Annotated in this window: 54 protein-coding genes, 2 tRNA genes and 4 pseudogenes (2 of these 60 only partly in view); 31 read left to right on the top strand and 29 right to left on the bottom strand. The window is 50.8% G+C overall.

Annotated features, from left to right (window positions below; all coding sequences use genetic code 11):
- Positions 1-23: pseudogene (locus ACP7IZ_RS08665) on the top strand (integrase core domain-containing protein); its annotated part reaches 346 nt to the left of the window's first position; the annotation flags it as partial.
- A 29-nt stretch (positions 24-52) separates the two neighbouring features.
- Here ACP7IZ_RS08665 and ACP7IZ_RS08660 read toward each other — a convergent pair.
- Together ACP7IZ_RS08660 and ACP7IZ_RS08655 are read right to left on the bottom strand one after the other, a co-directional pair.
- Entirely contained in the window at positions 53-376 is a 324-nt protein-coding gene (locus ACP7IZ_RS08660; protein WP_063354558.1) for a ribbon-helix-helix domain-containing protein, read from the bottom strand.
- Between the two features lie 26 nt (positions 377-402).
- Positions 403-984 (bottom strand): DJ-1/PfpI family protein, encoded by a 582-nt coding sequence (locus ACP7IZ_RS08655; RefSeq protein WP_063354557.1) that lies wholly within the window; start codon positions 982-984, stop codon positions 403-405.
- A gap of 203 nt (positions 985-1,187) precedes the next feature.
- Between ACP7IZ_RS08655 and ACP7IZ_RS08650 the strand changes: the two are divergent.
- Positions 1,188-1,316 (top strand): annotated as a pseudogene (locus tag ACP7IZ_RS08650) (IS5/IS1182 family transposase); the annotation flags it as partial.
- 28 nt (positions 1,317-1,344) lie between these two features.
- Here ACP7IZ_RS08650 and ACP7IZ_RS08645 read toward each other — a convergent pair.
- Together ACP7IZ_RS08645 and ACP7IZ_RS08640 are read right to left on the bottom strand one after the other, a co-directional pair.
- Positions 1,345-1,689 (bottom strand): annotated as a pseudogene (locus tag ACP7IZ_RS08645) (IS481 family transposase); the annotation flags it as partial.
- A 57-nt stretch (positions 1,690-1,746) separates the two neighbouring features.
- Positions 1,747-2,394: a TetR/AcrR family transcriptional regulator gene (locus ACP7IZ_RS08640; protein WP_086641582.1), complete on the bottom strand. Its 648-nt coding sequence runs from the start codon at positions 2,392-2,394 to the stop codon at positions 1,747-1,749.
- Between the two features lie 65 nt (positions 2,395-2,459).
- Between ACP7IZ_RS08640 and ACP7IZ_RS08635 the strand changes: the two genes are divergently transcribed.
- Positions 2,460-3,179 carry an SDR family oxidoreductase gene (locus ACP7IZ_RS08635; protein ID WP_048844474.1) on the top strand — a complete coding sequence of 240 codons (720 nt, stop codon included), beginning with the start codon at positions 2,460-2,462 and terminating at the stop codon, positions 3,177-3,179.
- Between the two features lie 387 nt (positions 3,180-3,566).
- Here ACP7IZ_RS08635 and ACP7IZ_RS08630 read toward each other — a convergent pair whose 3' ends face one another.
- Positions 3,567-4,589: an alpha/beta hydrolase gene (locus tag ACP7IZ_RS08630; RefSeq protein ID WP_063354556.1), complete on the bottom strand. Its 1,023-nt coding sequence runs from the start codon at positions 4,587-4,589 to the stop codon at positions 3,567-3,569.
- Between the two features lie 162 nt (positions 4,590-4,751).
- On the opposite strand from ACP7IZ_RS08630, the gene ACP7IZ_RS08625 reads away from it, so the two are divergent.
- Positions 4,752-5,222, top strand: coding sequence for a MarR family winged helix-turn-helix transcriptional regulator (locus tag ACP7IZ_RS08625; protein ID WP_029495916.1), 471 nt, complete (start codon positions 4,752-4,754; stop codon positions 5,220-5,222).
- Between the two features lie 638 nt (positions 5,223-5,860).
- On the opposite strand, the gene ACP7IZ_RS08620 is transcribed toward ACP7IZ_RS08625, so the two are convergent.
- Both ACP7IZ_RS08620 and ACP7IZ_RS08615 read right to left on the bottom strand, forming a co-directional pair.
- Entirely contained in the window at positions 5,861-6,346 is a 486-nt protein-coding gene (locus tag ACP7IZ_RS08620; RefSeq protein ID WP_061487256.1) for a cupin domain-containing protein, read from the bottom strand.
- Between the two features lie 175 nt (positions 6,347-6,521).
- Positions 6,522-7,514, bottom strand: a complete 993-nt coding sequence (locus ACP7IZ_RS08615) for a DMT family transporter (RefSeq protein ID WP_082823204.1) — start codon at positions 7,512-7,514, stop codon at positions 6,522-6,524.
- 135 nt (positions 7,515-7,649) lie between these two features.
- Here ACP7IZ_RS08615 and ACP7IZ_RS08610 point away from each other — a divergent pair, with 135 nt between their 5' ends.
- Positions 7,650-8,132: an Lrp/AsnC family transcriptional regulator gene (locus ACP7IZ_RS08610; RefSeq protein WP_086654220.1), complete on the top strand. Its 483-nt coding sequence runs from the start codon at positions 7,650-7,652 to the stop codon at positions 8,130-8,132.
- Positions 8,133-8,301: 169 nt separating this feature from the next.
- Here ACP7IZ_RS08610 and ACP7IZ_RS08605 read toward each other — a convergent pair.
- Positions 8,302-9,315 (bottom strand): annotated as a pseudogene (locus tag ACP7IZ_RS08605) (1-aminocyclopropane-1-carboxylate deaminase).
- A 192-nt stretch (positions 9,316-9,507) separates the two neighbouring features.
- Here ACP7IZ_RS08605 and ACP7IZ_RS08600 point away from each other — a divergent pair.
- From ACP7IZ_RS08600 to ACP7IZ_RS08580, 5 genes are all read left to right on the top strand, one after another.
- Entirely contained in the window at positions 9,508-9,972 is a 465-nt protein-coding gene (locus ACP7IZ_RS08600) for an Lrp/AsnC family transcriptional regulator (protein ID WP_061487257.1), read from the top strand.
- Positions 9,973-11,253: 1,281 nt separating this feature from the next.
- The gene (locus tag ACP7IZ_RS08595) at positions 11,254-11,829 is read left to right on the top strand and encodes a hypothetical protein (protein WP_061487160.1); all 576 of its coding nucleotides are present in this window, start codon (positions 11,254-11,256) and stop codon (positions 11,827-11,829) included.
- Positions 11,830-12,856: 1,027 nt separating this feature from the next.
- Entirely contained in the window at positions 12,857-13,207 is a 351-nt protein-coding gene (locus tag ACP7IZ_RS08590; RefSeq protein WP_231888574.1) for a hypothetical protein, read from the top strand.
- Between the two features lie 29 nt (positions 13,208-13,236).
- Positions 13,237-13,503, top strand: a complete 267-nt coding sequence (locus tag ACP7IZ_RS08585) for a hypothetical protein (RefSeq protein WP_244896452.1) — start codon at positions 13,237-13,239, stop codon at positions 13,501-13,503.
- A gap of 144 nt (positions 13,504-13,647) precedes the next feature.
- Entirely contained in the window at positions 13,648-14,205 is a 558-nt protein-coding gene (locus ACP7IZ_RS08580) for a phosphate-starvation-inducible PsiE family protein (RefSeq protein WP_426848742.1), read from the top strand.
- A gap of 465 nt (positions 14,206-14,670) precedes the next feature.
- Here the strand turns inward: ACP7IZ_RS08580 and ACP7IZ_RS08575 are convergent, their stop codons facing one another.
- Positions 14,671-15,153 carry an Hsp20 family protein gene (locus ACP7IZ_RS08575; RefSeq protein ID WP_063354962.1) on the bottom strand — a complete coding sequence of 161 codons (483 nt, stop codon included), beginning with the start codon at positions 15,151-15,153 and terminating at the stop codon, positions 14,671-14,673.
- Between the two features lie 684 nt (positions 15,154-15,837).
- Complete coding sequence (locus ACP7IZ_RS08570; protein WP_063354547.1) at positions 15,838-16,497, bottom strand: TetR/AcrR family transcriptional regulator; 660 nt, start codon at positions 16,495-16,497, stop codon at positions 15,838-15,840.
- A 108-nt stretch (positions 16,498-16,605) separates the two neighbouring features.
- Here ACP7IZ_RS08570 and ACP7IZ_RS08565 point away from each other — a divergent pair, with 108 nt between their 5' ends.
- A complete protein-coding gene (locus tag ACP7IZ_RS08565) occupies positions 16,606-17,172 on the top strand; it encodes a hydrolase (protein WP_426848741.1) in 567 nt (188 codons plus the stop codon).
- A gap of 48 nt (positions 17,173-17,220) precedes the next feature.
- The gene (locus ACP7IZ_RS08560; RefSeq protein ID WP_048837087.1) at positions 17,221-18,645 is read left to right on the top strand and encodes a DHA2 family efflux MFS transporter permease subunit; all 1,425 of its coding nucleotides are present in this window, start codon (positions 17,221-17,223) and stop codon (positions 18,643-18,645) included.
- A 135-nt stretch (positions 18,646-18,780) separates the two neighbouring features.
- Here ACP7IZ_RS08560 and ACP7IZ_RS08555 read toward each other — a convergent pair whose 3' ends face one another.
- On the bottom strand, positions 18,781-19,671 hold the full coding sequence (locus ACP7IZ_RS08555; protein ID WP_006560305.1) for a 3'-5' exonuclease: 891 nt from the start codon (positions 19,669-19,671) through the stop codon (positions 18,781-18,783).
- A gap of 82 nt (positions 19,672-19,753) precedes the next feature.
- Between ACP7IZ_RS08555 and ACP7IZ_RS08550 the strand changes: the two genes are divergently transcribed.
- On the top strand, positions 19,754-20,086 hold the full coding sequence (locus tag ACP7IZ_RS08550; protein WP_426848740.1) for a hypothetical protein: 333 nt from the start codon (positions 19,754-19,756) through the stop codon (positions 20,084-20,086).
- Between the two features lie 478 nt (positions 20,087-20,564).
- Here ACP7IZ_RS08550 and ACP7IZ_RS08545 read toward each other — a convergent pair whose 3' ends face one another.
- The 3 genes from ACP7IZ_RS08545 to ACP7IZ_RS08535 all read right to left on the bottom strand — a co-directional run bounded on the left by ACP7IZ_RS08545 (position 20,565) and on the right by ACP7IZ_RS08535 (position 22,476).
- A complete protein-coding gene (locus ACP7IZ_RS08545; protein WP_052944628.1) occupies positions 20,565-20,939 on the bottom strand; it encodes a helix-turn-helix transcriptional regulator in 375 nt (124 codons plus the stop codon).
- Positions 20,940-21,120: 181 nt separating this feature from the next.
- On the bottom strand, positions 21,121-22,305 hold the full coding sequence (locus ACP7IZ_RS08540; RefSeq protein WP_082786083.1) for a tyrosine-type recombinase/integrase: 1,185 nt from the start codon (positions 22,303-22,305) through the stop codon (positions 21,121-21,123).
- A 95-nt stretch (positions 22,306-22,400) separates the two neighbouring features.
- A tRNA-Glu gene (locus ACP7IZ_RS08535) sits at positions 22,401-22,476 on the bottom strand.
- Positions 22,477-22,883: 407 nt separating this feature from the next.
- On the opposite strand from ACP7IZ_RS08535, the gene cysG reads away from it, so the two are divergent.
- From cysG to ACP7IZ_RS08510, 5 genes are all read left to right on the top strand, one after another.
- Positions 22,884-24,287: a siroheme synthase CysG gene (gene cysG / locus ACP7IZ_RS08530; protein WP_426848739.1), complete on the top strand. Its 1,404-nt coding sequence runs from the start codon at positions 22,884-22,886 to the stop codon at positions 24,285-24,287.
- A gap of 90 nt (positions 24,288-24,377) precedes the next feature.
- Complete coding sequence (locus tag ACP7IZ_RS08525; protein WP_426848738.1) at positions 24,378-25,805, top strand: FAD-binding oxidoreductase; 1,428 nt, start codon at positions 24,378-24,380, stop codon at positions 25,803-25,805.
- A gap of 98 nt (positions 25,806-25,903) precedes the next feature.
- Positions 25,904-26,716 (top strand): MetQ/NlpA family ABC transporter substrate-binding protein, encoded by an 813-nt coding sequence (locus ACP7IZ_RS08520; protein ID WP_426848737.1) that lies wholly within the window; start codon positions 25,904-25,906, stop codon positions 26,714-26,716.
- Entirely contained in the window at positions 26,713-27,696 is a 984-nt protein-coding gene (locus tag ACP7IZ_RS08515) for a methionine ABC transporter ATP-binding protein (RefSeq protein WP_426848736.1), read from the top strand. The genes ACP7IZ_RS08520 and ACP7IZ_RS08515 overlap by 4 nt, the downstream gene beginning before the upstream one ends.
- Complete coding sequence (locus ACP7IZ_RS08510) at positions 27,677-28,351, top strand: methionine ABC transporter permease (RefSeq protein ID WP_426848735.1); 675 nt, start codon at positions 27,677-27,679, stop codon at positions 28,349-28,351. Before ACP7IZ_RS08515 ends, ACP7IZ_RS08510 begins: the two co-directional genes overlap by 20 nt.
- Before the next feature lie 55 nt (positions 28,352-28,406).
- Here ACP7IZ_RS08510 and hmpA read toward each other — a convergent pair whose 3' ends face one another.
- Positions 28,407-29,621 (bottom strand): NO-inducible flavohemoprotein, encoded by a 1,215-nt coding sequence (gene hmpA / locus ACP7IZ_RS08505; protein WP_426848734.1) that lies wholly within the window; start codon positions 29,619-29,621, stop codon positions 28,407-28,409.
- Between the two features lie 369 nt (positions 29,622-29,990).
- Here hmpA and ACP7IZ_RS08500 point away from each other — a divergent pair, with 369 nt between their 5' ends.
- Complete coding sequence (locus tag ACP7IZ_RS08500) at positions 29,991-30,359, top strand: helix-turn-helix domain-containing protein (RefSeq protein ID WP_003626381.1); 369 nt, start codon at positions 29,991-29,993, stop codon at positions 30,357-30,359.
- A gap of 103 nt (positions 30,360-30,462) precedes the next feature.
- Here ACP7IZ_RS08500 and ACP7IZ_RS08495 read toward each other — a convergent pair whose 3' ends face one another.
- Both ACP7IZ_RS08495 and alkB read right to left on the bottom strand, forming a co-directional pair.
- Complete coding sequence (locus tag ACP7IZ_RS08495; protein WP_426848732.1) at positions 30,463-31,620, bottom strand: serine hydrolase domain-containing protein; 1,158 nt, start codon at positions 31,618-31,620, stop codon at positions 30,463-30,465.
- A gap of 45 nt (positions 31,621-31,665) precedes the next feature.
- Positions 31,666-32,334 (bottom strand): DNA oxidative demethylase AlkB, encoded by a 669-nt coding sequence (gene alkB, locus ACP7IZ_RS08490; RefSeq protein ID WP_426848730.1) that lies wholly within the window; start codon positions 32,332-32,334, stop codon positions 31,666-31,668.
- A 109-nt stretch (positions 32,335-32,443) separates the two neighbouring features.
- On the opposite strand from alkB, the gene ACP7IZ_RS08485 reads away from it, so the two are divergent.
- Entirely contained in the window at positions 32,444-32,830 is a 387-nt protein-coding gene (locus ACP7IZ_RS08485; RefSeq protein ID WP_063354537.1) for a hypothetical protein, read from the top strand.
- A gap of 72 nt (positions 32,831-32,902) precedes the next feature.
- On the opposite strand, the gene ACP7IZ_RS08480 is transcribed toward ACP7IZ_RS08485, so the two are convergent.
- The 9 genes from ACP7IZ_RS08480 to ACP7IZ_RS08440 form a co-directional block, all read right to left on the bottom strand.
- The gene (locus tag ACP7IZ_RS08480; RefSeq protein WP_426848728.1) at positions 32,903-34,357 is read right to left on the bottom strand and encodes a sodium:solute symporter family protein; all 1,455 of its coding nucleotides are present in this window, start codon (positions 34,355-34,357) and stop codon (positions 32,903-32,905) included.
- Positions 34,354-34,551, bottom strand: a complete 198-nt coding sequence (locus ACP7IZ_RS08475) for a DUF3311 domain-containing protein (protein ID WP_426848726.1) — start codon at positions 34,549-34,551, stop codon at positions 34,354-34,356. The genes ACP7IZ_RS08480 and ACP7IZ_RS08475 overlap by 4 nt, the downstream gene beginning before the upstream one ends.
- A 158-nt stretch (positions 34,552-34,709) precedes the next feature.
- A complete protein-coding gene (locus tag ACP7IZ_RS08470) occupies positions 34,710-35,201 on the bottom strand; it encodes a hypothetical protein (protein ID WP_426848724.1) in 492 nt (163 codons plus the stop codon).
- A 32-nt stretch (positions 35,202-35,233) separates the two neighbouring features.
- The gene (locus ACP7IZ_RS08465) at positions 35,234-36,379 is read right to left on the bottom strand and encodes an anhydro-N-acetylmuramic acid kinase (RefSeq protein WP_426848722.1); all 1,146 of its coding nucleotides are present in this window, start codon (positions 36,377-36,379) and stop codon (positions 35,234-35,236) included.
- Positions 36,380-36,383: 4 nt separating this feature from the next.
- Positions 36,384-36,740 (bottom strand): DUF6476 family protein, encoded by a 357-nt coding sequence (locus tag ACP7IZ_RS08460; protein WP_426848721.1) that lies wholly within the window; start codon positions 36,738-36,740, stop codon positions 36,384-36,386.
- A 1-nt stretch (position 36,741) separates the two neighbouring features.
- Positions 36,742-37,464 (bottom strand): pyridoxine 5'-phosphate synthase, encoded by a 723-nt coding sequence (locus ACP7IZ_RS08455; RefSeq protein WP_426848720.1) that lies wholly within the window; start codon positions 37,462-37,464, stop codon positions 36,742-36,744.
- Positions 37,461-38,432 carry a 4-hydroxythreonine-4-phosphate dehydrogenase PdxA gene (gene pdxA, locus ACP7IZ_RS08450; RefSeq protein WP_426848719.1) on the bottom strand — a complete coding sequence of 324 codons (972 nt, stop codon included), beginning with the start codon at positions 38,430-38,432 and terminating at the stop codon, positions 37,461-37,463. Before pdxA ends, ACP7IZ_RS08455 begins: the two co-directional genes overlap by 4 nt.
- 54 nt (positions 38,433-38,486) lie before the next feature.
- The gene (locus tag ACP7IZ_RS08445) at positions 38,487-39,149 is read right to left on the bottom strand and encodes a glycosyl transferase (protein WP_426848718.1); all 663 of its coding nucleotides are present in this window, start codon (positions 39,147-39,149) and stop codon (positions 38,487-38,489) included.
- Between the two features lie 54 nt (positions 39,150-39,203).
- Positions 39,204-39,698: a protein-export chaperone SecB gene (locus tag ACP7IZ_RS08440; protein WP_006115915.1), complete on the bottom strand. Its 495-nt coding sequence runs from the start codon at positions 39,696-39,698 to the stop codon at positions 39,204-39,206.
- Positions 39,699-39,954: 256 nt separating this feature from the next.
- Between ACP7IZ_RS08440 and ACP7IZ_RS08435 the strand changes: the two genes are divergently transcribed.
- The 5 genes from ACP7IZ_RS08435 (at position 39,955) to ACP7IZ_RS08415 (ending at position 42,829) form a co-directional block, all read left to right on the top strand.
- Positions 39,955-40,302, top strand: coding sequence for a lipopolysaccharide assembly protein LapA domain-containing protein (locus tag ACP7IZ_RS08435; RefSeq protein WP_426848717.1), 348 nt, complete (start codon positions 39,955-39,957; stop codon positions 40,300-40,302).
- Entirely contained in the window at positions 40,295-41,008 is a 714-nt protein-coding gene (gene pyrF, locus ACP7IZ_RS08430) for an orotidine-5'-phosphate decarboxylase (protein ID WP_426848716.1), read from the top strand. The genes ACP7IZ_RS08435 and pyrF overlap by 8 nt, the downstream gene beginning before the upstream one ends.
- 27 nt (positions 41,009-41,035) lie before the next feature.
- Entirely contained in the window at positions 41,036-41,677 is a 642-nt protein-coding gene (locus ACP7IZ_RS08425; RefSeq protein WP_426848715.1) for a phosphoribosylanthranilate isomerase, read from the top strand.
- Between the two features lie 71 nt (positions 41,678-41,748).
- A tRNA-Ser gene (locus tag ACP7IZ_RS08420) sits at positions 41,749-41,839 on the top strand.
- A gap of 336 nt (positions 41,840-42,175) precedes the next feature.
- The gene (locus tag ACP7IZ_RS08415; protein WP_426848759.1) at positions 42,176-42,829 is read left to right on the top strand and encodes a TetR/AcrR family transcriptional regulator; all 654 of its coding nucleotides are present in this window, start codon (positions 42,176-42,178) and stop codon (positions 42,827-42,829) included.
- Here ACP7IZ_RS08415 and ACP7IZ_RS08410 read toward each other — a convergent pair.
- Entirely contained in the window at positions 42,780-44,237 is a 1,458-nt protein-coding gene (locus tag ACP7IZ_RS08410) for an NCS1 family nucleobase:cation symporter-1 (RefSeq protein WP_426848714.1), read from the bottom strand. The genes ACP7IZ_RS08415 and ACP7IZ_RS08410 overlap by 50 nt on opposite strands.
- Before the next feature lie 128 nt (positions 44,238-44,365).
- On the opposite strand from ACP7IZ_RS08410, the gene hydA reads away from it, so the two are divergent.
- Complete coding sequence (hydA, locus tag ACP7IZ_RS08405) at positions 44,366-45,766, top strand: dihydropyrimidinase (RefSeq protein ID WP_426848713.1); 1,401 nt, start codon at positions 44,366-44,368, stop codon at positions 45,764-45,766.
- On the opposite strand, the gene ACP7IZ_RS08400 is transcribed toward hydA, so the two are convergent.
- Complete coding sequence (locus ACP7IZ_RS08400) at positions 45,763-46,773, bottom strand: 2OG-Fe(II) oxygenase (protein ID WP_426848712.1); 1,011 nt, start codon at positions 46,771-46,773, stop codon at positions 45,763-45,765. The two genes, hydA and ACP7IZ_RS08400, sit on opposite strands and share 4 nt — an antisense overlap.
- Before the next feature lie 219 nt (positions 46,774-46,992).
- Here ACP7IZ_RS08400 and ACP7IZ_RS08395 point away from each other — a divergent pair, with 219 nt between their 5' ends.
- The 4 genes from ACP7IZ_RS08395 to ACP7IZ_RS08380 all read left to right on the top strand — a co-directional run bounded on the left by ACP7IZ_RS08395 (position 46,993) and on the right by ACP7IZ_RS08380 (position 53,449).
- Positions 46,993-49,410, top strand: coding sequence for a TonB-dependent receptor (locus ACP7IZ_RS08395; protein ID WP_426848711.1), 2,418 nt, complete (start codon positions 46,993-46,995; stop codon positions 49,408-49,410).
- A 113-nt stretch (positions 49,411-49,523) separates the two neighbouring features.
- Positions 49,524-50,867 carry an NAD(P)-dependent oxidoreductase gene (locus ACP7IZ_RS08390; RefSeq protein WP_426848710.1) on the top strand — a complete coding sequence of 448 codons (1,344 nt, stop codon included), beginning with the start codon at positions 49,524-49,526 and terminating at the stop codon, positions 50,865-50,867.
- A gap of 15 nt (positions 50,868-50,882) precedes the next feature.
- Positions 50,883-52,151, top strand: a complete 1,269-nt coding sequence (gene preA, locus ACP7IZ_RS08385) for an NAD-dependent dihydropyrimidine dehydrogenase subunit PreA (protein ID WP_426848709.1) — start codon at positions 50,883-50,885, stop codon at positions 52,149-52,151.
- Between the two features lie 35 nt (positions 52,152-52,186).
- Positions 52,187-53,449 (top strand): M20 family metallo-hydrolase, encoded by a 1,263-nt coding sequence (locus ACP7IZ_RS08380; RefSeq protein ID WP_426848708.1) that lies wholly within the window; start codon positions 52,187-52,189, stop codon positions 53,447-53,449.
- 53 nt (positions 53,450-53,502) lie between these two features.
- Here the strand turns inward: ACP7IZ_RS08380 and ACP7IZ_RS08375 are convergent, their stop codons facing one another.
- A complete protein-coding gene (locus ACP7IZ_RS08375; RefSeq protein WP_426848707.1) occupies positions 53,503-54,912 on the bottom strand; it encodes a PLP-dependent aminotransferase family protein in 1,410 nt (469 codons plus the stop codon).
- A gap of 133 nt (positions 54,913-55,045) precedes the next feature.
- On the opposite strand from ACP7IZ_RS08375, the gene ACP7IZ_RS08370 reads away from it, so the two are divergent.
- A protein-coding gene (locus ACP7IZ_RS08370; protein WP_426848706.1) for an aspartate aminotransferase family protein crosses the window boundary here: on the top strand, positions 55,046-55,400 show its 5' end (the start). 998 nt of this gene lie beyond the right edge of the window; 355 of the gene's 1,353 nt are visible here — the first part of the coding sequence; the start codon lies at positions 55,046-55,048; its stop codon lies beyond the right edge, outside the window.

The following is a 55,400-nucleotide window of genomic DNA, read 5'->3' as shown; positions in this document are numbered from 1 at the left end:
AAAACACGGGACTAAACAGGTAGCTCTGAGCAAGCTTTCGGGGTTGGCTCGGTTATCCGACCCGACGCAATGCGATGGGATGACCGGCCTTGGGGCCGGATACTGCTTCGATAGAGCGCTCCCGCTTTAAATATTGGAGGCAACTGACCCGCAAGAAAGATGCCACGTTCGGGAGTTCGCCACGAAGTTCAGTGACTTCGTCTGAAAGCTTCGTGATGAGCTGATTAACAGTTAGGTCATCAGCCGCTGCAATTTCCGTCAGGATTTCCCAAAACATATTTTCTAGCCGAATAGTGGTGACGGCCCCGTGTATCCGAAGCGATCGTGTGCGGTTCTCATAGTGAATCGGATCGGCGCGGATATAGAGTTCACACATTTCGGTTCTCCCATCGTGACAATTTTCTAGACTTCGATCCGTGTTCCCAAAACCGACAGGAATTGGCTGATCCATGCCGGATGTGCCGGCCAGGCTGGCGCCGTCACGAGGTTGCCGTCTGTTACGGCGTCGTCCATTGCGACTGTTTGATAATCGGCACCGGCAAGAATCATTTCGGCGCGACAAGCGGGGTAGGCGGAAATTTTGCGGCCTGCAACAACATTTGCCGCGGCAAGAAGCTGCGGGCCGTGGCATACTGCGGCGATCGGTTTATCTGCAGCGACGAAGGCGCGAATGAGTTCCAGAACGGTTTCGTCCGTGCCGAGCTGCTCCGGAGCCCGACCGCCCGGGATAACAAGCGCATCGTAATCTCCTGCCTTGGCTCCGGCGTAGGTGGAATTGAGCGTGAAATTATGGCCACGTTTTTCGGTGTAGGTCTGATGGCCTTCAAAATCATGGATGGCTGTGACCACGTGTTCCCCCGCTCTCTTTCCGGGTGAAACCACGTCAACCTTGTGCCCCACCATGAGCAGCATCTGGAACGGAACCATGAGCTCGTAATCCTCGACAAAGTCGCCTGCGAGCATGAGAATTTGTTTACTAGCCACTGCATTATCCTAACGATCGAATTTACGATGCAGTTCTCTATTTACGGCATTTACAATACGTCTAGGTAATAGGTGGTGACGACATTTTATGTCCCGCCGTGATTTCTCGATCCCGATATCAAGTGGACGGTTCGAAAAACCTCTTGGTTTTGAGGCCCTCTCTGTGATTCCATTTTTCCGGTTTTCATTGGAGGAGTGGCGACATGAAACAGCCCGGTTTCTTTGATGTTGAAGAGCGACTTGCCCGGCTGAGCGGGCTTGGTGATCAGCTCGCAGCCTTTTCCCGGACTGTGAATTTCGAAGCATTTCGTCCTGATCTGGATAAAGCGCTGGCCTGTTGATTTTCACCGAGAACTGACCCGGAAGCCGGGATATCCCGTGGCGCTGAAGGCAGCGATGCAGAGCCGAGCGTGTCAGATGAGGGGTGCTGGCCTGCAGGGCATAAAGACAGTCATCCAGCGGCAGCAACGTATGCCGGCGAAACGCCACGATCATCGCTTCGTCCGTCTCGGACAGAACCGTGGATCGCGGCTCTTTGGGACCTGTCTTCTGATCCTCAACCGTTTGACGCTTCCGCCATTTTGCAACTGTTTTCGGGTTGATCCCGAACTCCTTGCTCAGCGTCGCGAGCGAAGCCTGCGATCGCTGTATTGCTGCTCGCACGGCGTGCGTGGTCGTGGCGCTCCCATGACGTATCTGTCCCATAAGGCTTCCTTCCACTCCCGTGAAAATAATACCCCATCAAAACACGGGACTAAACAACTAAGCTGTCATTTGTGTCCGATGCTGGAAGCTGATCAGCCACGCGCAACACATGTCAATCAGGCTGGCCTTCAGCGCCGTAATTTGTTCCATGCCCAGCTCGCGCTCAAAGGCGTTGCGCACTGCTCCATAGATCACGGTGGTCAGGGTCAGGTTGATCTCTGTGGCATCCTGCGGCGGCAGGTCCGAGGCCTGGCGAAACATGCTCATCGTTGCGGCACCGACCCGCGTGGCGAAGTCCTGCATCAACACATTGTTGTCGAGCGCTGCTACCGAACGATAGAGTGCTTGCGTCAGATCAGCACGCTCGGTTTTGGCTGTCCAATAGGTCTCGATCAGCGCAGAGACCATCTCTGCCGCGGGTTGCCCCGCCATGCGAGCACAGGTTGCTTCGACACGCTCTGCCAAGGCGTTCAAGTAACGCGCGTTCAGCGCGATGATCAGCGCCTGTTTGTTCGGGAAATACTGATACATCGTCCCGACCGATACGCCCGCCCGCTCAGACACCCGGGTGGTTGTCAGGCGCGTCATACCTTCTGACAGCAAAACCTGAATGGTTGCCTCAAAAATCGCGTCTACCGTGACGCGCGAGCGGCTTTGTACCGGTGTTTTTCGAGGCTTAGCCCCTTGCGAAGCATGGGCCGTCATATGCGAATCCAAAATATGAGCTTTTCTTCATATACTCCGATCAGAGATATGAAAGGAATACAGAAATGGCAGAGAACCGCATCGCCCTCGTGACCGGCGGTAACAAGGGCATCGGACTGGAGATCGTCCGCAAGTTGGCTCAAGCCGGTGTCCATGTGCTGCTCGGCAGCCGCGACAAGTCGCGCGGAGACGAGGCTACCGCCGCCCTGGCCAGGGATGGTCTCACAGTGAAGGCGGTTTCGTTGGACCTTGATCAACCGGCGACCATCTCGGCCACGGCGGATGCCATCGCTGCCGAGCATGGTCGTCTGGACATTCTGGTAAACAACGCCGGAATCTTTGATTTCGCGGATTCAACGCCCAGCAAGGCTTCAATTGATGCTGTGCGGCGGTCGATGGAGGTCAACTTCATCGGGGCGCTGGCCGTGACGCAAGCGATGCTCCCTCTGCTACGCGCCGCACCAGAAGGCCGCATCGTCAACCTGTCGAGCACGCTCGGGTCTCTGAGCATGAACGCCGATCCGGCCTCGGCCTACTATTCGCAGCAATTCATCGGTTACAACGCATCGAAAGCGGCCCTGAACATGTTGACGATCCAACTGCACGAGGAGCTGCGGGGCACGAATATCAAGGTAAATTCGATCTGCCCCGGTTTCGTGAAAACCGATCTTACAGGCTATGGCACAATATCGCCTGAAGAGGGGGCGCGGCTTCCTACAGAATATGCGCTGAACGCCACAGGCAGTGGTGGCTTCTTTGAGCAGGACGGCAAATTGCCTTGGTGATGGGCGAACGGGACGAGGCGGAATGACCGCTCTGTCCCGCCTAGCTGACGCTAATCCGTTCTTGCAGAGCCTGCGCCAAATCGCGAGAGGTGTGAAACACCGCTAGGGGGTGAGCAGAATGTCGGCTGTTGGGCGGTAGGACTGGAAAAGCGGTCATTCGTGCAATCGACTGTCACGACACAAATGGGCGTCTCCTGAAGATCAACCTGATAACCGACTTCGTTGGGCGAGAGCTGCCCGTCCCATGAGACGCCGCATATATGCACTCGTCATGCCAGCGATAGGTTCATGGTCAGTGCCTGAGGGACGGAGCAGAAACTGCGGCCAGCGCGAGGCTGAAGCACTCCCTCTTTTTGGAGGAAATTGCTTCAGACCGCTTCTGTTCTCTCACTTTACCTTCGTAAAGGCATCGCGTAGGAAATGAGCCGCTTGGGCGACTGCGGCGGTGGCCGCCGGCGTCTTGGCAAGCGCATTGAGCATAACGAAATCGTGGATCGTCGCGTTATAGCGGGTCGTTATGACCGGCACGCCAGCTTCGACCAGGCGTCGGGCGTAGGCCTCGCCCTCGTCACGCAGGACATCGTTTTCATCTGTAATGACCAGCGCTGGCGCCTGCCCGTGCAGGATGGAGTCCGGCGTGTTCAGCGGCGAGACATGCGGCTGGGCGCGATCCGTGCCGGCAGGCAGATACTGGTTCCAGAAATAATCCATGGCTTTCGCTGTCAGCCAGGGGCCACTGGCGAACTCGCGATAGGATCCGTCATTCATTGCGGCATCGGTCACCGGATAGAACAGGAGCTGGGCTACGGGCCTGGGTCCATGCCGCTCCGCAACGAGGGCGGAGACGACCGCAACCATATTACCGCCGACGCTGTCTCCGGCGATGGCAATGCGGGATGGATCGATCCCGAATTCGACCGGATGACGAGCGACATACTCCAGAACCGCATAATCCTGCTCGATCGCAGTTGGATAACGCGCCTCGGGCGAGCGTTCGTAATCGACGAAGATCACCACCGCACCGCTGCCCGCCGCTAGATCGCGCACGAGGCGGTCATGGCTGGCCGGGCCGCCCATCACCCAACCGGCACCATGATAATAGACGATGGCCGGCGCATGGTTCGGGGCGTCGAACGGGCGATAGATCCGGATGCGTGTGCTGCCGGTCGGGCCAACGGGGAGCACGCGGTCGGTGATCCGGGCAGCGGGAGCGGTGACCTTCACCGATGCCTGCGCGCCGTCCAGCAGCGCACGGGCATCGTGCGGGGACAGCGAGGGGATGGCCGGGACATGGGCGGTGGCGAGGTCGTTGAGGAAATGCTGGGTCGTGGGCTCCAGCACGGGAGCGGCGAGCGCGGGCGCGGCGGCAATAGCGGTAGCCAAGGCGATGACTGTGGAGAGGCGCTTCATGATGGAAAACTCCGTATCGATCAGGCTGCGATCGGCCTGTGAGGCATTACATATCGCGCACGATATTATCGCTCAACATGGTAAATTGCATGGCTCCCATGCATTAACATCGCCCAAGATTTGATATTACGCGATATAATGGCCCTACTTATGGAGGACGATATGAACGAAGACCCATCCACACCTGATCTGTCGAATTTCGTGTGCTTCTCGCTGTATGCCGCGAGCCACGCCTTCAATCGGCTGTACCAACCGCTGCTCGAGCCGCTCGGTCTCACCTATCCGCAATATCTAGTAATGACCGTCCTGTGGAGCAGTGACGGCAGACTTGTCGGCGAAATCGGATCACAACTCGATCTGGTTAGCTCCACCCTGACCCCGTTGCTCAAGCGGCTGGAGGGCGCTGGCCTTGTGGAGCGCACCCGCGACCAGAAGGACGAACGACAGGTGCGCGTTCATCTGACCGAGGCCGGTCGGGCCCTGCGCGTTCAGGCCGAGACGATTCCGGCTTGTGTGTTAACGGCGACCGGGCTGTCGATCACCGAACTGCGGGACTTGCGTAATCGGGTCGACCGGCTGCGCCAAGCCGTCAGCTCTCCGCGTGCTCCGGGCTGCAATTCCGACGATCATTGAGCCTGTCACCCATTGATAACCTTTTCCAGGGAGACTGGTCTTGAGTTCCCCCTATGCCCTACAGAGACAAACGGGGTGATCGCACTTGGCTGCTGGCACATACCGCGCATTTTAGGCTGGATGCTCGTGTGTTGGTCGTGATCGGCGACAGCCTATTCTCGCAGGCCATGAACACGTCGGCTTCAGAGAAGCAAAGGCCGACGCTCTGGCGTCCGACATGAAGGCGACAGCAATCTGTCCGTTTAGCGCGTGAAAAGCAGACAGGCTGCTTCAGACCTTTTACGTCGTGATAGCAATGTGAGTCCAAATCTCGATGGAGGTTTGGACTCACATTGCCGACGCCGAGCAGTGAGAAGATGAAGGGTCTGCAATCTTTGTTACCGTAGTCCAGCGGTTTGCATCGTGTAAGTCCTCATGAATACCGGCCGATCACAAGGCTCTTGATGGTGTCCTGCCGTGGGCCATCGATCCTGCAGCGGCCACCCGTCTGTGGGGGCTCAGCGAGGCACTGATCGGCATACAGGCTTGATGCGTCGGGCCTTCGCCCACTTGAAATGAAGCGTGTACCGACGTGCCTGAGATCATGATCCCCATTGGGTGGAAGTCTCAGGCACGTCGGAACACTGATTCTATGACTATTACCTGTGTCGCGGATCATCCTTTGGATCGACATAGGTCATGCCGAAAGGACCAACACCGGAAACCTGCAAGATAGCCCCGCTGTCCCCAGCCTTCAGGGCGTGACCCATATTCACCGGAAGGTGCACGAAACCGCCCGCTTCCATATGAAGTCCTTCTGACGGATTCATTTTCGGGCCGGTGTAATGATCGAGATTACCGGATATAATCGTGAGCATTTCGTCAAGATTATGCGTGTGCGGTGCAATAACGCTGTGGGGCGGCATCATGACCCGGATGGTGAACGGTTCGTGTTTTGCCAGATCGCCATAAAGATAGGCAATTTTCATTCCCTGCGGAAAAATGGCCGGTGCGGGCTGCCACTGAACATCCTCGGGGGTGGAAATGACCTTTGCCCCGCCATGACTATGGCTCTGTGCAAAGCTTGCCGATCCTGTCGAGATCAGTGAAATGGCGGTCGCGATAATGAGCGTGCGTCTGTTCATTGTTTCCTCTTTTCTTCAGAATTTATAGGCAACATTGCGCCTGTTTCCCGCATAGGGATACTTTTGTGAAGCTGCCTTCAAAAGCAATCCCTTGCGGACTCCTCTCTCTGAAACGTGCAGGGCAATGCAGATACTTCCTTTGCTTTTCGACAGGGTTGCGGGTCTCCGATGAGCATCAGCCTGACACTGGCGAGATTGTTTCCTTCTCGCATTTCCCTCTCTGAAGAAACCGGAAAGCAGGCAGCGGGCCGCCTGCCGCCGCTGCCAGGACGGCTCCGAAGAAGACAAGCGTCAAACCGGTCAGGAACAGTCCCGTGAGGTGGTTTCCAAGGAAAAGAAAGGACGTCACGATACCGATCAGAGGGACGCCCAATGTAAAATTGGACATCGCGAACACTGATATTCTTCGTCCATATTCAGCCGAAATGACAAAGCACACTGATGTTGCCACCGGGCCGATAAAGAAGAGCATGCCCAGCAGGTGCCAGTCTGTAGCACCCCATCGAGGCGCACCTTCCACGGTCCAGGCGAGAGCCGTCAGAAAAATGGTCGCCAGAAGCATCTGCCACGGTGCGAGAGCCAAGGGAGACGTGTGCCAGCGATGATGGCGGATATGAAAGATCGTAACGGCCCAGGCAACCGCGCCGATTAGCAGAAAGATGCTGCCCATGAGCGTTCCCGGTGCGTGCCAGTCCATTTCCAGGGGGGAGCAGATCAGCGCTGTCCCCGACAAACCCACAAATAATGCCAGAAGCTGCACACGGGTCGGCGTCTGTCGAAGCGCAAGCCACGATACCAGAACGCCCCATAATGGGGTCGTGTAGGCCAGCAAGACCGCGTGACTGGTGTCGGTTCTGGTCATTGCAATCATGCCCAGCCCCGTAAAGGCCATCATCTGCAACATGCCCATCGAGGCCACGATCGACCAGTCGCCCACAGGTGGACGGCAAAGCTGGCCTTTCCACCAGACGAAGCCGAACAGACAGATGGCGGCGCTTCCAAAGCGGATTGCGGCCAGCCACAGGGGCGACACCGTTGCAAGCGCCAGTTTTGTCACGGGCCAGCTCGCGCCCCAGAGCAGAACCATAACGCCCAGCCAGACAAATGTTGCCACGCCGACAGCGGCAGGCTGATGAGTTCTTGATGGCCGGTCCGATTTTGAATTCATGGCGCTATCTCATGATAGAAATGGTAAAGCGCATTGTATTGATTTCGGTGGGAAAATCCGTTCCAAGTTACCTGATATTTGCTCTCATTAGGTATAGAATACCCTATTTCACCGCTTTAGAGAAAAATTATTCCTATGCAGTCCGTGAGTTTCGATGCCGCGAGCCTCAAGATTCTTGAGGCCCTTCAGGACAATGCAGAGATCAGTAATGCCGACCTCGCTGAAAGTGTTGGCCTGTCTCCGTCGCCATGCTGGCGTCGGGTTGCGGAGATGAAAGCGCAGGGCGTGTTCAAGCGAACCGTGCTGCTGGTCGATCCGCTCAAACTCGGTCTCGCCATGAATGTTTTTGTCCATGTCTCTCTGCAACAACAGGACAAACAGTCACTGGAAGTCTTTATTTCGGCGGTTCAGGCGCGGCCGGAAGTGATGGAATGTTATCTCATGACGGGAGAAGCCGATTTTCTTCTTCGCGTCGTCATTGAAGATCTTCCTCGCTATCAGGAATTCATGCTGGAGGTTCTTACGCAGATCCCCGGTATATCAAGCATCAGATCAAGTTTCGCGTTGAATCAGGTTAAATATACGACTGCGCTGCCTGTGAAGCATCTGGAACGATAAAAAGAAAAGGCCAGATAAAACCCCCTGATAATGGCTTATCAGGGGAAGATCGCGGTTCGTTTGACGTATTGTGATCGGGATAGGTCTTCAGGTGACCTTCGTGTCTCCGACGCAATTCGTACAAGACGCGCCGTGCGACTCTGCACGGTGCGTCTTGTCTTGTTTGTGTTCAGCCGTTGCGGAAGGTGTAGCTGTACCCGTTGATCGCTGGCGCACCGCCAAGATGGGCGTAAAGAACATTCGAGCCCTTGGGAAAGAAGCCTTTCTTCACGAGGTCGATCAGACCCTGAATGGATTTGCCCTCGTACACGGGATCCGTAATCATCGCTTCGGTCCGCGCGGCAATGCGCATGGCCTCGACGGTTTCTTTTGAAGGCACGCCGTATGCGGGGTAGGCATAATCTTCCATCAAGATGATGTCGTCGCCGGCAATGGCAGGGCCATCGACCAGAGCCGAGGTCTTTTGCGCAATATCGAGCACCTGCGCCTTGACCGGTTTGGGGGTGAATGAACCGTCGATGCCGATGACTTGGCGCGCCCGGCCATCGTCGGCAAACCCGACGACCATGCCAGCATGTGTCGAACCGGTAACCGTGCAGACGACGATGAAGTCGAACTTCATGCCCATTTCCGCTTCCTGGGCGCGCACTTCTTCGGCAAACCCGACATATCCAAGACCGCCGTATTTATGGACGGATGCTCCAGCCGGGATCGCGTAAGGCTTGCCGCCCTTCGCCTTGACCTATTCCATCGCGTTCAGCCAGCTATCGCGGATGCCCACGTCGAACCCTTCATCGACAAGCTGGGAATTGGCACCCATCAGCCGTGTCATGAGAATGTTGCCGACGCGGTCATAGACGGCGTCATCGTGCGGCACCCAGCTTTCCTGGATCACATGACATTTCATGCCGATCTTTGCTGCCACAGCCGCTACCAGCCGGGTATGGTTAGACTGTACGCCACCAATGGAGACTAGCGTATCGGCACCCGAGGCGAGCGCGTCGGGCACGATATATTCGAGCTTGCGCAGCTTGTTGCCACCCATCGCCAGACCCGAATTACAGTCTTCGCGCTTGGCGTAGATGTTCACATCACCACCAAGAAAATCCGACAGGCGCGACAGGTGCTCGATCGGTGTCGGGCCAAAAGTCAGGGGATAGCGTTCGTAACGGTCGAGCTTCAGCATGGGCGGGCTCCGTAATGAAAAGGGCGGTCCCGCTGACTGGACGGCCCCTGAGGTGACGTCCGCACTATCCCATATTCCTCATGAAAGGTGCTTCCTTATTGGATGTCGAAAATACTGTGTCCTTTCTCTATTTTCATTAACATTGTATGTTACACGTCACCGTACATAACCAATCTGGAAGATTCTTCCATGTCAGAAAACCTAGATCGAATCGACGTATCCCTGCTGCGCCTGCTCCAGAAGAACGGCCGGATGGCCAATGCAGAACTGGCTCAGGAGGCGAATATAAGCGCTGCAACATGCCATCGCCGTGTCCAGCGCCTCATGACAGAGGGTTACGTGCGCGATGTCCGCGCACAGCTTGAGCCGGCAGAACTCGGTTTTGGTACGCTGGCTCTCGTCGGCGTCGTTCTTGATCGCTCGACACCGGACAGCTTCGGCCTGTTCGAACAGGCCGTACACAACATCAGGACGATCCTGGACTGTTATCTTGTGGCCGGGGATTTCGATTATTTTCTCAAAATCAGGGTAAAGGACATGGCGGATTTCAACCGGTTTCACGCCAGCCGCCTTATCGCCCTGCCTGGCGTACGTCAGACACGAACATTCTTCGTCATGAAGGAGGTCGTGGATGGGCGACCTCTACCGCTCTGAGCGGGGCGCGCCGGTCAGGAACCGCTGCCTTATACCTATGCTCAGTCTGCAGCGCCTCCGTCGGCATGGGACGATATGGTGGCAGACCTGCCTCCGACTGGTAACTTGTCTCTCCTCCATTCTTTCAAAAATCATCTTTCGATTGGCGTTCAGAGCATCAGACGTCTGGGCGACCTATGTCCGCAAAGCGGATTATTTCCGAATGCATGAAATGTCGGGGATGTAGGCGACTGCCGCCTGTCTGCTTTGTTTTTTCTGAGTCGACAGACGGTCAATTATGTCGAGTAAAAACCCATTCATGAACGCTTCTCTCATCCGGACAGCACAGGCCTGATCCCTCCATGTGCACAGCAGATCCACACTGAAGAAGTGGAGGCGTCTGGACTGTGAGCGTGCCTCCAAAGGAACGTCCGCTAACATGACTAAGCTGAAGGCCTTTCTGGGCCGATAACCGAACATGTCTCAAGGTCATCCCCTCAATCGCTGCCTCGGGCAAACCTAACCCAACGCCGGCTGTCTTGGCATTTATCGCAGTCAGATCTGTTATGGTCACATCATGAATATGCGGGGTCGTTGATGTTACTGGAGAAACGGGATCGGTCATCGAGACAGTCTGCTGCACGAGGCCGGGTTGCGGATCGTGAGATGATCGATCCTGATCTGGCTGGACTCCCTGACAACGACCATCCACATTGGAGAATTGGTCGCCGTAATACCTGAGATCCGTCCATGCTGCACATGCGAAAACTCAATCAGCCAAGGACGTGGCAGACCAAAACGTTACTGACATTGCCACTGCACGATCGCGCATATCGTCTCTATCCGCGCTTCGGTGGTGCGGCTTCCCCAGGTTCACGAGAGGGCAAAGCAGGGGCTCATCACACCGCTGATCGAGATTTTTCGTGCAAATGGGACCCGCGCCTATGTGGGAGATGGGAGCAATTTCTGGCCTGCAGCGCATGTGCTCGACGTTGCCCGTCTTTATAGGCTGGCCATCGAGAAGAGGGCGACGGGTGCTGCGTGCGGCGATCCGAGTGGTGTGGAGCGCGCGGTGATGACGTCGTCTGTGGCGGCCGCAAGCCGAAGGGTCGGTAGCCCGGACTGCGAATGCGACGAGACGGTGTGGACCGATCCGGATCCCTCTGGTGTGGACGCCTATACACGCTCATATCCGGATCAGACTATCAATGTAGTCTTCCTCCACCTCTTGCTGGCGCTATTTACCCAGCCCATATTCCTGCCGTCGTCCGACACTGCTTAACAGACACGGAGGATTCCAAAATGCATTTTTCTCGTATGATTCAGGCCGGCACCTTTGTTGCAACACTGGCCTGCGGCGCGGCTGCCCTGCCTGCGCAGGCTCAGGATACGTTGCGCGTCGTTGATGCACGGGGACACCAGGTCGGTATCCTGGTCCCGGTCCAGGGCATCGCAACGACAGCGGCAATGCCTGATATCGACATCATGTTCGAGGCCGTTGATCGCATGATGGCACGCAATATGGCTCTCATGGAGGCGGTCGATCGGACATTGGGCTCGCGGCTGGACGGTGTCCTGCGCGCTGTTCCGGCTGTTGGTCATGACCTCCCGAAACAGAGCATGTCCTGGCAGCGTTTCGAGGCGGTCAGCACCGGTGGACCCACCGCCTGTACGCAGACGATCACGATCACATCAAACGGTCAGGCGGCGCCAATCGTTCATGTGTCACGCACCGGAAGCAAGTCCTGTGCGACGCTCCCCGCGCCGACGGCAGTTGACAATCCCGGAGGTCAAAAGACTGTTTCCACGGCTCTGACGCCCGCCGTCGAGACGCGGATGGAAGTCCCGACAAACGGACGCGCTGGAAGCGCTCTCTAAAACAGGTGGTGGCGGGAAAACCCCGGGCCACCATCATAGAAGGAAAATATATTGATTTTCTGTGATCATCGCCATGATGTTTAACGAATATCAACAAAACCCCTGTAATTTCCGTCCGCAACACCGCCACAAAAAATAAATACAAATATAAATAATAAAATTATCCATGAAAAAGGATCTGCATTTCGTGCCCCTTGACGAGGCAAGCATCTCTTCCAATCTTGCTTTCGCTGGAAGCCATCGGGTCCGGCATAGGCTCTGTGAGCCAGACAACTGAAGTCCATGTTGCTTTAATCGGAGGATGTGGATGTCGACACTGAAAGGACTTTATTCCCGCTATCGCCGCTCCTTGCGTACAGCCGCCCGGAGATGGCGCAACCGACTGGAGGGAGGCGTATCATGGTAACGCGCCCCCTTTTCGGAGACGATCCGCTCGCTCCGCGTGTCCTCTCCGTGCTCCGCCGCCTCGGTCATGACGGACGTGGCGTGACGCTGACGTCTCTGGTGGCCCATACCGGTATACCGGGGATCAGACTTCGCTCCACGCTGGAACGCCTGGTCCAGGCGGGCGCGGTCGCCCCTGCCGGGTGTGATCCCCTGGCTTCTGATCTCGCGTTCCGTCTCCCCATGCGGGCAAGAGCCGTACCGCCAGTTCCGGTCGCGGCGTAAGGCACTGACCGCGCCGGGTAGATCAGAAACGCCTTCTCCGAGCGGAAGCACCATCTTTTCTGGAACGACCGCACGAATGAGAGGGTGGAGCGGGGCCTTGCATCGGAGGCCCCGCGTCTCTGAAGATGAAATCAAAAGCAGCAAGAACAGGGAGATGTCGAGTTTTATCCATTTTCTCAACCTGAAGGCGCTTCAGCACTATTGGAATAACCATCCCCCCGTGCCCCGTTCACTGGGGACAATGAGGCCAGTTTGGTCGCATTCCGCCGGAGAGACGGAGCGAGCGGAACAGACGGCCAAACAACCTCGGCGCCTTCGGCAGAGGGAGAGACCACACGTCGCTGTGGGTCTCGTCCTCATGCTGCTGGTCGGAATGGCCTCGCAGGCATCGGCTCATGCGCCGCATGATGTGCTGTCGTGCGAGACAGAAAAGCAGCCGGTGAACATTCCATCCATGCCACTGGCCCGCGCCATCGAGATATTGGGCCGGCAGACCGGGTGCCCGGTCCTTGTCGACCCAATCCTTATGGACGGCCGGACCTCGGCAGCCGTCAAGGGCGCCTATACGCCTCAGGCCGCCCTCCTGCATCTGTTCGGGTCCGTGCATGTCGACGTCACCGCCACTGTTTCGGGCTTGAGCGTCAGCCCTCTGGATGCGACGGCTCTGACATCGGGCGACACACGCCCCGGCCTGAGGACTGCATCATGACTCTTCACACGGACAGGCCAAACAGAATTATGTCGCTTCCGACCGTTCAGATCGGTACAGAGCTGGCGGTCCTGCTGGCCGACTATCTCGGCGACCAAGAAAAAAACCAGGGATATAACGGCCTCATGCGTCGGGCGGCTGACCATCTGATTTACCACTTGGTATCTCGCTGGAGAACCGCGCCAGACCCGGAAGCGACGGCCGTCGCCGTGGTCCAAAAACTCCTGCCTGTCGCTGACCGCACGCACATGGCTAAGGCCTTGGCTAGTTGTTGGGAGACCTCGAAAACCAGCTGACATTGGCCTTGCCAAAAGGCGTGCGAGACCTTGCCCGAACATTGTCTTGTCGCCTGCCACGCTGGCAGCGGCTTTGAACCGGATGTACGCCGGAAGGGCCACGACGTAGGAACTATAACCCAATTCATAGATGGGAAAACGGCTATGGAAGACCTCTCCATGAAACGTTCCTGGCAGAGCAGGGACTGGTCCCGCTTCATCAAGCTGTTCAGGGGCCTGACATTCTACGAGTGTTTTGAACAGGCGATCATTCTGACCCTGATTGCGCTCATCATGCTGGTCACCGCTATCGCGACGATTCATCTGATCAGCGCGGTATGGCATCTGGTCGTCGATGTCGGAATCGATCCGATCAACCAGACGATCTTCCAGGCGATTTTTGGCGCGATCTTTACTGTTATCATCGCGCTTGAGTTCAAACACTCCCTGCTGGTCGTTCTTGCCCAGCATGAGAACGTCATCCGGGTACGGACCATCGTCCTGATCGCCCTCCTGGCGATTGCCCGCAAATTCATCCTGCTGGATATGCATGATGTGACTGCCATGGAACTGTTCGCTCTCTCGGCGGCTGTTCTGGCGCTGGGCGTCGTCTACTGGCTGGTCCGCGAGCAGGATGCGCGTGTCGCGCGCGATGCCAGGGAACAGGCGCATCTCGAAGATAATCCTGCGGCCCGCTGTGAGCCTGAACGGTCTTCATCCTGAAGAATCGAGGTAAAGGCGGTCTATAACGCCGCCTTTACTCAATCCCCACTACCTCCCGTGCGATGAGGACGTCTTCTCCGGCGTCTCTGGCCCTGACGGTGCCAGATGATCTGTGTCGATGGGCCGGAACGGCGGAATGGGTTGTCCGGGATAATAGACCGGCCCCTTGTAGTTCTGATCCAACTGGCTTGCGTTCAAGCTGTCGACCAGCATATCACCCGTGCCGTCTTCGTAATGAGTGCGAGCCCCGGTTTTGGGGATTGTGGACGTGCCCTCAGTCGCCCTCGCATTGAACGATGTTGCAGCCGTCCGGACAATATCACCAGCATGTGCGCCCGACTGGCTCAGTAGAGACAAGCCCAGAGCAGCGCACGACAGAAATATTTTCATCCTCTTCATGCTCATGACCTTTCGAGATTCTTTCCCGGCCGGATGAATGGCCGGGGGAGAGTTTTCGTCACGCCATCAGGCTGCCTCTTTCCGCGCCTCGATCTGGGGTACGGCTTCCTCCGCACGGGTTGTAGAGGACGTAATCGCGATACGACGCGGCTTCATCGCTTCGGGTATCTCACGTTTCAGAGTAATGGACAGAAGTCCGTTCTCGAAGTGCGCATCGGTGACTTTCATATGCTCGGCCAGATCGAAGCGGCGTTCGAATTCTCTGCCCGCAATACCCCGATGGAGATATTCGGCGGCGCTTTGCGGCTCCGGCGCCTTTCGTCCTGTCACGACAAGAGTATTGCGCTCCTGTGTGATCGTAAGGTCGGCCTCGGCAAGTCCGGCAACCGCCATGTCGATCCGGTAATCATCCTCACCGGTCTTGACGATATCGTAAGGCGGCCAGTTATCGACCGCTGGAATCCGGCTGGCGAGATCAAGGGCGTTGAGCATTCTGTCAAAACCCACGCTCGAACGGAACAGGGGAGCAAAATCAACGGTGGCTCTCATAGCCATATCCTCCTTTGAGCAACATGGACACAAGATCAAAACTGATAGTTCTGTCTGCCGACCCCTTTGGCGGCCGGCAGATTCAATCTGGGCACTCCGTGCATGGTGTCAAGAGGTATCAAAAATGCAGAAAGGCAGGTTTGGGCGTCCTCAATCGTTCGCGTGTTCAGAGTGGACCAGAACAATGCCTGATAGCATCGGATGGAAGTTGCTAGCCGCGGCATTCGCCGCGACCATGCTGAGTGCCGCTCCGGCGGAGGCCTGGCCGTGGATTTATGCTTGACCACCAATTGTCGTTCCACCACCAGTCGTGGTCGCGCCGCTAGCTGTCAGTTGGGGTGGGCGGTCTCCTTCAGAAGGTTTATCAACCGCCGGTATGGCACATCAATGCCGCAAGGAGGCCTTCCACCCCATCTGACATGTCTTGTTCTATGATACGTTCTCAGAAGGGGCTGCTCTTATGCAGCCGAGCGGAGAATGCACTCGGGTGGGAGGAAACTCCATCAGCTCATGGTGATTGCGGACTGTCCGCTTAGGAGCTTGGCGAATGGGGGCTTGTATGTCCGGGATGAGGCGGAAGCCGCCGCTGCGCATCTCGCACTTCGCAAGTGCGGCCGATCTCTCGCGCCGTCAGTCGAAGGACGCATCACACCGGGAGAGTGTGGCTTCGTCTCCGGTTCGCATTTAGCGTGTCTTTCCATCCGTTGCGCTGTCTGAACCGCGCCGGAACGGCGCCAGCCTGTCGGAAAGATAAAGTCGGTTCATCCGCCGCAACTCATCGGGCGCGCCCGACGTCGTGGGCGCGTCGTTCGCGAGCATGCCGCGCAAGACTTTCATGGTGTTCAGAACGACCGCCGCGATGTCTTTCGCCAGCGCCTCATCCAGTCCCGGCGCACACACGCGCAGAGCCGCCGCAATTCCGGCCACGGCATGACCTCGCGCGCGGTCGCGGATCTCCATCTTGTCAGTCCGCGCCTCCATCAGGGCGGACAGCGATTTCACACGCGGATGAAGCGTGACAAGCAGTTCGATCAGGATATCCGCCAACGCTTCCGGCGAAAGCGTGGCCGCACGTTTGGCAAGTGCTGCGTATTCGTCTTCCAGAATGGCGATATGCCGCTGCACCAGAGCGTCCGCCACAGCCTCCTTGTTCGGAAAGAAGCGATAGAGCGAGCCGATCTTCGCCCCGGCGCGCGCGGCGATCTCCGCCATGGTCGTCGCCTCGTAACCGCGTTCCGCCATCAGGTCGGACGCAGCCGCGAGCAGTTCCTCGACGCGCTGGCGTCCGGCCGAGCGTAGCGGCTGAAGAGGTGTCCGTTTTGCTCTTGACGTATTTGAGTCCATCCTCAAATAATGCTCCTGTTTGAGTATATGCTCAACTTCTAACGGTTCCGTGCGGTCTGGACAACGCTTCGGGACGGTCGCGCGAACGTCAACAGGGAAGCTCACGCCATGATTTCACTTCCGCCCACCCGGACGGCCCTCGTCCTGATCGATCTCCAGAAGGGAATCACGGGACTGCCTTTGGCCCCGATACCGGGGGCCACGATCGTCGAACGATCGAAAGAACTCGCGGCGCGTTTCCGGGCCGCCGGTGCTCCCGTCATTCTGGTGAATGTCGCGTTCGCGCCCGATTTCGCGGACGCGGTGCATGCGGTCGTCGATCGCTCCTTTTCGCCGCCCGGAGGCTTTGCTCCCGACTGGACCGAACTGGTTGACGGGCTCGCCGGACCGAATGATCTGCGTATCACGAAACGGCAATGGGGTGCCTTCTACGGCACGGATCTTGACCTCCAACTGCGGCGACGCGAGATCACGACCATCGTGGTCGGTGGAATCGCCACCAATCTGGGTGTGGAATCTACCGCCAGAGCGGCGCATGAGCACGGATATAACGTCGTGCTCGTCGAGGATGTCATGTCCACATTCACCGAAGAGATGCAGCGCTTTGCCTGCGAAGAGATTTTTCCCCGTCTTGGCCGGGTGACGACGAGCGACGCGATCGCGCTGGATGCGTAAACGCATGGCTCATGTCTGCGCGTCTCACGGTTTCCCGCGAGATCATTCATGAACGCCAGAACGTCGTTGCCAGCCTTAGACCCGGATCAACTGCCTCCGGGCACCTGGAAAATCGTGAGCGTCGCGGCGGTCGGATCTTTCATGGCGCAACTGGACGCCACGATCGTCAATGTGTCGCTACCAGATCTCGTCGCGACCCTGCACGCTCCGTTTTCACACATTCAATGGGTGGTCAGCGGCTATCTGCTGGCGCTCGCCCTGACGTTGCCACTGAATGGATGGCTCGTAAGCCGCCTCGGGGGGCGAGCGGTCTATTTATGGTGCTTCGGTGCCTTCACGCTGACATCAGGCCTGTGCGCACTAGCGTGGTCTGCGCCGTCCCTGATCGTATTCCGGCTGCTGCAAGGCATGGCGGGCGGACTGCTCGCCCCTATGGCGCAGATGACGGTAGCTCGTGTGGCGGGCCGACAGATGCCGAGGGTCGCGAGCGCGATGACGGCACCTGTTCTGCTCGCGCCGCTTCTTGGACCCGTCGTCGCCGGTGCCATTCTCTCCGTCGCGTCCTGGCGATGGATCTTTCTTCTCAATGTGCCGGTCGGGCTTGCGGCTTTTGCCCTTGCCGTTCTGTTTCTCCCTGACGATCGACATGACGAGCGTTTCCGTCCACTTGACCTGACAGGGCTAGGATTTCTCGCGCCCGCTCTCGTCTCGTTTCTTTACGGCATGGATCATGTCGCCCGGCCTTATGGACAGGCGACCTTAGGCGCGTCCCTCGTGCTGTTCGTCCTGTATGTCCGATCCGCGCGACGCAAGGGTGATGACGCGCTGATCGACCTGCGCCTGCTGCGTGCGCCTGCCTTTTCGGTGTCGGCGATCATCATGTTTCTGACGAACGGGGTATCGTTCGCTGGTCAGATGCTTCTACCCATATGGCTGATCCACGCCTGCGGTGTCTCGCCCGAGCGGACGGGCCTGTTCATGGCACCCCTGGGTCTGGGGATGATGTGCGTCTATCCGCTCATTGGGCGTCTGAGTGACCGGTTTGACGCGCGCGATCTGACCGGTTGCGGGGCTCTTATCTCGTTGGTCGGAACAGTGATTTTGGTGGTGCTTGCCTATAGCGGTCTGAACGTTGCCCTGCTGAGCGTCGCCCTGCTTCTGCGCGGTGGTGGCGGAGGAGCCGTGGGCATTCCGGCGATGAGCGCGGGGTATGCGTCGATCGCTCGGGACGATATTCCCATGGCAACGACCGCGCTGAACATCATGCAAAGGATCGGGGGGCCGACGTTGACCACGGTGTGCGCCACATTCCTTGGATGGCGGCTCGCGACAACCGGTCCGTCTCATATCCCATCAGAGGCTTTTGCGGAAGCATTTGGAGTGCTCGCGTTATTTCATGGCGTTCTGCTGCTCACGACGCGCTTCATCAACCACCCAGAAAATAGCCGCGAACCTCGACAACCTTCGACGTGACTGTACTTTGAGCGGTCACCAAAAAAAACAAATTCAGGCAAGCTCTGCTGAATTTTTCTGCTTTGAGGGCGATTGCCGTCAGTCTGCTGTTGTCATGCCGAAGAGTAAGGGAGGATGAGAATGGAAAGGTGTGTTTCAGGCGCGGTGTGAGAAACGATCCCATGCGGTAATTTCACGGGTGAGTAGAGCGACCTCACGAAGATAGATTTCCGTTTTCAGGAAATGCAGTTCGTCTTCTTTTTGGGCTTGTGGCACTTCCGTAAACCACGCTTTGGGGCGACCATCGGTGCCGTCATTCCAGCGGTAGCCACGGGCCTTGAGTTTCTCTTTGAGATCAAAAGGCGCATTTTCTGCCCAGATCTGCCAGCGGGGTTGCCGCGCTTCCTGAAGCAGGGCGGAGAGGGCTGGGGTCTGTGTTTTAGGCAGACGTGTGGTGAGCAGGGTAACACCAGCCAGACAATCATCGGCGGCCCGGTGTCCATCAAAAAACCATCCGGCCTGCATGACGAGATAGCCAAGGCTGCGCCCTTCAAAGCCTTCTGCCTGCCAGGGCACATCTTCCATGGAGCAGGCCCAGGGCACTGTGGAAAACCCCTCCCAGAAGCGTTCGGCAAACAGCCTGTCAAATCTGGCATTATGGGCAACGATGAGGGCTGCCTGCGTCGCGAACTGGGCGACCTCTTCAGGGGCTATGGTTTTACCTGCAACCATCTCCTGTGTGATGCCGGTGAGGGCGGTTATTTCGGGAGGGATAGGGTGGGAAGGCTCTCTCAGACGATTGAAGGCTGGTAAGGTGCCGAGAATGCGGCCATCCAGCGTATAGACAAACGGCACCATCCCGAATTCGATAATTTCATGACAGGCCGGGTCGAGGCCGGTCGTTTCCAGATCCAGAAAAAGGCCTATACGGGTGTGATCACGTGGCCCCTGCGTCTCAAGCGGAAGGGGCGCGATACGACGTAAGACCCGGTAAGCGCCCGTGGCTTCCAAGGTGCGTGCTTGGGCTTCCAAAGGCGCGTGTTTCACAGAAGTTCTCCCTTACAGTCTGGTATGATAGACAGGAGACAGTCCGTTACAGGCTATGGCAGCATTAGAAGGGAAAAGTCTCATGCGAAAAGCCAGTTTTATCCTCGCGACAGCTCTTGGTCTTTTAGGGCCTGTTGGTTGTTTTGCCCAGTCATCGGGGGACTGGTTGCCACAATCAGGTGTGAAATCTCCCTATAGTCCTTTAGCGGTTCCCACGATGTTGAAACCGCTCCCGATGTCTTTGACCGAGTTATTGAACAAGGGCTTCAAGGTCATCAGCACGACGGACTATTCGGGGCAAGGGGTTCTTTTAACAATAGAAGGGCGTAAGCAGACGGTGTTGTGTGTGTTAACTGCACCTAATCCCCAGACAGATCAGAATGTGCCGACGTCACGCTGTTGGGCCTTGAATTAAGTGACCGATTTCCTGTCATACATTGATTGGAAAGAGGTGTTCGGTTGAGCGAAGGTGAATCTTTCTTTGGGTTGTGTCCTGGCTGTTATGGGTGGCTTCACGGCCTAACAGGTCATGAAGCCAAAGCTCTCGAATGTGACTTTCCTGATTTCTGAGCGTTGTTGAAACCAGATGGCGAAAGGAATGAAGGGTGACCTGCGTTGGCTTGTTCAGGTGCCGTTTATGTTGGGAAAAGGTCAGGTCAAAATTGGCTCCCGTACCCCGAAATTGGAGATAGGCACTTCAATGAAGAAAGAGAGGCCGGTGTTTCTGAATTCCGTAGAGACGTAAGCGGAAGTTATCTTCAGTGTACATTTTGGTGATCGTCAGAATATCTGATGCATCTGTATTGTACCCAGAGAGCGAACAGAACCTTCCGGATATGACAGGCTTGTTTTCTCGCGGGCAAAAGCGAGGAGTGCTGTTTCTTTAATGGTTCTCAGTTTGTCATGAAACCTGTTGCAAGACCAAGAAAACCATAGGCCCAGAGAAGATAGGTCATGAACAGTGCCATCATGACTGCGGTCCAATGCGCCATCTGTTTCTGACTGCGTTGTTCGGTCTTGCGGGGTCGGCCTGGTCGACGTTTGACCGTGACGGGTTCTGGCGTAGCGGGTTGATAGCCAGTTGTCCGCTGGTCGATAAACGCATCCAGAGCGGCAATTGGAAAAGCCCTGTCCCGTTTGCCATAGGTTACGGAAGCTGGACCACGTCCCTCGCTCACCAGATTCCGTAATCGACCATGGCTAATGCCCAGATAGGTTGCGGCATCGCGATAGCGCAAAACTTTAGGCGTGACGGGTGATTGGGCCAAGGATGCAGGACTCCCCAAAAGATACAAGATTTCAGATTGTTTTTTTGGGGGAGAAGAACGGCGTTAATCCGTGAAAACCTGATAGCACAGGACGAGAGATCAGAGAAAGAAAATTCTTTCTCTGATCTTTCATTTCATTTTCTGATGAAGTGATGGGGATCTGACAGGAGATGAAGAGACCTCAGTCCTTCAGCGGTTTCTCTTCTGACAGCATACCTAACACACGTTCAGCCTCCTCAATCTGACGACTGATGTCTTCAGGAACGGGCTGGTAATAGCGATCCAGTGATTTCAGATCGCGATGACCGGTCACGCGTTTGAGGTCGAGCGGATTGGGTAGCAATTTTGCTAACCGGCTGGTTGCTTCATGTCTCAGGTCGTGAAAGGTCAGATCTTTCAGTCCGGCATCTCGTACCATACGGCCATATCGAACACTGAACGCTGCTTCAGTCCCGACATCAAAGAGGCGCTGTGTTGGTTTGGGCTGATGCGGAAGCGTTGCAAGCTTCTCGATCAGGAGGCGACGTGCGCCAGGCGTGAGGGGGCGTATCTCTGGCCCGTGCTCTTCCTGATGGCGATGCGTCTTGGTCTTTCCGCTTTCGCCGCCCAGCTTCAGGGTGCGACGCTGAAGGTCAATATCGCCCCAGCGAAGCTGGAGGGCTTCGCCCCGGCGTGTGCCCTGCTCGATCGACCATCGCACAAGCCAGACATCATCCGGGTGAGGGGAGGCGCTGACGGCTTCAATCAGGCGTTCAAATTCTCCAGGGAGGGAAGAGTCCCGATTTTCCTTGAGACGGCGGTTACGTTTTTTGTCAGCCCCCTCTGGTCGTTTTACAACGCGGCCAGACGCATGATTGACGATGGCGATATCCCATTCCGAGATGGCATGCTGAAGAATAGAGGCCAAAAGATTAAGGCGTTTCACCACAGTTGCAGCTGCATATCCGGTTGCGGTCATGCGTTCACGGAAGCCACGGACGTCTGCGGCTGAGAATTTCGATAACCGTACCGAAGACAGTGCGGTGTCGCGCAGGATGGCTGGGATATGCCCGATCCGGTCGGCTTTCCGATCGGCCATGCACTCATCGCGATACCGTTCAACAAGTGTGCCAATCGTCATCTTGTCGAGAGGGCGTGTATCTGTGAACTGGCCAAGCTCTGCTTTGGCGGCTGTTTCATTGAGCCAGCGTCGGGCCTGTGCCGCAGTGGAGAAAGTCTGCTGCACCCGGCGGCCATCGACCACCTTACGGGTCATGTATTGCCTGGGGCCACGATAGCTTACGCCGCGCGGTAAAGCCTTGCCTGTGGCGGGATCTGTACGCCCGCTCATGACATCACCTGCCGGCGTGTTGATATCTTCCACCATGAGAAGATACTACGACGTTCCTCGCGATGGTGCAAAAATGGTGCAAAAACTAATATTTTTTGGAAGAGTTTCGCCAAAAAAGCCAATGAAAACAATGGCGTCCCGTACGGGATTCGAACCCGTGTTGCCGCCGTGAAAGGGCGGTGTCCTAGGCCTCTAGACGAACGGGACAAGAGGCTGATGCGGCTTCCTACGAGAAAAATATCTTCAGCACAAGCAGATTCTTTTGGGTTGTATGCGTATTTGGTAGGAAAACGCTGGCAAACGTTTGATTTTTGGCAGAATACGGTCAGTTACAGGGATAGAGCTAACGTAAACGCCCAAAAGCATATGGTAATAATGGGGATGGCCCATAAGAGTCATGTAGCAAGGGTGATGTTGGCAAGCTGGGTCAACACCTAACTTCGGAGAATATAACTTTTCCAAATATTTAATGGGTGCGCTCCAATTTATGTCAGCAATTTTCATACATTAAACAGGCGGCTTTTTGCCCATAAAGGCAGGTTCTGGAAATCTTTTTCGCGTTTGAGGTGTTTGGGCTCTTGCATCTAGAGCAGAAGCCTGCTTGCAGAGGCACTATGCAAGGTTTGTCAGAAAATACAGGTTGGTTTCCCGTCGTGTTTCGCATGGAAGGCGAGCGGGTTCTTGTTGTGGGTGGCGGAAATGTTGCCGCTAGCAAGGTGCAACTTCTTGTATCCACAGGTGCGCGGGTTGAGGTGCTTTCGGCTTCCTTGTGTTCCGAACTTGAACGGATGGTGGATAAAGGCGCCATACACCATTTTCCGCAGGATACATCTGCACAGGATTTGCAGCCGCGCCTTGCTGGCTGTCGTTTGGTTTATCTGGCAACCAATGATCGAGATCTGAACCAGGCACTTGCCACTCTATGCAAAGCGGAGAATGTGCCAGTTTGCGCTGTGGATGATCCGGCTATTTCCACATTTATTACGCCTGCATTGGTCACACGAGGGAAGGTGCAGGTTGCTATTTCTACGGGAGGAGCCGCTCCCGTTCTTGCCCGTAGGTTAAGAACAATGGTGGAGCGTGTTTTGCCTGAAGGTCTGCACCGTCTGGCAGATTTTATGTCCACTATGAGGGATGAATTGCGCCAGCGTATCCCTGATACCTCGGCACGTCGGCAGTTGTGGGAACATTTTCTGGATGGAGAAGGTGCGCGCATTGCTTTGGCAGGCAATACGGTTGAAGCCACACGCAGCCTGAAAGAGCTGGAAGAGGGGAATGCTGCCCGCGGTGAGGTCTGGTTGGTTGGGGCCGGACCGGGTAATCCTGATTTGCTAACTCTGGCAGCTTTACGGCTTATGCAGGATGCGGACGTTATTCTGTATGACAATCTGGTCGGTCCAGAAATTTTGAATTACGTGCGGAGAGATGCCGAGCGTGTTTTTGTAGGAAAAAAGCGCAATCGTCATACATTGCCGCAGGAAGACATCAATCATGAACTGGTGCGTCGTGCACAGGCTGGCCAGCGGGTTTTGCGTCTGAAGGGCGGAGATCCTTTTATATTTGGCCGAGGTGGGGAAGAACTGGAAACATTGGTAGAAGCCGGTGTGCCGTTCCGGATTATTCCGGGTATTTCTGCTGCCAATGGATGTGCGGCATATGCTGGTATTCCGCTTACACATCGTGATTGCGCGCAGGCTTGCCTATTTATTACGGGACATGCGCGTGCAGATGGCGTGCTGAATCTGGAATGGGAAACCATTGCTCTTAAAAATCAGACAGTGGTGATTTATATGGGGCTGACAATGCTTTCTCAGCTTTGTGCCCAGCTTGTTAAGCACGGATTGCCTGAAAACTGGCCTGTCGCTGTTGTAGAAAAAGGCACTTTGCCAGAGCAGAGAGTATGCGAGGGCACATTAGCGACCCTACCAGCACTGGTGGCCGAACAGCAGATACAAAGCCCGGCACTGGTGATTGTTGGAGAGGTTGTACGCCATCGTGTGATCTCACCGCGTTACTAATTTAAGATACAAGACCAAGCCGTTGATATTTGCGGCACCTTTGCCAGCCGATTTAAAAAGTCGCCGCTTATCGGAAAGACAGGACAGAACATGATAAACACTTCATTACCCCATGCAGACGCTGCCAAGCGGGCTGAAGCTGTGCTGGCGGAATTAAAAGCGCAGTTTAATGAACGTGTTTCGTGCAATGAATCTGTTTGTGAAGCCCATAGTCATGGAGAGGCTTTGCAGGTGGCCCGCATGCCCACTGCTGTGGTGTTTGCTGAAAGCACGGCGGATGTATCCGAAGTGCTCAAGCTTTGCCATCATCATCAGGTTCCTGTGGTTGCATTTGGGGCAGGCACATCGGTGGAAGGGCATGTTACGCCCCCAGAGCATGCCATTAGCCTTGATCTTTCCCGGATGACAGAAGTGCTGGAAGTTAATCCGGCAGATCTGGATTGCCGTGTGCAGGCTGGCCTGACCCGGCAAGATTTGAATGTTCAGCTGCGGGATACGGGTTTGTTTTTTCCGGTTGATCCGGGTGGAGAAGCAACATTGGGCGGCATGTGCGCCACGCGTGCTTCTGGCACAGCCGCTGTGCGTTACGGCACCATGAAAGAAAATGTGCTTGGGTTAACAGTGGTGCTGGCCAATGGGGAAGTTATTCGTACTGGTGGGCGGGTGCGCAAGTCTTCCACCGGGTATGATCTTACTTCTTTGTTCGTAGGGTCTGAGGGCACGCTGGGGATTATTACAGAAGTGCAGTTGCGTCTTCATGGTATTCCCGAACAGCTCTCGGCTGCCATTTGCCAGTTTGAAAATCTGCATGATGCCGTCAGCACAGCTATTGAAATCATCCAGATGGGGGTGCCTATCGCCCGTGTGGAACTGATGGACGATGTGCAGATGGCTGCCAGTATCAGTTATTCTGGCCTGACAGATCTACAGCCTCTTACAACCCTGTTTTTTGAATTTGCTGGTGCACCAGAATCCGTGCGTGAACAGGTGAGTGTTACGGAAGATATTGCGCGTGAAAACAATGGGTTGCGCTTTATGTGGGCCGATACGGCTGATGAGCGCGCACGCCTTTGGAAGGCACGGCATAATGCCTTTTGGGCTGCCAAGGCGATTGATCCGGCAGCGCGTGTTATCAGCACGGATTGCATTGTGCCCATTTCTCGCTTGGCAGATTTGATAGATGGCGTTCGGCAGGATATTGCGGCCTCTGGCTTGCAGGCTGCTATTTTGGGCCATGTTGGTGATGGCAATTTCCATACCCTGATCATGACAGAAGATAGTGATGCCGGGCATGCCCGCGCACTTGATCTTGACCGCAAGATTGTTGCACGAGCCTTGGCGATGGGGGGCTCATGCAGTGGTGAACATGGTGTGGGTTTGGGCAAGCTGGAATTTCTTGAAACCGAGCACGGGGCAGGGGCTCTGTCTGTCATGCGGGCGTTGAAAGCAACACTGGATCCGTTGAACATTCTAAACCCCGGCAAGCTGTTGCCAGAAGGGCCTGTGTTCAAAGGGTAAGGAGCGTACGGGTAGCTTGCCCGTATAAACTTGACATTTACGTGTTATTTTCTGTTTATACACACAAAATCGTATTTATCTGGAATGGACTATAAATCATGTCTTCGTCCTTTTTATCCCGTAGGGTAATGCTTGCCGGAATGGGCGTGGCCATGATGGCCCCCTACGGTGTTGCGCGTGCAGATGATCAGGTTTTGCGTATCGGCATTATTGCCGGTGAAGATGAAGATGTTTGGCGCGTGGTGGCAGAAAATGCTGCCAAGGAAGGGCTGACACTCAAGATTATTCCGTTTTCAGATTACAATGCGCCGAATGAGGCATTGGCTGAGCACGAACTGGATGCAAATGCGTTCCAGCATGGGCCATTTCTGGAAGCACAGAACAAGGCCAAAAATTTCCATATTGTTTCTGTCGGCAACACGTATCTGTCTCCCATAGGTTTGTATTCTCGGCGCTGGAAGTCTGTTGCAGAACTGCCCAACAAAGCAGTTATTGGTGTGCCTAATGACCCAACGAATGAAGGGCGTGCCCTTTTGCTGCTGCAAAAACTGGGGCTGATTAAAGTGGCAGAAGATGCTGGCTTAGTGCCGACTGCATTGGATATTACCGAAAACCCACGCCAGATTTCTGTAAAAGAAATGGATGCCGGAATGGTGGGCCGCGCGCTGCCAGATATGGATGCTGCTGTGGTAAATACAGATTGGGCCAACAAAGCAGGTATTGATTTACAGAAAGAGCGGATTGCGCAGGAAGCCCCGCAAAATAATCCGTATGTCTGCTTTATTGCGGTGAACGAAGCAGATAAGGGCGCACCATGGGTGAGCAAGCTGGTTTCAGCTTTTCAGCAAGATAATGTCAAACAGGCGTTGGCACAGGCTTTTCACGGTGCAGTTGTGCCGGGTTGGTCATGAGTCTTTTACAGGTTGAACATCTTACCCGCTCATTTGGTGGGCAGCCTGCCCTTAAGGATATTTCGTTTACGGTTGAAAAAGGCGATAGTCTCGGCATCATCGGGCGCTCTGGGGCGGGCAAGTCCACCCTATTACGGTGTCTGTGCGGGCTGGATCGCCCCCAATCGGGGCGTATTTTGTTAGAAGGGCAGGATCTGGCGGTTCTTCCAGAATCTCAGATTATTCCTTTACGTCGGCGTATGGGGCTTGTGTTCCAGCATTTCAATTTGCTGACATCCCGCACTGTGGCGGCCAATGTGGCTTTGCCATTAGAAATTGCAGGCATACCGCGGGATCAGCGGGTGAAGCGTGTAGCGGAACTGCTTGATCTGGTAGGTTTGGCCGATCATGCTCATAAATATCCGGCTATGCTCTCTGGTGGGCAAAAGCAACGTGTTGGTATTGCCCGTGCCCTTGCAGCACAACCTGCCTTGCTGTTGTGTGATGAGGCCACTTCTGCGTTGGACCCTGAAACAACAGAGTCGATATTGGCTTTGTTAAACAGCATCAATCGTGAATTAGGGCTGACTATTGTTTTTATTACGCATGAAATGGACGTTGTGCGTGCATTAGCCAAGCATGTTCTTGTGTTGGATCATGGCCGGGTTGTGGCACGTGGCCTTCCGGCGGATATTTTGGAAGAAACCAGCCTGCAAGCTGCTTTACCCCCGAATATGGAACGCAGCCCGCAGGAAGGTAGTCATGCAGTGGTAAGGTTAACGGTGGACCAGAACCTAATTATGGCACCGTTACTGCGAAATGTGCAGCAGATGTGCCAGACACAGGCCTCTTTGTTGCGCGTTATTCCTGCCGAGGATGCGGAATATCAGGTGTTGGATGTTTTGTTGCAGGTTGGGGATGTTTCCGTTGCGACCATGAATTTTCTTCAGCAAAATTGTCATGCAGCAGAAGTGGTAGGATATGTCCCGGCTCATTCTTGATCTGCTATGGCACGCTACAGTCGAAACGCTGATAATGGTGCTGGTATCTGGGTTTATTGCAGTACTTTTTGGGCTGCCATTAGCCGTTTTTATGGTTGTTGCAGGGCGTGGTGGTCTTTACCCATTGCCTGTGCTGCCACGTTTACTTGGTGTGGTGATTGATGCCATCCGGGCTGTGCCATTTATTATTCTGCTGGTGCTGCTTATTCCATTTACGCGAATGGTTGTTGGAAGTGCGTTGGGCACAACGGCTGCCATTGTCCCGCTTTCCATTGCTGCTATTCCGTATTTTGCACGCATTGCCGAGGTTTCGTTGCGGGAAGTTGATCATGGGTTGGTGGATGCCGTACGTGCCATGGGCGGAACACGGTGGATGGTTATCCGTTATGTTTTGCTACCAGAAAGCATGCCAGCACTTGTATCTGGCATAACGGTTACACTGGTGACCTTGGTGGGTGCATCAGCTATGGCCGGTACTATTGGGGCTGGCGGTTTGGGGGATCTGGCTATTCGTTATGGCTATCAGCGCTTTAACACCACAGTGATGTTAGGAGTGGTTGCCGTATTGATTGTGTTGGTGACGGGGATGCAGGCTTTGGGCAACTGGCTTTCCCGCATATTACGCCATTCTGAGCGCACCAGAATAGCCGACTAAAGTTTAAAAATGGCCTCTCTATTCTTCATCAAATAGAGAGGCCAACATTGTAAAATTAAGCGCCTACAAGTTCTGCATCAGCCGCAGACCCAAAGAATTCATAATGAATCTGGTTTTCCGGCACACCAGCTTCTGTAAGTGCTTTAATCATATCTCGCATAAAGCTATCGGGGCCACAGATATTGTAATCTGCGGTTATATCTACACGAGGTTTAATCCATTCTGCGGTGATTCTGCCTTCATGCAGCGTTACGTTCTTGCTTGAATGGTTTGTGGGCACGGGGGAGTGGCTATAGAAAATATCAGCTTCAAGAGCATCTTTTTCAGCCAAGGCAGAGATATAATCTGTAAATGCTTCATCCTGTGCAGTGTGAACGCCGTGGATGTAGTGGATATTGCGCTTGGTGCCATCTTTCAAAAAGGCACCAAGGGTAGAAATAAAAGGTGTTTGCCCAACACCTGCGCACAGCAGAACGATTTTGCCGTTTTTTTCTGTTCCGGGGATAAAGTCTCCTGCTGGTGCAGAAACGTCCAGAACCTGCCCTTCTTGCACAGTATCATGCAGCCATTGAGAAACCACACCCCCATCTGCCCGACGCACACTAATGCGGTAATGATCTGCGCCGGGTTCGGAAGAAATACTGTAGTTACGTCGTTGTGAGCCATGCTCAGGAACATCCAGCTTAAAGCTTAAATATTGCCCGGCTTCGTGCTTCATAATGGGTTTGTTATCAACAGGTACCAACTCAAAGGATGTAATGGTATCACTTTCCCGCACTTTGCGGCGTACCGTAAAGGGCCGCCAGCCTATCCATCCACCTGGTGCTGCTGCATGGGCCTCGTAAATCTGTTCTTCACGGCCAATTAGAATTTCTGCCAGGAACCAGTAAGCTTTCCCCCATGCTTCCAGAATTTCGGGGGTGGCGGCATCACCTAATACCTGAGCAATCGCTCCCAAAAGCGCATCAGCTACGTAGGGATAGTGCTCCGGAAGAATGTTCAGTCCAACATGTTTTTCAGCAATACGTTCAACCATGCTCCCTAATGCGCCTAGGTTCTCTATATTGCGGGCATAAGCCAGCACAGCCAAGGCAAGGGCTTTGGGTTGTTCACCATCTTTTTGGTGAGACATATTGAAAAGATCCCGAATATCGGGGTTGGAGAGCAGGCGTTTATACATTTCCTGCGTAATATCCAGACCGTGTGCTTCAAGCGCGGGAACGCAGGCCTTTATGATTGAGATTGTTTTTGCATCAAGTGGTGAAGGCATGGAGAGGATTCCGTATAAAATGTATTTCAATTACACCTTATAGACCCATAAAAAGATGTCAATAATACACATCTTTTTTGCGGAGATGGCTGCATTGTGGTGCATGCAATATTTAAGTGTATGGATGCACTATATTTGGGGTATTATGTTAGATAATGGCTAATATTAAACGATTTGTGGAAAAAGACATTTTTGATTTTGCATTTCTGTAAATCTAAGACTACTTATTGCATATAACAAAATATGTTATCAGGTTATTAAGTTTGCAATGATCTGCCATACTTTGCAGAGCATGAAATATGGCAACCATAAAATATTGGGCATGCTACAAGAACCACGGTAACTCTGGAGCAATGGATATAAAGAGCAATGGCTGACCAGGACGACGTTATTTCACCCGGGATAGATCTTGGGCAAAGGATCAAGATCCTGCGTAAATCCGCTGGACTTACACAGCAGCAGGTTGCAGACGCGCTGGGGGTTTCAAGGCCAGCTATCGCTTTTTGGGAAACCGGACGGGAAGGAAGCGCCAGAAAGCATATTCCCAAACTGGCGGCACTTTTTAATGTTGACCCAGAAATTTTTCTGACAGGCTATGTGCAGGAAGATATTGAGTTGGTGATTACACCCGATGAGCATGACGTGATCCGGCTTTACCGTATGCTTGATCCATCTCGCAAAGTATCTGCTCAGAAATGGTTAGAACGGCAGGCCCGGATGGCCCGGCAGGAAGACTAAATTTATCGGGTAAATTTTTATATGTTAGGCAACTTCTTTTCAGTGTTTATAGGCAAACACCTTCATGAACACTGAAAAGAAGTTGCCTGTATAAAGTTGCTGTTCAAAGGTGCTCTAAAGCCAAAGCCGCCGCAGAAGCAACATCATGCCTTAAGGCAATAACATTGCCCTTTCCGTAAGGGTGAACCCTGTTTGTTAAAATCAGAACAAAGCTATCTGTCTGTGGGACTAACCACAGAGATGTACCCGTAAAACCGGTATGGCCAAACGATCCTATGGGAAAGTATTCTCCTCGCGGGGTAGAATAATGGGTGGCGATATCCCACCCCAAACCTCGTTGATCGGTTTTGCCCGCAGGTTGCTGCGGGGATGACATCATGACCAGTGTTTCTGCCTCAAGTGGAAAAGGAGAAGAACGCCCGGCGCGTTTGTTGAGCAGCGCAATGGCGTAGCGTGTCATGTCATCCGCGCAGGAAAATAATCCTGCATGACCTGCAACACCTCCCATCCGGCGTGTTGTGGGATCATGCACGATACCACGAAGAAGGTTCCCCTTTTCATCATACTGAGTAGGGGCAATTGTGCTGTAAAGTGTGGAAGCCGGAGTAAAAAAGGTTCTTTTTAGGCCCAGTGGTTTGAAAATATTTTGTGTTGCGTAGTCTTGTAAGGTCAGGCCAGAGAGCTTTTCTACAATCAGCCCAAGCAGGATAAAGTTGATATCACTATAAACAAACTGTTCTCCCGCAGGATGAATGGGCGTGCAGGAAAATGCCATCTGTATAGCTGTATTACGGCCTGTCCACGGCGTTGAAAGATCTAGATCTGGCGGTAAACCGGAATAGTGCGTGAGCAACTGGCGAACAGTAATTTCCTGTTTGCCTTGTCCGGAAAATTTAGGAAGATAATGGCAAACCGGCACATCTAGTTGGACTAATCCACGTTCATACAGCTGCATGATGGCCGGAGCAGTAATGAGCACTTTGGTAAGAGACGCCATATCAAACAGCGTATCCCATGTCATGGCTTCTGGATGAGGTACAAGTGCACGTTGCCCAAACACACCTTTCCAAACCACTTGGCCTTCATGGGCAATGGCAGCGACGGCTCCCGGTGTTTTACCGTTTTTGATGGCATCCTGAAAAATGCGTTCCACTTGTGCAAAGTGGTTTTGGGTATCGGAGGCCATGCTTTTCTTTGTTGAGGGATAGAATAGGCTTGCTGCTCCCATAAGCAGAATACGACGGCTAAAAGAAGAGGGCATATATTTCTGCCTTATAAGAAAACACCATGAGAAAATTCAATTGGTTCAAGACGCCACAAATCTGAAGGTGATATTCAGGCGGGTTTCTCCTGTTCTGGTATGTGTGCCAGCCCGAATGGGTTTTATGCCATGAAAGCGTAGGCGATCAGGCCCGCCCCACACCAGAACATCTCCATCCGTGAGCAAAATTTGTCGAGTAGGATCTGATCTTTTGAGCCCTCCCCACAGAAAAACAGCTTCCAAGCCAAATGAGAGAGAAACCACAGGCTGGTCCGTACAGCCTTCATCGCGGTCTTGATGAAGGCCCATGCGTGCACCAAGGCTGTAAGAATTGATAAGACAGGCATTGGGATGGAATTGTGCAAAACCAGCTTTTTGGGCAGCCTTGTGCGCCAAAGTTTGAAAAATAGCAGGCATATTTGGCCAAGGTTGGCCAGTAAAAGGGTTTACTCTGGTATAGCTGTAGCCTTGTGATGTGCTAACCCATCCAAATGTGCCGCAGCACGTCATGGCAACAGACATCTGCCCTCCGCCCGGAGTGTACATTTTTCTAAATGGTGCTTGCTGCGTAATGCGATGAACAGCCAGAATGCAGGCTTCAGCATCATGCAAAGCGAAACCGGGCAATAATACGGCTCCGGCATCCAACTGCACGGAGTTTGGCCGGGTATCTGGCAAAAGAAAATCCATTTGCACGGAACGATCGTCTTTCATGGTGAAAGCTCTGTGTGGAAAGTGTTTGCGGTGATGTGCGCTCTCTGGCACAGCATGGAAAGAGTATAGCAGCGCCTACGTTTGAAACAGAAGGAGCAGATCCCCAGCAATGTCGGTTTCTGGTCGGGATATGATGTTTATTGGCGGCATTCCGGCTGTTATCAGCTTTAATGCCGGTAGCCGTATGTTTCGTGGGGTTTTTATAGGCCTGAACGCAGAGGTAGATTTTCTGGCGCGTTCTCCCATGGATTTACAGCCCCAAGGTGAGGCGGCTTTAAGCGTGTTTTTGGAAACATGCCGCCAGCAGAATCGTTCTCCTTTACTTGCACGGCAAGTAGGACAAAAAGGTTATCTGCTTGAAGATATCTACGCAGAACTGGAAGAGCCCGCACGCCAGAAAGGGATAGATCTCTATCAGCTTGTGCGTGACCAGACATTGGAATTTCAGAAAACAGGAAATCGAAAAAAAGCTTCAACCGTTTTTCTGAATTTTTAATGGGAACAGCAGATTTTCTAAGAAAAAAGGAAGGCTTGGGATACGCCTTCCTTTTTTAACACCTGTTGTGCATCAGGCAGTTGTATTGGCTGGGATATTCTGTTTGGCGGGGGCCATCACGGATACAAGCGCAACTATGGCAATATTGATAACCAAAGAAAGAAGGCCAGTAGAAATATTGCCAGAAAATAGCCCCAGGTTAACGGGGTGAATAGGTTTTAGGCCGTCCATCCAGCAAATACCAACACCAAAAACTGTGCCTACAGCCCACCCAGTCAGCATAGCAGCAGCAGAAAAGCGCACACGAAACAGGCCCAGAATAAGCGCAGGGAATGTTTGTAGAATAAACACGCCTCCCAAAAGCTGGAAATCAATGGCAAACTGCGCGTTCAGGAACAATACGCAAATCAGTGCGCCAATTTTAACTATAAAAGCTACAATGCGGCTGGTGCGTACTGGATTTGCCTGAGGGGGAAGCAAATTGTTGGTGACCAGATTGGCCGCGCCAATTGCCATAACGGCCGCAGGCACCAATGCCCCTACGGCAATGGCTGCAAGGCAAAAACCGGCAAACCATGCAGGAAACACACTTTGGAACAGCATTGGCACAACCATGGAAGTATTGGTGGTGTTAATGCCAGCCGCATGCGCCATAAAGCCCAGCATGGCTATAAGCCCCAATACAATGGTGTATGCGGGTAAGAAAACAGCATTCTGTTTGATGGTATCTGCCGAACGAGACGCTAGAATACCCGTAAGTGTATGAGGATATAAAAATGCAGCTAAAGCAGAAGAAAGCGCAAGGGTAGCATAAGGTAAGCTTTGCCCGGTTTTAAGCACCGTATCTGTATGTGCCGCAGAGGCAAACAGGGCGCTGTAACCACCAGTGTGCAGGGGAATAACAGTTACCGCTACTAGCACGGCAATATAGATCATAATATCCTTGATAAAGGCCGTAAGTGCCGGAGCATGTAGCCCGCCCAACCATGTGTAAGCGGCTAGGGAAATAAAGGCGATAATAAGTGGTAGATCGCCCGGTAATCCTAAAGCCTGCACCACAGTACGGATACCAATAAGCTGGAGCGCAATATAAGGCATAACCGCTACCAGCCCGGTTAAGGCAATAATCACTTCCAGTGCCCGGCTGTTAAAGCGTGCCTTTACAATATCTGCCGCTGTTGCGTGCCCGCCTGCGCGTGCAATCTTCCAAAGCTTGGGCATAACAAGAAAAATAAAGGGGTAAACAATAATGGTATAAGGCAGCGCAAAAAAGCCATATGCCCCGGCTGCATACACCAGTGCAGGTACGGCAATAACCGTATAAGCGGTGTAAAAGTCTCCTCCCACCAGAAACCATGTTACCCACGGCCCAAACTCTCGCCCACCGAGTGACCATTCCTCATGGCTGTCGGTATCACGTTTGGCATGAAACAGGCCGCGTATCCATTGTATGGAACTGCCAACAACAATGGTCGCGGCAAAAAAGAAAACAAAAACGCCAAGCGCCCAAGGGTTTATGGTGCTCATGTGTTTTGCCCCTTTTTCCAGACAACCCAGATAAGAGCAGACGTTACTGGTACCCATGCGAATTGGTACCAGTAGAAAAATGGGAAACCCCACAAAACAGGATCGTGCCTGTTATACAGGGGTGTCCAAAGTAACCCTAAAAAGGGCAGGGCGAGTAGGAGGTTCAGATATTTCATTACAGAAAACCCGGTCATTTTGTTTTTTTTGTTCGTGACCGGGAGAAGGATGGCGATGAAAGTTACCGCCTGTCAATTATTCTGTATGTCTTTTTGGTTTGAGAAACCAAGTTGTGTCTTTTCCACTACAAACAGGGGTGCTGTTTGTAGTGGGGCAGAAAAAACAGCTTGATGTTTTAGCGTGTGGCGCTGTGCTTTTTATTCTGTAAAACTTGGTTTAGCTTATCGCCATATTGCCGATAGCTGCCCTCTGGCACGCAGCCCATTTCTTCCAGATCTGCCAGATCCGCTCCATGATTGATCCACAGATTCACTTCGCGTGAATCAATAGAGGCTGGGATTTCACGCTGTTCATAAACAATAGGTGCGTTTTCACCTTCCGTAGCGCCAAACAGCATAAAGCTATCGGGTTCCGGTGTTTTGCTGGAACTCAGGCTGATTTCCCCACATACAACCTGCTTTTTTTCTGCATTGGGGTGCGTAGTTATTGCGCGGAAAAAAGGGTGTGTATCCGGAAAGCGTTTTGTAAGCGTCTTGAGTGTATTTTTTACAAAAGGCGATGCCTTTTTATCGCTGCCGTCAATAACGGTTTGCGCACTTGCAGAACAGGCTAGTACCGGCGCGCCAAGGGCAGCAAGCAACAGGCCGAATGCCAGAAAGCGTTTCATGGTTTTGAGTCTTTCCTGTTCAATGAAATGTATTAAGCAATATTATACTGCAATTTCGTGTTTAAAACAGCTTTCGCCTTCCATGGCGTAATGCCGCCGCAGCTTAACCGGCCACCTTGTTGAGGGGCAGGCACACCTGTGGTGGATGGGAGCGATAAAGGGAATCCATACAGGCTTCTTACAGCCAAAAAGCCAAAGCACTCGGCTTCCAGCGCATCCCCATTCCATCCAAGAGTTTCTGCCGGAGATACTTGGCCGGGTAACCGTTGAGTAAGTGCTTCCATAATAGCGGCGTTATGTCGGCCGCCGCCACATACAAACCATGCTTGAGGCTGCTCTGGTAAAGGCGTGCGGGCAATGGTTTCCGCAGTAAAGGCAACCAGTGTGGCTGCTCCATCTGCCGGGGAGAGTACAGCAATATTTTGCAAGGCTGTATGAAAGCTTAGCCTGTCGAGAGATTTAGGGGCTGGTTTGCTAAAAAATGGATGTGCCAAGAGCTGCTTCAGAATAGGTGCAGACACCTTACCGCTGCGTGCCAAGCGTCCATCTTTATCGTAGGGGATGCCAGTATGGCGGAAAGTCCAGTCATCCAGCAGAGCATTGCCCGGGCCTGTATCACAGGCCAGAATCTCACCTTTTGAGGTCAGCAGCGTAAGATTAGCAACGCCTCCAATATTCAGGATTGCAACAGGGCGTGGCTGATCGTGCAAAAGGGCTGCATGATATAAAGGGGCTAGCGGAGCACCTTCTCCGCCTGCATGTACATCAGCGCTGCGAAAGTCATGGATAACAGGTAAATCCGTAGCAGCAGAAAGTGCAATGGCATTGCCAATCTGCCATGTGCGCCCAGGCTGGTGCAGAATGGTCTGACCATGAAAGCCAATAAGATCGGCTGGCATATCAGGTGCCATTTGGCGCAGTTTTTCAACAGCTATGGCATGCACCTTTGTCAGATCCTGTTCTGCAGACAGCAATGCAGGATCAGAAGGCGCAAGCTGAGGAGCTTCATCCAATATGCGGCGCAGGCGTGCCCGTAACTCTGCCGTATAAGGTACGGTCAGCGCTGGGCCGTGCCGAAATATACGTGTGCCATCAGTTTGTATGAGTGCTGCATCTACGCCATCAAGTGATGTGCCACTCATAAGCCCAATGGCGGTAAGGGGAGGAAGCAAAGACATAGTGTTAATGTGCCGCGTTTATATCCAGCCCGGTACGCAACTGGCCGGTTGGCACATCCCATAACAGAATCCGGTCGTGCCCCTGTTCTGTAACATGCAGGGCCAGCACGTTATCCCGCACACGTGTTACGCTTAACAGGTGTTCACCAGCAGGCAATGTAGCATGTGCCGTGGGAAGATTGGCAGATGGAGCCGCATCCGATAGCGCAACCGGCGGAAGGTTGGGCGGAGTGGGTTTACTACTCATGCGATGAATAAGTACGCCTGCCAATACGACAATGCCCACCACAATCAGCACACCCATGCCAATAACGGCCACAAGTAAGGCTTTGGGTGTTTTGTATTCCTGTGGTTCTTCCATCTTAAAGGGCCGCGCCTTCTGCAATGTGGCGTTTCATGCTTTGCACAACGGCTGCCAGACCATCAAAAATAGCCTGTCCAATCAGAAAGTGCCCAATATTGAGTTCTCGCAGTTCTGGCAGGCTGGCGATGGGGCCAACGTTTTCAAATGTCAGCCCATGGCCCGCATGTACTTCCAACCCAAGAGAGGCTGCTTGCGTGGCTGCAGCACGCAGGCGTTCCAGTTCTCCCGCTTTCCCTTCGGCATAAGCACCAGTGTGGAGTTCGACAACCTGTGCGCCTGTTTTGGCGGCAGCCTCTATTTGTGCGGGGGAGGGATCTATAAACAGTGAAACACGGATGCCTGTCTGTGCGAGTTTTTGCACCTTTGGTGTAAGTGTTTCTAGTTGCCCTGCTACGTTCAGACCACCTTCTGTGGTTAGTTCTTCACGCCGCTCGGGCACAAGGCAGCAGGCATGGGGGCGCAAGCCAAGGGCTATGCTAACCATTTCTTCTGTTGCAGCCATTTCCATATTAAGGGGAGCCGCAATTTCTGCACGCAGGCGTTCTAAATCTTTATCACGGATATGGCGTCTATCCTCACGCAGATGGGCGGTAATACCATCTGCACCAGCCTGAATAGCTAACAGGGCCGCAGCAACGGGGTCTGGATATGTGCCCCCACGTGCATTGCGAATGGTAGCCACATGATCAATGTTGACGCCAAGCCGGATAGCTGAAGTCATGCTGCGTTCCTTCTGTTGTGCGCAAGCTGTGCGGCCAACCGAATGGCAGCAACAAGGCTGCTTGGGTCTGCCTTGTTCTGGCCCGCAATGTCAAAGGCTGTTCCGTGGTCGGGCGATGTGCGGATAATGGGCAGCCCCAGCGTTACGTTTACACCTTCTGCCATATCCAGTGTTTTGAGAGGGATCAGCCCTTGATCATGATACATGCACAAAGCCACATCATAACGGCTGCGCGCTGCGGGTGTGAACATGGTATCTGGCGGCATGGGGCCTGTAATATCAAGCCCTTCCTGCTGTAAGGCTTTAATGGCTGGAATGATAATCTGTTGTTCCTCATGCCCCATCAAGCCGTTTTCCCCCGCATGAGGGTTTAATCCGGCCACGGCAATGCGCGGGGCTTTCAGGCCAAAATCGCGTTTTAGTCCAGTGGCAACTGTGCGAGCTGTTTTGATAATCAACTCTGTATTTAACTGCTCCAGCGCGTGCCGGAGGGAGACATGCACGGTAACAGGCACAACCTTGAGAGAGGGGCCAGCCAGCATCATCACTTCCTGTCCGGGCACATGGCACAGTTCTGCCAGATAGCTGGTGTGCCCCGGATGTTTGAACCCCGCGCTTTGAATAACCTCTTTGCTGATGGGGTTGGTGATAATAGCGGAGGCTTCACCATTCTGGGCTAATTCTACGGCCAGACGGATGCTTTCAATAACACTGGATGCATTCTGACGGTCTGGCTCTCCGGGAGCGGCAGGTGTTGCCAGCCGGAGGGGCAGCACGGGAATGGCGTGGGAAAAAATATCCGATCCCTGTTCCAGGTAGCGTACGGCCTGCACTGGGGCATGTTGCTCCAGAAGGGTGGGGTCTCCCACAAAAACAAAAGGGAGCTTGCTTTCGCGCAATATGCGCCATGCTTTTACAGTAATTTCAGGCGCAATACCTGCCGGGTCACCTTGTGTTAGAGCAAGCATGGGTTTCTTCCTTCAGCGCAGGAAAATACGGGTCTGTAAAGCAGAAAGGAAAACTTAGAAACGATCAGGCGTAAAGGTGCTGAGGAACTGATACAGCACATTAGGTGCAAAACCATATTCCACGGCCATAACCGCATCCGGGCTGAGAGCACGATACCATGCAGGATTAAAGTGATCAGACAGCGCAATGGAATTGGGTAGCGTATGTGCTGAATGAAGCAGGTTCATAAATGGCGTGAGGCTGTTCAGGTTCGGGTCAGCCGGTCTGTTTTGCATATAAATGTTTGGATCAAAAAACAGATGGCCCGAGCGCTTTTCCTGATCGCCAGATCGGAGGAAATGGTCATATCCATTTACAAAACCGCCAGCTTGCAGATTTTGCTCCGAAATATCGGGGTAGCGCTGAAGATAATAACGCTCGGAAAACAGGTAATGTGGAGAAAAACTTTTGTATCCCCCATTGCAGTAATGCTCAAAGCCAGAAACGCAGGTGCCGTTTGTAATGGCTTCTGCTGCCTCGGAGCAATTTACCCGGTACCATTCCTCGTTGAAATATCTGTTGGGTGAATGGCCGGAGGGCGCCCCTTCAACCTTGTACCATTGTTCAAGTTCCTGATCAGAAAAAGACAACAGAGCATCCATAATTGCGCCGTATTCTGCGCGGTACCAATTTGCATCAAAGGGGTACCATAAAGCTTCGGATGCTTTACTTGGCATAGTCTGTCATCTTTCGTTTTCAGGTATGGAAATCAAGAGGCCTGAATGCTGTTTTCAGCCTACAGCACGGCGGTTGCGCCACAATGCCGCAAAGTCAATCTGCTGCATGATAACGGGTAGGAAGCCTGCTTCCCGGCATAGAGTGGCCAGCATGTTGCGGGCAGCAGGGTAAAGAAGCCGAGGTGCTTCTATAAGAAGCAAGGTTTCAAAAGTTTCTGCTGTTGCATGTTGCAGCGTAAAGATACCTGCATAAGTCAGATTCACATCAAATAAGGGGACAACTTCTTCCCCTTCTCGTTGTGCAGGAAGGTGCCCCTGACAGCGCAAGATAAGTTCAACTTCAAAGTTTGGCTGGTTTTCACCCATTTGATGGGCACGTACATCTACAGAAACACCAAGGTGAGGGCGTTCTGTTACGCGTGAGTAAATGGCTGGTGCCCCAAGAACCTGAAATTCAACAGATTTAACATATTGGATTCCCATCATAACAGACGGCGCAGGAGATGTGTGAGATGCGCCGCCAAGTGAATCTGCAGTTTCGGTATTCATGATGGATGTCTGATCCTCAGGAGTAATGTCGCAAACAGAAATAGCTCATTATTCAGGAAAAATGAGCAAAACAATATAATCCACATCAGCCCTACCAGATTCAGACAGTTGCGGCGAGAGGAAACACAATAAACTTCTTTTCTGTTGTAGCTCTGGCAACTGTCTAAAAATGTGTGAAATATTTTATCATTAAGCTTGCGGTTGATGGTATCCAGTCGCTTGTTCTTTACGTGTGATACGGCTACGACTTGATGCCATGATCAGGCTGATAATTGTTGTCCCATTCCTGCTGGCGCTTGTGGTGTTCAGTGCCAGTAATCAGGATCCGCTCGATATGTGGTTGCTGACATATAGCTGGAAGTCTTCAGCTGGTGTGTTGGCGCTGTTGGTAGCTGCTGTTGCCTTTTTGCTGGGTGCTTTCTGTTTGTGGACGGCAGAATTCAGGCAACGCCGGCGTGCGCGCAAGGCAGAGCAACATGTAAAAGAGCTGGAAGCGCAGCTTGCGCAAGTGCAGGCCGTATCCAGCATGCCAGTGGCCCCAGCGCCCGTAGCCGTAGCGACTCCGCCTGTTTCTCCTGCAAATGGAGCAGAGCCACATGTCTGATACAGCAAGGCAAACAGGTTTGATTGTGGCGTTGGATACGCAGGACCCGGCGCAGGCCAAAGCATGGGCGCATGCGGTGCAAGGTGTTGCGGGCGTTATCAAGCTTGGTATGGAATTTGCTTATGCAGCAGGCTTTCAGGCTGTGGCAGATGTGGCCGGGCAGAGGCCTTTATTTCTGGATCTTAAGCTGCACGATATTCCCAATACTGTGGGGGCCGCTGTAAAAGCGCTTTCTCATTTGCGCCCCCGTATGCTGACACTGCATGCGGTTGGCGGTGCAGAAATGATGAAAGCTGCACGCAAGGCATGTGATGAGGCTTTTCCGGAAGGGGAGCGCCCATTACTGCTGGCTGTAACTGTGTTGACCAGTATGGATGATCAGGCCTTGGCAGAAGTAGGTGTGCCGGATGATACGCGCACGCAGGTTTTGCGCTTGGCACATCTGGCAATGAAGTCCGGGATGGATGGATTGATCTGCTCCGCTCATGAACTCAAGGCACTGCGAGAAGCTTTGGGTGACAAGCCTGTGTTGGTAACGCCAGGTATTCGGCCCGCAGGAGCAGCTAAGGGTGACCAGAAACGCGTTATGACGCCTGCGGAAGCACGCGCTGCCGGAGCAGACTGGATTGTGGTGGGAAGGCCCATAACTCAGGCCGCAGATCCAGCAGCAGCAGCAGCAGCTATTGCTGCGGAACTAGCGGCATAAATCTGCGGCATGTAGCTGGAGTAGGTTATGAGCAGCGTTCGGACAGGCGTAAAAATCTGTGGCATTACAGAAGAAGCAGGGCTGGAAGCCTGCATGAAATATGGTGCAGATTGGGTTGGCTTTGTTTTTTTTGAACGCTCTCCTCGCTATATAAATGCATTGCGGGCAAAGGCTTTAGCTGCCCGGGTTACAGGCAGCATCAAGAAAGTCGGGCTCTTTGTACGCCCTGACGATGCTGATTTGGAACGCGTGTTGGATCAGGTCGATCTAGATATATTGCAGCTTTATACAACGCCTGAACGTGCCTTGCAGATACAAGCCAAGTTTGGGCTGCCTGTTTGGTTATCCATTCCTGTTGCCACACAGGCTGACTTACCACAGCAAAGCATAGTGGAACGGCTTTTGGTTGAGCCTAAGCCCCCAGCTAATGCAACACGCCCGGGTGGTAATGCGCAGCGCTTGAACTGGGATATGCTGCATGGTTGGAAGCCTGCTTATTTGTGGATGTTGGCTGGGGGGCTAAATTCCGAAAATGTAGGACAAGCTGTTGCAACAACCGGAGCACCCGCGGTGGATGTTTCATCTGGGGTTGAAAGTGCGTCTGGCATTAAGAATCCGGATGCAATTGCGCGTTTTATCCATAATGCGCGCGCTTCAGCCGTTGGTTGAGATAAAAACTTTATTTTTTCCGCTTTAGGTCTTGCCTGTTCCGAAAATTTTGCTATTACCTCTCTCGCGTCGGAGAGATGGCCGAGTGGCTTAAGGCGCACGCTTGGAAAGCGTGTGTACGTTAATAGCGTACCGAGGGTTCGAATCCCTCTCTCTCCGCCATAACGTAATCTTCCCCTAAAAATAGTCAGTTCAATTGAGCTGTAGAGTTACAGTGTTTTGTGATGTTGTTTCGTATTACAAGATACATACAATATTTTCCGATGCCCTAATGCTGAGGCGCACGGCATTTGTTTCCAGCTTATTGTCTGCTGAAGGACCACATGGCCTTCCATGCCATGTTCAATGCCCATTGTTAGATGCTAGAAAACTCGGGAGCATCGGGCAGGAACTGTTCGTTGATAATGGGAGCGCGCAAGGGAGTCGTCTAAATAAGGCCTTTTCGCTTCCGGTTTAATTTAGTAAGCGCATATGAAATTCTAATTAGAGATTTCTGTAATTATGCGCAAAAATGGCCATCCCGAACAATCTGTTGGTAATCCTCGTAAGCAGAATACTGGCCAGATATTGGATGCCGCAGAAAAAGTTTTTGCAATTCATGGTTTAAGCGGCACACGCATAGATGACATAGCCAAAGCATGTGAGCTGCCAAAGGCAAATGTCCTGTATTATTTCAAAACAAAAGAGACACTTTATCAGGCAACTTTAGAACGGTTTTTAGAAAATTGGCTGGGAGATGCCAATATTCATCTTTCAGCAGATATGAAGCCGCAAGAAGGTTTGCAGAGCTACATTCAGGCTAAAATGTTATTTTCGCGTCAGCGTCCAGAAGCTTCTCGCCTTTTTATGCATGAGCTTTTAGCTGGTGGGGAGCAGATCCAATCTTTCCTACGAGAAACACTTAAGCCTCATGTGGAGGATTTGGCGGTCATATTTGCTACATGGCATGAGAAGGGACTTATCAAGAAGATAGATCCCTTTCATTTCATGTTCATGCTTTGGGCGATGACTCAGTCTTATGCAGATATGCAGGTGCAATTTGCAGCAGTTTTAGGACAAAAACACCTTACAAAACGCGATTTTGAAACGGGCACAGAAACGATTACGCAGTTGGTTGCTTCAATCTGTATTGATACGAAAGAAGAGAGCTGAGTAATATTTGTGCAAGCATGCCAATAACAAAACCAAAAAAGCATGAAAAATTTCGCATACTTGCCAAGCTGGGTAAGAAAATAAAAAGAACGCCGCATCCAGTGCCAATAAGAAGCGAAAGCAAAGAAATAAGATTAAAGCCAGATTTATACCAGTAAACGTTGCTTTGATCTGATGAATACAAGGCATCAGTAATGATAATTTGTTTTTTTATAATATAGTAATCACTTAAAATAATGCCGATAAGAGGTGTAATGAATGTTCCTAAAACATCAAGTGTTAGGTGAATAAGTTCTGGCCGTGCGTATAAATTCCATGGTGTAAACAAAATAGCGCCTACCGCAGCAATAAGTCCCCCCTTGCGCCAGGAAAGGTGGTGAGGTGCCATATTAGAAAAATCAAAAGCTGCAGATACAAAGTTGGCTGAAATATTGATACCGATTGTGGCTGCCACAATGGTTATGACACCAACAATAGCTGTTCCGAGGCTTGTGGTTTTTACGGCCGTTTCTACAGGATCAAAAATCATATGCCCGAATACGGGAAGTGTAAGTGTTATAGTAACGAGTGTAAGAAGTGAGAAGGCAAGAAAATTAAAAGGTAATCCCCAAAAGTTTCCACGATGTATAGAGTGCAGGCTGGTACCGTAGCGTGAAAAATCTCCAAAATTCAAAATAATAGGAGCAAAAAAAGCGAGTATTAAGGACATAGCATTCATAATGCCGGAAGTATGCGCAAGAAGGCTGATGGGTTCATGAGGGGTGAAAAATTGGAAAGAAAGGTGCCAGCCTGTTTTAGAAAGGAGCCACATATCTAGTAGGACCATCAGGCCATAAATAACGGGGCCTGCCCAATCTATAAAATGGCGTATAGCGTCCATTCCATTCCAGAACACAAGGGTTTGTAAGCTCCATACTGTAAGAAAGGCAAACCATCCCACATAGGATAATCCTAGCAAACCATGTTGTGTGCTATCAGCCCATGGTTCCAGAATAGGCCAGATTTTTAGAACGAGAATAACCAAGGCGTTCGATGCTAACCATGTTTGGATGCCATACCATCCAACGGCTATAATTCCACGTATGAGCGCTGGAATAATGGCACCATACACGCCAAAGGTCATACGTGCGATAACAGGGAAGGGAGCACCTGTTTTAAAGCTGGGTGCGGCCATAAGGTTGCAGGCTAATTGTACGAGTAGGATAGCAAAAAGTAGGGCTGCAAATACATCGTATAGTGGAAGGCCTAAAGTGAATAAACTTCCAACGGTGATGTATCCTGCTACACTATGAATGTCTGACATCCATAAAAACAGATAATCTTTCCATTGCCATGTGCGTGTAGCAGATGGTGCTAAGTCTTCGTTTATTAAACGATTATCATGTGTTGCATGATGTGTTCCACCCATAATGCTTTCCTACATTACGATTCGAATCCGAAATATATTATTGACCAATTAGTCAGAATAACAATACGATTTCGATACAAAATATCATTTGCCCTTTAACGATTGGAAAACAGAAAGGCAGCCCTCTCATGCTTCATGTTAAAGGCGGAACACTTGTTACGGCAGAAGGCAGTATGCGGGCGGACATCCTGTGTGGCCCGGATGGAAAAATTGCTCATGTAGCAAACACGATAGAAACACCAACAGGCTGCGATGTTGTGGATGCCGCGGGGTTATTGGTAATGCCGGGAGGTATAGACCCGCATACCCATATGGAAATGCCTTTTATGGGCACAATAGCAAGTGATGATTTTTATACTGGAACAGCTGCAGGCTTAGCTGGTGGAACAACAAGTATTATTGATTTTGTTATTCCTGATTCCAGAACATCCTTGCTGGATGCATGGAAGGCGTGGCGACAAAAAGCGCAGAAATCTGCAGCAGATTATGGATTCCATGTTGCGATCACACATTGGAATGATCAAATTTACCACGATATGAAAACTCTTGTAGAGCAATGCGGGGTGAATTCATTCAAACATTTCATGGCCTATAAAAATGCATTGATGGTGGAAGATGAGGCCTTTTTGCATTCAATGCGGCGTGCAGCAGAATTAGGTGCAATTTGCACGGTGCATGCTGAAAATGGGGACGCGGTTGCTTATTTGCAGCAAGATTTATTGTCTGAAGGGCGCATAGGGCCGGAAGCGCACCCGGTATCACGGCCTCCTGCAGTAGAGGGTGAGGCTGCGTATCGGGCCATTACTTTGGCTGGGTTGCTTGGGGTGCCTATCTATATAGTGCATGTTTCAACGCAAGAAGGTGTGAAAGCTATTTCAGAAGCACGATTGCGCGGGCAAGAAGTATACGGAGAAGTGTTGCCCCAGCATTTGGTGTTTGATGAAAGCGTTTATGAGGGTTCTGATTGGTTGAAAGCGGCACAGTATGTCATGAGTCCTCCCTTTAGGCCCCAACATCATCAGGCTGCCTTATGGGGAGGGATGATGTCTGGGCAGTTACAAACTACAGCGACAGATCATTGCTGTTTTTGTGCACCTCAAAAAGAGATGGGCAAAAGGGATTTTACCCGCATCCCGAACGGTACGCCTGGGATTGAGGATAGGATGAGTATTTTATGGCATTATGGAGTGAAAACAGGAAAATTAACGCCTCAACAGTTTGTGGCTTTAACATCTACAAATACTGCGCAAATTTTTAATATATATCCGCAAAAAGGTAGTTTATCGGTAGGAGCAGATGCCGATATCGTACTATGGGATCCCGATGCAGAACGGACAATTTCTGCAAAAACACATCACCAAAATGTTGATTATAATATTTATGAAGGAATGACGGTAACAGGCATTGCCCAAAAAACAATTAGCAAAGGCTGCCTTGTCTGGAATGAAGGGGATTTACGTGCAATGCGTGGGGCGGGCCAGTATATTGCACGCCAGCCAAAAAGCAGAAACGTTCGCAAACCGCTTTAAGCAGAAGGTAGGTTTGCAGAATTCATAGAGTCTTCGTTAAAAGCAAAAGGTAAACAAGCATAGCGTTTACCTTTTGTAATAGGCCGTACCGCATGTAAAAGCGCACTGGAAAAAATAAGTGCTCCTCCAGCAGGAGGACGAAAACCTTGATCAGAAAATTCAGGAAAGGTTAGTTCACCACCTTCAAAAGTATTATTTAGATTAATGGAAATTGCAAAAAGTCTATGTTTGGCTCCATCTACTGTATTGTCTCTGTGTGGAGCAAAGTGCCCGTTATGTGCGGCATCATAACAACTTACAATCATACGATCCATGCCAGTTACAGTGCATTGAAAAGCTTTACGAATTTCAGGAACAACACGCCTAATAATACGAGCTTGTAAACCTCTGATTAAGTTTTGATTTTGTATTTTACAATCATAACGACGTTTAAACAGCGGATCTAATTTTTCTATAGTTAATCCGTTTGCATTTTTTGTAAGCACACCAGATGGAAGCGGTGCATTGTGATGATAGTAATGTATAAGGGCATGACAAAAATCTTCTTCAAGAACATCATTTAATAAAAGTGCTGGAATAGGGGTGTTTTGAGAAGATGGGTTATTTTTTAAGTAATTTTTAATAATTTCATATGTAATGGAATTGTGTGGAAGAACTTCTTTTATTCTTAACATCGGGTCTGTTATGACGCATGTAATATCATCAACATTAATACCAAAAATATTATGCACAGTGCAATCTAAGTCATAAATATAGTAAAAATTATCGCTCTTTATATTTTTATCCTGCAAGGATGTTGTAACAACAAAAATTTCTATAGGAACGGATATTTTTAATTCTAGTATCTTCTGTAGTGCATCTATAATTTTGTGTGTAACAAGTGTTTGGGCGGCGGGAACGAACATAAGAATATTATATTTTCCTGCGGCCATATCAAAGCTGTAATACCCCCAATTTGTAGAGCACTTTTGGGTAAAAATAGGGGCGGGATCTCCGGGAAGAATCATAGGATAATCCTTATTACATCAAACAGTTTTTAAGAACTTACTAGATATAAGAGCGAAGTTTCAATCATAATTCAGTTTCCTAATAAGCATGATGCACGAAAGACACAGGTCTGCAAAACTTAACCAAGCATTCAGATTTATATTGCGAATCCGAAACGTTAAAACATAACGTTTCTGTGTCCCTGCTATTTGTCCTGTTTGTCAGAGCTGAGAAAAAACATGCCCCATCCTCGTTTTTCAGTTGTTCATTTTCTCTTAGCTGGAACTATCTGTAGTTCAATTGCGTTGGAAAGTGCTGCGTTTGGCCAATCCGTGTCACATCCTGCAAAAACAGTAAGGGCACAGCCTAAAAATACCAGTAAGAAAATAACATCACCTAAAAAACTAGGTGCGGTTGAAGCTAAAGGTAGTCCTGAAGAAGTTCACGTAGGTGGACATGCATTATCTGCCCAGGGAGTGACACGTCGTGCCCCTGGTGGAGGATTGATGCGCCTAGAGACCAGAGCAGGAACTATTCAGTCTGTTACGCGAGATTTCATTGCCAAACAGCCACCATCAGCTAATCCTGTTCAGGTTTTGGCCCTAACTCCCAGTGCGTTTGTTACACTGACAGAACCCTATGGTATTGCTGGTGGCAACCTCATGTTGCGTGGTTTGCCGGGTGACCACGTAGGCTGGATTTATAACGGAGCTCCTGTAAATGATGTGGGAGATGGTGGCTTTTACGCAAACCAGACATCCGATGGTGATAATCTGAAATCAGTTTCTTTGATGCCAGGTTCAGTCGATATTGATACTCCGAGCATCTCTGCCGCAGCGGGGAGCGCATATGCAGAACTTATAGACCCTTCTCATAGAAGGGGAGGTTTTGTAGATTTTTCCTACGGCTCTTACAATATGCACCGTGAATTTATCCGCCTTGAAAGTGGAGACATAGGAAACAGTGGTGTAAGAGCATTTGCTTCCTTTTCTAACACCGAGGCAGATAACTGGCGTGGTCCAGGAAAGTTCACGCGTAAGCATGTAGATTTCAAAATGATCAAGGAGTTTACGCCAGAAAGCCGTTGGACTATCAACGCTAGCTATAACACCAATGTGCTACAGCTTGATGAAAATCCTACAAAAGAACAGTTTGATGAATATGGGAAAAATTATGATTACGATTCCCATTACCATCAGAATAACAAAACAAATTATTATAAATATGGCCTAGATGCTTTTCAAAATTTGATCGCTTCAGCACCTTTGTCTGTTAAATTGGCAGAAGGTTTGCGCTTTGATGATACGCCATACCTTTGGTGGGGGTCTGGAACCATCGGTGGGGTAAGCACAGTTGAGGATGGTAAAACGTATTCAGGAACGCAACCTGTTGATGTAGATGTGGCAAACGGTACAAATGTTTATACACCACTGTATTTCAGTTACCATCGTACGGGTAATAATGCCAAAATGACATGGACAAAAGGCATTAATACCTTAACCTTTGGGTGGTGGTATGAATGGTCTCGTACAAATCAATCCACCCCTGTGTCCTACATCAATCAGGCAGACGGTGGACCTGCAAATATCTACGGAGATTATGGCCCACATATCTATCGTACATCTGATGGAAATCGCTGGTACCTCAATGACCACAATACGTTTACTCAGGTAAACATGTTGTATTTGGGTGACCGGGTGAAGTTGCTACATGATAAGCTAGAATTACAAGCGGGTATAAGGTTGGCCATGGTCAACCGTAAGGTAGATAGCTATGTGCCGAATATTCAGCAACATCGTGGGCAGAATGTTTTTGAACCATTGCCGCAGTTTAGTGCCAGTTACAAATTTAATGATCATCATCAAATATATGTTCGCGGCGCCACAAACTTTAAAATGCCCAATAATAACACCATGTTTGAGTTGTATAATATTGATGGCAGCATGTCTACGGCACCATCTGGTAATGTAAAACCGGAATATGCCATTAATGAAGAAATAGGTTATCGATATCATGATGATCTTCTCATCGGTGAAATTTCTTTCTTTAACTACAATTTTACCAATAGGCAGATGGGAGTTCTGAGCTATTTTGGTAGTGCTCCAATGTCTACAACAATGAACGTAGGCAACCAGACATCCCGTGGTGTAGATATCCAAATTGGAACACGACCTATTTTTGGCCACTTCCGACCCTATATGAGTTTTGAGTATCTTGATGCAACAATGGATTCCAACATCCAGTACCTCAATGATTACCTACGCACAAAAGGCAAGCGTCCGGTAGGTACCCCACACGAAATGGGAGCTTTGGGTGTAGATTGGGATAACGGGCATATTTTTGCTAACCTAAATCTTAAATATATTGGTTCTCAGTATTCTACCTTGATGAATGATGAAAAACTGCATCCGTATATTATGGATACAGTTACTCTTGGTTATAGATTTTCCAATAAATGGTATCTGCGATCCCCCCAAATTCAGCTGAACTTTCAAAATCTTGCGGGCTCGTTATATCGGAACGGAGTGTATTCTATGTCTCCATTTGCCCATGCAACAACAGGTGTCTACGGCACGCAATTCGCATCAGGAACAGCACCAACTTATACATTATCACCTGGGTTTGCGGTTTCGTTTTCAGTATCAACGGGTTTCTAAAATTTATACTGATTTTTTAAATTAAAAGCTGACTAAATGGTCAGAAAAATGTTGCGGGAACGAACCTAAATAACCTACCATTCTGGTATCGGGGTTTAACGGGAAATCTTCTGATGCGTGTCTTGGATATAAAGAATAGTCGCTTAACAGAGGAGCAGCTCCAGAAAAATTTTTCGGATGCTCATCCTCCTCTTACTCATGAACAGGCTTTGGTAGAGGCAGAACGTTGTTTTTACTGTTATGATGCGCCTTGCACAGAGGCCTGCCCAACAAGCATTGATATTCCAGAATTTATACGCGCTATTGCCACAGATAATATGCAAGGTTCAGCACATACTATCCTAAAATCCAATATTTTAGGTGGATCATGCGCACGTGTTTGCCCAACTGAAATTCTGTGTGAACAGAAGTGTGTTCATAATATTCGGGAAGAAGGAAAGCCAATCCGTATCGGTGCCTTGCAACGGCATGCTACGGATTGGCAAATGGAGCATGGTGGCCAGCCATTTGTCCGTAAACCTTTAACTGGCCGTAAAATTGCGATTATAGGGGCAGGACCGGCTGGGCTTGCATGTGCACATCGCTTGGCACTGCACGGCCATGATGTTGTGATTTTTGATAAGCATGATCTGCCGGGCGGTTTGAATGAATATGGTGTGGCTGCCTATAAGCTTGCAGATGATTTTGCACAGAAAGAAGTAAGTTTTCTATTTGATATTGGTGGTATCTCGTTTGTAGGTGGTAAAATATTAGGAGTAGATTTTATCCTTGGTGATCTACAGCGAGACTACGACGCAGTTTTTCTTTCTCTAGGTTTAGCTGGGGCACGCCAGTTGGAAATGGAAGGAGAGACGCTGGAAGGTATTCAGGATGCTGTTTCCTTCATTAAAACATTACGATCTAATAATAAAAAGAATGTTCCAGTAGGTCGGCGTGTTGTTGTGATTGGGGGAGGGAATACAGCGGTAGATGCGGCTGTACAAGCTCGTAGGTTGGGTGCAGAGGAAGTTACACTTGTTTACCGCCGTGGTGCAGAAAACATGTCTGCCACTGTTGTGGAGCGAGAATGGGCGCAAACCAACGGGGTAACCGTACGCTTGTGGGCTGCGCCAATCCAGATTGTTCAAGAAGATGGTGTGTTGGCGGGAGTTGAATTTGCCAAGGGTCACAGCAATTCAGATGGGAAAGTTATATATAGCGCAGATGATACATTTTTTATTCCTGCGGATATGCTGCTGAAGGCAGTTGGGCAGGTTTTCCATCGCGATCCCGTTAGCGCTGAAGATATTGAAATCCACAATGGACGTATCGTTGTGGACGCGCATTATCGCACCAGTATGCGGGGTATTTATGCTGGGGGAGATTGCACACCAGGCGAAGACTTAACGGTTGCTGCGGTGCGGGATGGCCGAGATGCGGCAGAAGCTATCAATATAGCTCTACAAAAAGATGTATGAGCAGGAGAGACTTCAATGGCTAATTTAAAAACATGCTTTGCCGGAATTAAGTCTCCTAATCCGTTTTGGCTGGCATCTGCACCTCCAACCGATAAGGAATATAACGTTCGCCGCGCTTTTGAGGCCGGATGGGGCGGGGTTGTATGGAAAACATTGGGGGAAGATCCTCCGGTGGTCAATGTAAGCTCCCGCTACGGATCTCTTGATTACAATGGTGCAAGAATGATTGGCTTGAATAATATCGAGCTTATTTCTGATCGTCCATTGGCCGTAAATATTGCAGAAATTAAATCTGTTAAAAGGGATTATCCGGATCGTGCTGTTGTTGTCAGCTTGATGGTGCCTTGCCAAGAGGAAAAATGGAAAGCTATTCTTCCTATTGTTGAAGAAACGGGTGCTGATGGTATTGAATTGAATTTTGGTTGTCCGCACGGCATGTCAGAGCGCAATATGGGTGCAGCTGTCGGGCAGGTTCCCGAATATGTTGAAATGGTAACGCGCTGGTGTAAACAAAATACACGTATGCCTGTTATTGTTAAACTTACGCCTAATATAACAAATATTCTTATGCCGGCTCATGCAGCAAAACGTGGTGGAGCTGATGGTGTTTCTCTTATTAACACGATCCAGTCTGTTATTGGTGTAGATTTGGATGCCATGGCCCCCATGCCTGTTGTAGGCGGGAAAGGTACACATGGTGGTTATTGTGGGCCAGCAGTTAAGCCTATAGCATTGCGCATGATTGGTGAAATTGCTCGAGATCCTGAAATGGCTGGCATGCCTATTTCTGGTATTGGTGGTATTGGAACATGGCGTGATGCAGCAGAATTTTTGGCAATGGGATCAACCACTCTGCAGGTTTGCACTGCCGCCATGCATTACGGTTTTCGTATTGTAGAGGATATGATAGATGGTTTGTCTGCATGGATGGATCAGAAGGGATATGTTGATATTCCTTCAGTAAGTGGCCAGGCTATTCAAAAATTTGTTCCATGGAACACGCTTAATCTTAAATTCAAAACAATCGCCAATATTGATCAGGATGCTTGTGTGCGTTGTGGCTTGTGCCATATTGCTTGTGAGGACACATCACATCAGGCAATTTCTAAAGCCCGTGTAAATGGTGAGCGCCATTACGAGGTTATTGAAGAAGAATGCGTAGGGTGCAATCTGTGTGCGCATGTTTGTCCGATTGATGGGTGCATTACCATGGAACCTCAACCTGAAGAAGGTGAACTGACATGGAACGAACATCCTAATAACCCAATGAAAATTTCTGCATAATTAAAATATATCGTCAGATATTAAGGAGAAAATCTGTGTCTGATTTGGTAAAAAATAGCAATCTGCACATTGATGGCACTGCCCTTTGGGCGGATCTGATGGAAACGGCAAAGTTCGGAGGAACAGAAAAGGGCGGTGTGCGCCGTTTAACCTTAACCAAGGAAGACAAACTGGTGCGTGACTGGTTTGTGCACACCTGTCAGAGCTTGGGGTGTGAAGTTTCTTATGATTCCATGGGTAATCTTTTTGCGCGGCGCCCTGGGCAGGATAATGATTTACCTCCTATCACTATGGGAAGCCATTTAGATACACAGCCTACAGGTGGAAAATTTGATGGTATTTTGGGTGTATTAGGTGGCTTGGCTGTTTTGCGTACGCTTCATCAGTCTGGATATGTTACACGACATCCTATTGAGTTGATTAACTGGACAAATGAAGAAGGATCTCGCTTTTCACCTCCTATGATGTGCTCTGGTGTTTTTGCGGGTATCTTTACAGAAGCCGAAGTTCTGGAAAAAAGAGATCGGTCAGGTATCCGTTTTGGTGATGAACTTGAGACCATCGGATATCGGGGGGAAGAGGTTTGCGGGCAACATCCTATTTCTGCTTATTTTGAATTACATATTGAACAAGGGCCTATTTTAGAATCAGAAGACAAAACAATAGGCATTGTAACGGGTATTCAGGGAGCCCGTTGGTATGAGGTAACCGTGCATGGTAAGGATGCTCATGCAGGTTCAACACCAATGATATTAAGGCAAGATGCATTGGTTGCAGCCGCTGGTATGATTGAGGCTGTAAGTAAAGTTGCAAAAGCACACGGGCCCAGCGCGGTAGGAACCGTAGGACTTATTGAAAATAGACCCAATAGTAGTAACGTGGTCCCCAGTGAAGTCTTTTTCACGGTAGATATTAGAGACCCAGATGATGCGGTTGTTCTGCGTATGGAGCAAGAGCTTAAAGAATTGATGGAAAAAATTGCAGCAGATAATAACGTAACAGTTGATATCGTGCAGATATGGGATGCTCCGGCAGTTCACTTTGATCCGTCCTGTATTGATATGGTGGACCAGGCAACGCAGGAAAAGGGTTATACCGCACGTCGTATCGTGTCCGGGCCTGGCCATGATGCAGGTTATTTGGCTCATGTTGCGCCAACGGCAATGATTTTTGTGCCTTGCAAAGATGGGCTTAGCCACAATGAGGAGGAAAGTATTTTGGAAGAGGATGCAGAAAAAGGAGCCAATGTTCTTCTTGGCGCAATTTTAAAGGCTGATGTTGCACTGAATTCTAAGTAGCAGACAAATTATTTTAATAATTCATGAGGATGCAGGAATACACTCTTGCATCCTTATTTGTGTGAATATGCACATGTGATATTTTTTAGAAATGAATATAATTCCTTATTATCTGAGAGAGTTACGTTAAAGCGAAACCATTGTGATGATGCTTGGTTCGGCCGAAATAGATATCCAGGGGCTAAAAGAATATTATTTTCGGCTGCTATTTGTGTAATTTTTAAAGGAGATATATCACATGTAAAGCGTGCCCAAATAAATAACCCTCCCATCGGTCTATTATAAATCTTGAGACCAGAACATTTGAGGGCATTTGATACTTTCTTTTGGTTTTGAAAGAGTTGTTCACGCAAGTCTGATAAATGGGTAACGTATAAACCACTTTTTAAAATATTATGTACAATCATTTCGTTTATTTGTGGTGTTGTGAGGCTAATTGACATTTTGTAAGAAAGTATTTTTTGCGTTATTGTGGGAGGCGCAATAATATAGCCAACCCGCAGCCCTGGTCCGATAGTTTTTGAAAAACTTCCTATATGTATAACATTACTATTATTTTGTGATAAGCAGGGCTGTCTAATTGGTGCAAGATCAAGAAATATATTATCTTCGATCAAAATCAGACCAATTTTTTTTGAAATTTCGTTAATTTTATTAATATTATCAAGAGATGTACAAATACCCGTCGGATTATGTAAAACTGATGTTGTTACCATAACACGGGCTTTTGTTTGATGCTGTATTTTTAACAGGGCATCAATATCTGGTCCCTCTTTGGTGTATGGAACACCAACAGCATGTAGGTTAAGGTTTTTGAGCAAAAGGTAGAGGTTGCAATAACCAGGGTCATCAACCAGAACGATGTCTCCGGGTTGTGTGCATGCCCGTAAAGAAAGTTCAAGAGCTTGGCTGGCTCCATGTGTAAGGGTAATGGCGTTTTCTATTGTGTGTATATTTCTACGCTCTAGAAGTTGGCGAATATCTGTTCGCAAGGGTCGTAACCCAGCAGGATCTCCATATTCCATAAGAGAGGGAATTAAATTTGATTGTGCAATGCGTTTTAAAGATTTTTGGATAGATGATGTAAATATTTGTTGTTCGGAAAGCCACCCGCCCCCAGCTTTAATATGTGGTGATGTATCTTCATAAGCATGCTGTAAGAGCCAATCTGGATTGAATGATGATTGTGTATATGAAAGTGGTATAGGTGTTTTTGTTACATAATATCCACTACGGTTTTTAGATTGAATATATCCATTTTCAGATAGTTTATTATATACATTAGCCGCCGTTACATGGCTGATAGAGTAGAGGTCTGCCAACGTTCTTATGGAAGGAAGGCGCTCTCCGGCAGTTATATGCCCTTGTTCAATTTCTCTTTGTATAAAATGAAAAATCTTGTTTGTGAGCGTCTCTTTTTCTCTTAATTTAGATTGAAGAAAGAGAGGGTGGGAAAGGGGCATTTCATACCTGTACAGATTCCAGATGAGATGGTGATTCTGTACATATCATAACACTTGGTATTTTGTTACGGTTATTTACTGACTTCCGTGTAGGGCGGCAGTTCGAACACATCATTATGATGGAATCCATGCTATGGTAGACATGAGCAGCAATTTTGATTCTGTAAACGAAGCGCGTAAAGGCACTTACTGGCAACCTTTTACAAGCAACAGATTATTGCGTGCCAATCCAGAACCTAAGATGCTTACAAAAGCTGATGGTATTTATTATACGTCTATCAATGGCACGCGTTTGCTGGATACGCTTTCGGGCCTATGGTGTACGCCTCTGGGGCATGCTCATCCACGCATTGCAGAAGCTGTTAAAACACAGGTGGAAACCTTGGACTTTGCTCCAAGTTTCCAGATGACGCACCCTGGTGCCATAAGTCTTGCTGAGCGTATTGCGGCACTCGCCCCTGAGGAGATGAATCATGTGTTTTTTGCGA

Source organism: Acetobacter sp. AAB5 (genome assembly GCF_050106715.1).
Lineage (GTDB): Bacteria > Pseudomonadota > Alphaproteobacteria > Acetobacterales > Acetobacteraceae > Acetobacter > Acetobacter oryzifermentans.
Note: the sequence above shows the minus strand (reverse complement) of the source record. Positions and strands in the feature narration are given on the sequence as shown.

What these genes read in the sequence shown, in the direction of transcription:
- ACP7IZ_RS08375 (WP_426848707.1), bottom strand. Translation starts at nt 54,912, where the DNA reads ATGCCCCTTTCCCACCCTCTCTTTCTTCAATCTAAATTAAGAGAAAAA.
- ACP7IZ_RS08525 (WP_426848738.1), top strand. Translation starts at nt 24,378, where the DNA reads ATGATAAACACTTCATTACCCCATGCAGACGCTGCCAAGCGGGCTGAA.
- ACP7IZ_RS08580 (WP_426848742.1), top strand. Translation starts at nt 13,648, where the DNA reads ATGGAAGACCTCTCCATGAAACGTTCCTGGCAGAGCAGGGACTGGTCC.
- ACP7IZ_RS08590 (WP_231888574.1), top strand. Translation starts at nt 12,857, where the DNA reads ATGCTGCTGGTCGGAATGGCCTCGCAGGCATCGGCTCATGCGCCGCAT.
- ACP7IZ_RS08630 (WP_063354556.1), bottom strand. Translation starts at nt 4,589, where the DNA reads ATGAAGCGCCTCTCCACAGTCATCGCCTTGGCTACCGCTATTGCCGCC.
- hmpA (WP_426848734.1), bottom strand. Translation starts at nt 29,621, where the DNA reads ATGCCTTCACCACTTGATGCAAAAACAATCTCAATCATAAAGGCCTGC.
- ACP7IZ_RS08625 (WP_029495916.1), top strand. Translation starts at nt 4,752, where the DNA reads ATGAACGAAGACCCATCCACACCTGATCTGTCGAATTTCGTGTGCTTC.
- ACP7IZ_RS08585 (WP_244896452.1), top strand. Translation starts at nt 13,237, where the DNA reads ATGTCGCTTCCGACCGTTCAGATCGGTACAGAGCTGGCGGTCCTGCTG.
- ACP7IZ_RS08635 (WP_048844474.1), top strand. Translation starts at nt 2,460, where the DNA reads ATGGCAGAGAACCGCATCGCCCTCGTGACCGGCGGTAACAAGGGCATC.
- ACP7IZ_RS08400 (WP_426848712.1), bottom strand. Translation starts at nt 46,773, where the DNA reads ATGATTCTTCCCGGAGATCCCGCCCCTATTTTTACCCAAAAGTGCTCT.
- ACP7IZ_RS08595 (WP_061487160.1), top strand. Translation starts at nt 11,254, where the DNA reads ATGCATTTTTCTCGTATGATTCAGGCCGGCACCTTTGTTGCAACACTG.
- ACP7IZ_RS08620 (WP_061487256.1), bottom strand. Translation starts at nt 6,346, where the DNA reads ATGAACAGACGCACGCTCATTATCGCGACCGCCATTTCACTGATCTCG.
- ACP7IZ_RS08390 (WP_426848710.1), top strand. Translation starts at nt 49,524, where the DNA reads ATGCGTGTCTTGGATATAAAGAATAGTCGCTTAACAGAGGAGCAGCTC.
- ACP7IZ_RS08470 (WP_426848724.1), bottom strand. Translation starts at nt 35,201, where the DNA reads ATGAAACGCTTTCTGGCATTCGGCCTGTTGCTTGCTGCCCTTGGCGCG.
- pdxA (WP_426848719.1), bottom strand. Translation starts at nt 38,432, where the DNA reads ATGCTTGCTCTAACACAAGGTGACCCGGCAGGTATTGCGCCTGAAATT.
- ACP7IZ_RS08510 (WP_426848735.1), top strand. Translation starts at nt 27,677, where the DNA reads ATGTCCCGGCTCATTCTTGATCTGCTATGGCACGCTACAGTCGAAACG.
- ACP7IZ_RS08395 (WP_426848711.1), top strand. Translation starts at nt 46,993, where the DNA reads ATGCCCCATCCTCGTTTTTCAGTTGTTCATTTTCTCTTAGCTGGAACT.
- ACP7IZ_RS08515 (WP_426848736.1), top strand. Translation starts at nt 26,713, where the DNA reads ATGAGTCTTTTACAGGTTGAACATCTTACCCGCTCATTTGGTGGGCAG.
- hydA (WP_426848713.1), top strand. Translation starts at nt 44,366, where the DNA reads ATGCTTCATGTTAAAGGCGGAACACTTGTTACGGCAGAAGGCAGTATG.
- ACP7IZ_RS08425 (WP_426848715.1), top strand. Translation starts at nt 41,036, where the DNA reads ATGAGCAGCGTTCGGACAGGCGTAAAAATCTGTGGCATTACAGAAGAA.
- ACP7IZ_RS08410 (WP_426848714.1), bottom strand. Translation starts at nt 44,237, where the DNA reads ATGGGTGGAACACATCATGCAACACATGATAATCGTTTAATAAACGAA.
- ACP7IZ_RS08440 (WP_006115915.1), bottom strand. Translation starts at nt 39,698, where the DNA reads ATGAATACCGAAACTGCAGATTCACTTGGCGGCGCATCTCACACATCT.
- ACP7IZ_RS08615 (WP_082823204.1), bottom strand. Translation starts at nt 7,514, where the DNA reads ATGAATTCAAAATCGGACCGGCCATCAAGAACTCATCAGCCTGCCGCT.
- ACP7IZ_RS08520 (WP_426848737.1), top strand. Translation starts at nt 25,904, where the DNA reads ATGTCTTCGTCCTTTTTATCCCGTAGGGTAATGCTTGCCGGAATGGGC.
- ACP7IZ_RS08455 (WP_426848720.1), bottom strand. Translation starts at nt 37,464, where the DNA reads ATGACTTCAGCTATCCGGCTTGGCGTCAACATTGATCATGTGGCTACC.
- ACP7IZ_RS08600 (WP_061487257.1), top strand. Translation starts at nt 9,508, where the DNA reads ATGTCAGAAAACCTAGATCGAATCGACGTATCCCTGCTGCGCCTGCTC.
- ACP7IZ_RS08560 (WP_048837087.1), top strand. Translation starts at nt 17,221, where the DNA reads ATGAACGCCAGAACGTCGTTGCCAGCCTTAGACCCGGATCAACTGCCT.
- ACP7IZ_RS08660 (WP_063354558.1), bottom strand. Translation starts at nt 376, where the DNA reads ATGTGTGAACTCTATATCCGCGCCGATCCGATTCACTATGAGAACCGC.
- ACP7IZ_RS08435 (WP_426848717.1), top strand. Translation starts at nt 39,955, where the DNA reads ATGATCAGGCTGATAATTGTTGTCCCATTCCTGCTGGCGCTTGTGGTG.
- ACP7IZ_RS08465 (WP_426848722.1), bottom strand. Translation starts at nt 36,379, where the DNA reads ATGTCTTTGCTTCCTCCCCTTACCGCCATTGGGCTTATGAGTGGCACA.
- ACP7IZ_RS08445 (WP_426848718.1), bottom strand. Translation starts at nt 39,149, where the DNA reads ATGCCAAGTAAAGCATCCGAAGCTTTATGGTACCCCTTTGATGCAAAT.
- alkB (WP_426848730.1), bottom strand. Translation starts at nt 32,334, where the DNA reads ATGAAAGACGATCGTTCCGTGCAAATGGATTTTCTTTTGCCAGATACC.
- ACP7IZ_RS08540 (WP_082786083.1), bottom strand. Translation starts at nt 22,305, where the DNA reads ATGGTGGAAGATATCAACACGCCGGCAGGTGATGTCATGAGCGGGCGT.
- cysG (WP_426848739.1), top strand. Translation starts at nt 22,884, where the DNA reads ATGCAAGGTTTGTCAGAAAATACAGGTTGGTTTCCCGTCGTGTTTCGC.
- ACP7IZ_RS08575 (WP_063354962.1), bottom strand. Translation starts at nt 15,153, where the DNA reads ATGAGAGCCACCGTTGATTTTGCTCCCCTGTTCCGTTCGAGCGTGGGT.
- preA (WP_426848709.1), top strand. Translation starts at nt 50,883, where the DNA reads ATGGCTAATTTAAAAACATGCTTTGCCGGAATTAAGTCTCCTAATCCG.
- ACP7IZ_RS08460 (WP_426848721.1), bottom strand. Translation starts at nt 36,740, where the DNA reads ATGGAAGAACCACAGGAATACAAAACACCCAAAGCCTTACTTGTGGCC.
- ACP7IZ_RS08570 (WP_063354547.1), bottom strand. Translation starts at nt 16,497, where the DNA reads ATGGACTCAAATACGTCAAGAGCAAAACGGACACCTCTTCAGCCGCTA.
- ACP7IZ_RS08495 (WP_426848732.1), bottom strand. Translation starts at nt 31,620, where the DNA reads ATGCCCTCTTCTTTTAGCCGTCGTATTCTGCTTATGGGAGCAGCAAGC.
- ACP7IZ_RS08610 (WP_086654220.1), top strand. Translation starts at nt 7,650, where the DNA reads ATGCAGTCCGTGAGTTTCGATGCCGCGAGCCTCAAGATTCTTGAGGCC.
- ACP7IZ_RS08640 (WP_086641582.1), bottom strand. Translation starts at nt 2,394, where the DNA reads ATGACGGCCCATGCTTCGCAAGGGGCTAAGCCTCGAAAAACACCGGTA.
- ACP7IZ_RS08565 (WP_426848741.1), top strand. Translation starts at nt 16,606, where the DNA reads ATGATTTCACTTCCGCCCACCCGGACGGCCCTCGTCCTGATCGATCTC.
- ACP7IZ_RS08500 (WP_003626381.1), top strand. Translation starts at nt 29,991, where the DNA reads ATGGCTGACCAGGACGACGTTATTTCACCCGGGATAGATCTTGGGCAA.
- ACP7IZ_RS08485 (WP_063354537.1), top strand. Translation starts at nt 32,444, where the DNA reads ATGTCGGTTTCTGGTCGGGATATGATGTTTATTGGCGGCATTCCGGCT.
- ACP7IZ_RS08475 (WP_426848726.1), bottom strand. Translation starts at nt 34,551, where the DNA reads ATGACCGGGTTTTCTGTAATGAAATATCTGAACCTCCTACTCGCCCTG.
- ACP7IZ_RS08480 (WP_426848728.1), bottom strand. Translation starts at nt 34,357, where the DNA reads ATGAGCACCATAAACCCTTGGGCGCTTGGCGTTTTTGTTTTCTTTTTT.
- pyrF (WP_426848716.1), top strand. Translation starts at nt 40,295, where the DNA reads ATGTCTGATACAGCAAGGCAAACAGGTTTGATTGTGGCGTTGGATACG.
- ACP7IZ_RS08550 (WP_426848740.1), top strand. Translation starts at nt 19,754, where the DNA reads ATGCGAAAAGCCAGTTTTATCCTCGCGACAGCTCTTGGTCTTTTAGGG.